At 64.7% G+C, this 57,671-nt stretch carries 44 protein-coding genes (2 of these 44 cut by a window edge); 35 read left to right on the forward strand and 9 right to left on the reverse strand.

The genetic code is table 11. From position 1 onward, the window contains the following. The 7 genes from urtA to JQ507_11115 form a co-directional block, all read left to right on the forward strand. A protein-coding gene (gene urtA, locus JQ507_11085) for an urea ABC transporter substrate-binding protein (GenBank protein ID QRI71969.1) crosses the window boundary here: on the forward strand, positions 1 to 301 show its end. It extends 962 nt beyond the left edge of the window; 301 of the gene's 1,263 nt are visible here — the last part of the coding sequence; the start codon falls outside the window, past its left edge; its stop codon occupies positions 299 to 301. A 117-nt stretch (positions 302 to 418) separates the two neighbouring features. Further along, on the forward strand, positions 419 to 1,345 hold the full coding sequence (gene urtB, locus JQ507_11090; protein ID QRI71970.1) for an urea ABC transporter permease subunit UrtB: 927 nt from the start codon (positions 419 to 421) through the stop codon (positions 1,343 to 1,345). A gap of 17 nt (positions 1,346 to 1,362) precedes the next feature. Next, positions 1,363 to 2,496: an urea ABC transporter permease subunit UrtC gene (gene urtC, locus JQ507_11095; GenBank protein QRI71971.1), complete on the forward strand. Its 1,134-nt coding sequence runs from the start codon at positions 1,363 to 1,365 to the stop codon at positions 2,494 to 2,496. A 12-nt stretch (positions 2,497 to 2,508) separates the two neighbouring features. After that, positions 2,509 to 3,264 (forward strand): urea ABC transporter ATP-binding protein UrtD, encoded by a 756-nt coding sequence (gene urtD, locus JQ507_11100; GenBank protein ID QRI71972.1) that lies wholly within the window; start codon positions 2,509 to 2,511, stop codon positions 3,262 to 3,264. Between the two features lie 94 nt (positions 3,265 to 3,358). Then, complete coding sequence (urtE, locus tag JQ507_11105; protein ID QRI71973.1) at positions 3,359 to 4,048, forward strand: urea ABC transporter ATP-binding subunit UrtE; 690 nt, start codon at positions 3,359 to 3,361, stop codon at positions 4,046 to 4,048. Positions 4,049 to 4,080: 32 nt separating this feature from the next. Then, positions 4,081 to 5,310: an acetamidase/formamidase family protein gene (locus JQ507_11110; protein QRI71974.1), complete on the forward strand. Its 1,230-nt coding sequence runs from the start codon at positions 4,081 to 4,083 to the stop codon at positions 5,308 to 5,310. Between the two features lie 88 nt (positions 5,311 to 5,398). Beyond that, a complete protein-coding gene (locus JQ507_11115) occupies positions 5,399 to 5,752 on the forward strand; it encodes a zinc ribbon domain-containing protein (protein ID QRI71975.1) in 354 nt (117 codons plus the stop codon). A gap of 3 nt (positions 5,753 to 5,755) precedes the next feature. Here the strand turns inward: JQ507_11115 and JQ507_11120 are convergent, their stop codons facing one another. From JQ507_11120 to JQ507_11140, 5 genes are all read right to left on the reverse strand, one after another. Continuing rightward, the gene (locus JQ507_11120; GenBank protein ID QRI71976.1) at positions 5,756 to 6,541 is read right to left on the reverse strand and encodes an ABC transporter ATP-binding protein; all 786 of its coding nucleotides are present in this window, start codon (positions 6,539 to 6,541) and stop codon (positions 5,756 to 5,758) included. Beyond that, positions 6,538 to 7,311: an ABC transporter permease gene (locus JQ507_11125; protein ID QRI71977.1), complete on the reverse strand. Its 774-nt coding sequence runs from the start codon at positions 7,309 to 7,311 to the stop codon at positions 6,538 to 6,540. Before JQ507_11125 ends, JQ507_11120 begins: the two co-directional genes overlap by 4 nt. Further along, complete coding sequence (locus JQ507_11130) at positions 7,311 to 8,255, reverse strand: ABC transporter substrate-binding protein (GenBank protein QRI71978.1); 945 nt, start codon at positions 8,253 to 8,255, stop codon at positions 7,311 to 7,313. Before JQ507_11130 ends, JQ507_11125 begins: the two co-directional genes overlap by 1 nt. Before the next feature lie 135 nt (positions 8,256 to 8,390). Then, the gene (gene hutC / locus JQ507_11135; protein QRI71979.1) at positions 8,391 to 9,134 is read right to left on the reverse strand and encodes a histidine utilization repressor; all 744 of its coding nucleotides are present in this window, start codon (positions 9,132 to 9,134) and stop codon (positions 8,391 to 8,393) included. Then, entirely contained in the window at positions 9,131 to 10,489 is a 1,359-nt protein-coding gene (locus JQ507_11140) for a formimidoylglutamate deiminase (GenBank protein QRI71980.1), read from the reverse strand. Before JQ507_11140 ends, hutC begins: the two co-directional genes overlap by 4 nt. Before the next feature lie 85 nt (positions 10,490 to 10,574). Between JQ507_11140 and JQ507_11145 the strand changes: the two genes are divergently transcribed. The 19 genes from JQ507_11145 to JQ507_11235 all read left to right on the forward strand — a co-directional run bounded on the left by JQ507_11145 (position 10,575) and on the right by JQ507_11235 (position 43,468). Then, complete coding sequence (locus JQ507_11145) at positions 10,575 to 11,789, forward strand: imidazolonepropionase (GenBank protein QRI71981.1); 1,215 nt, start codon at positions 10,575 to 10,577, stop codon at positions 11,787 to 11,789. Beyond that, on the forward strand, positions 11,786 to 13,345 hold the full coding sequence (gene hutH / locus JQ507_11150; protein ID QRI71982.1) for a histidine ammonia-lyase: 1,560 nt from the start codon (positions 11,786 to 11,788) through the stop codon (positions 13,343 to 13,345). Before JQ507_11145 ends, hutH begins: the two co-directional genes overlap by 4 nt. Positions 13,346 to 13,363: 18 nt before the next feature. Then, entirely contained in the window at positions 13,364 to 15,031 is a 1,668-nt protein-coding gene (locus JQ507_11155) for a urocanate hydratase (protein ID QRI71983.1), read from the forward strand. Between the two features lie 280 nt (positions 15,032 to 15,311). Beyond that, on the forward strand, positions 15,312 to 16,559 hold the full coding sequence (locus JQ507_11160; GenBank protein QRI71984.1) for a transporter substrate-binding domain-containing protein: 1,248 nt from the start codon (positions 15,312 to 15,314) through the stop codon (positions 16,557 to 16,559). After that, a complete protein-coding gene (locus tag JQ507_11165) occupies positions 16,556 to 17,197 on the forward strand; it encodes an ANTAR domain-containing protein (GenBank protein QRI71985.1) in 642 nt (213 codons plus the stop codon). Before JQ507_11160 ends, JQ507_11165 begins: the two co-directional genes overlap by 4 nt. Before the next feature lie 148 nt (positions 17,198 to 17,345). Further along, complete coding sequence (locus tag JQ507_11170; GenBank protein ID QRI73294.1) at positions 17,346 to 18,575, forward strand: transporter substrate-binding domain-containing protein; 1,230 nt, start codon at positions 17,346 to 17,348, stop codon at positions 18,573 to 18,575. 128 nt (positions 18,576 to 18,703) lie between these two features. Continuing rightward, a complete protein-coding gene (gene urtB / locus JQ507_11175; protein ID QRI71986.1) occupies positions 18,704 to 19,573 on the forward strand; it encodes an urea ABC transporter permease subunit UrtB in 870 nt (289 codons plus the stop codon). A gap of 16 nt (positions 19,574 to 19,589) precedes the next feature. Next, complete coding sequence (gene urtC, locus JQ507_11180) at positions 19,590 to 20,729, forward strand: urea ABC transporter permease subunit UrtC (protein ID QRI71987.1); 1,140 nt, start codon at positions 19,590 to 19,592, stop codon at positions 20,727 to 20,729. Then, positions 20,726 to 21,478: an urea ABC transporter ATP-binding protein UrtD gene (gene urtD, locus JQ507_11185; GenBank protein QRI71988.1), complete on the forward strand. Its 753-nt coding sequence runs from the start codon at positions 20,726 to 20,728 to the stop codon at positions 21,476 to 21,478. The genes urtC (JQ507_11180) and urtD (JQ507_11185) overlap by 4 nt, the downstream gene beginning before the upstream one ends. Beyond that, positions 21,471 to 22,163: an urea ABC transporter ATP-binding subunit UrtE gene (urtE, locus tag JQ507_11190; protein ID QRI71989.1), complete on the forward strand. Its 693-nt coding sequence runs from the start codon at positions 21,471 to 21,473 to the stop codon at positions 22,161 to 22,163. Before urtD (JQ507_11185) ends, urtE (JQ507_11190) begins: the two co-directional genes overlap by 8 nt. 33 nt (positions 22,164 to 22,196) lie before the next feature. Continuing rightward, complete coding sequence (locus JQ507_11195) at positions 22,197 to 23,234, forward strand: aliphatic amidase (GenBank protein QRI71990.1); 1,038 nt, start codon at positions 22,197 to 22,199, stop codon at positions 23,232 to 23,234. A gap of 82 nt (positions 23,235 to 23,316) precedes the next feature. Beyond that, complete coding sequence (locus JQ507_11200) at positions 23,317 to 24,651, forward strand: cytosine permease (protein ID QRI71991.1); 1,335 nt, start codon at positions 23,317 to 23,319, stop codon at positions 24,649 to 24,651. 34 nt (positions 24,652 to 24,685) lie between these two features. Next, positions 24,686 to 25,705, forward strand: a complete 1,020-nt coding sequence (locus tag JQ507_11205; protein QRI71992.1) for an alpha/beta fold hydrolase — start codon at positions 24,686 to 24,688, stop codon at positions 25,703 to 25,705. 34 nt (positions 25,706 to 25,739) lie between these two features. Next, positions 25,740 to 26,567 carry a CbbQ/NirQ/NorQ/GpvN family protein gene (locus JQ507_11210; GenBank protein QRI71993.1) on the forward strand — a complete coding sequence of 276 codons (828 nt, stop codon included), beginning with the start codon at positions 25,740 to 25,742 and terminating at the stop codon, positions 26,565 to 26,567. Between the two features lie 14 nt (positions 26,568 to 26,581). Further along, on the forward strand, positions 26,582 to 28,870 hold the full coding sequence (locus tag JQ507_11215) for a VWA domain-containing protein (GenBank protein ID QRI71994.1): 2,289 nt from the start codon (positions 26,582 to 26,584) through the stop codon (positions 28,868 to 28,870). 207 nt (positions 28,871 to 29,077) lie between these two features. Further along, the gene (locus tag JQ507_11220) at positions 29,078 to 29,752 is read left to right on the forward strand and encodes a TonB C-terminal domain-containing protein (GenBank protein ID QRI71995.1); all 675 of its coding nucleotides are present in this window, start codon (positions 29,078 to 29,080) and stop codon (positions 29,750 to 29,752) included. Positions 29,753 to 29,762: 10 nt separating this feature from the next. Further along, a complete protein-coding gene (locus JQ507_11225; GenBank protein ID QRI71996.1) occupies positions 29,763 to 30,266 on the forward strand; it encodes an RNA polymerase sigma factor in 504 nt (167 codons plus the stop codon). A gap of 91 nt (positions 30,267 to 30,357) precedes the next feature. Continuing rightward, positions 30,358 to 31,353: a FecR domain-containing protein gene (locus tag JQ507_11230; GenBank protein ID QRI71997.1), complete on the forward strand. Its 996-nt coding sequence runs from the start codon at positions 30,358 to 30,360 to the stop codon at positions 31,351 to 31,353. A 145-nt stretch (positions 31,354 to 31,498) separates the two neighbouring features. Beyond that, entirely contained in the window at positions 31,499 to 43,468 is an 11,970-nt protein-coding gene (locus JQ507_11235; protein QRI71998.1) for a filamentous hemagglutinin family protein, read from the forward strand. A 264-nt stretch (positions 43,469 to 43,732) separates the two neighbouring features. Here the strand turns inward: JQ507_11235 and JQ507_11240 are convergent, their stop codons facing one another. Next, the gene (locus tag JQ507_11240; GenBank protein QRI71999.1) at positions 43,733 to 44,320 is read right to left on the reverse strand and encodes an ANTAR domain-containing protein; all 588 of its coding nucleotides are present in this window, start codon (positions 44,318 to 44,320) and stop codon (positions 43,733 to 43,735) included. Beyond that, the gene (locus tag JQ507_11245; GenBank protein ID QRI72000.1) at positions 44,317 to 45,480 is read right to left on the reverse strand and encodes a transporter substrate-binding domain-containing protein; all 1,164 of its coding nucleotides are present in this window, start codon (positions 45,478 to 45,480) and stop codon (positions 44,317 to 44,319) included. The genes JQ507_11240 and JQ507_11245 overlap by 4 nt, the downstream gene beginning before the upstream one ends. Before the next feature lie 427 nt (positions 45,481 to 45,907). Between JQ507_11245 and JQ507_11250 the strand changes: the two genes are divergently transcribed. The 9 genes from JQ507_11250 to JQ507_11290 all read left to right on the forward strand — a co-directional run bounded on the left by JQ507_11250 (position 45,908) and on the right by JQ507_11290 (position 55,311). Next, positions 45,908 to 47,308: an amidase gene (locus JQ507_11250; protein ID QRI72001.1), complete on the forward strand. Its 1,401-nt coding sequence runs from the start codon at positions 45,908 to 45,910 to the stop codon at positions 47,306 to 47,308. A gap of 18 nt (positions 47,309 to 47,326) precedes the next feature. Further along, positions 47,327 to 48,322 carry an acetamidase/formamidase family protein gene (locus JQ507_11255; GenBank protein ID QRI72002.1) on the forward strand — a complete coding sequence of 332 codons (996 nt, stop codon included), beginning with the start codon at positions 47,327 to 47,329 and terminating at the stop codon, positions 48,320 to 48,322. A 36-nt stretch (positions 48,323 to 48,358) separates the two neighbouring features. After that, positions 48,359 to 49,597, forward strand: a complete 1,239-nt coding sequence (locus tag JQ507_11260; protein QRI72003.1) for an urea ABC transporter substrate-binding protein — start codon at positions 48,359 to 48,361, stop codon at positions 49,595 to 49,597. A 94-nt stretch (positions 49,598 to 49,691) separates the two neighbouring features. Then, on the forward strand, positions 49,692 to 50,558 hold the full coding sequence (locus tag JQ507_11265) for a branched-chain amino acid ABC transporter permease (GenBank protein ID QRI72004.1): 867 nt from the start codon (positions 49,692 to 49,694) through the stop codon (positions 50,556 to 50,558). A 13-nt stretch (positions 50,559 to 50,571) separates the two neighbouring features. Beyond that, positions 50,572 to 51,645 carry an ABC transporter permease gene (locus JQ507_11270; GenBank protein QRI72005.1) on the forward strand — a complete coding sequence of 358 codons (1,074 nt, stop codon included), beginning with the start codon at positions 50,572 to 50,574 and terminating at the stop codon, positions 51,643 to 51,645. Between the two features lie 2 nt (positions 51,646 to 51,647). Continuing rightward, entirely contained in the window at positions 51,648 to 52,367 is a 720-nt protein-coding gene (locus tag JQ507_11275) for an ABC transporter ATP-binding protein (GenBank protein ID QRI72006.1), read from the forward strand. Then, entirely contained in the window at positions 52,357 to 53,067 is a 711-nt protein-coding gene (locus JQ507_11280; GenBank protein QRI72007.1) for an ABC transporter ATP-binding protein, read from the forward strand. The genes JQ507_11275 and JQ507_11280 overlap by 11 nt, the downstream gene beginning before the upstream one ends. A gap of 63 nt (positions 53,068 to 53,130) precedes the next feature. Beyond that, positions 53,131 to 53,892 carry an SDR family oxidoreductase gene (locus JQ507_11285; GenBank protein ID QRI72008.1) on the forward strand — a complete coding sequence of 254 codons (762 nt, stop codon included), beginning with the start codon at positions 53,131 to 53,133 and terminating at the stop codon, positions 53,890 to 53,892. Between the two features lie 15 nt (positions 53,893 to 53,907). Beyond that, on the forward strand, positions 53,908 to 55,311 hold the full coding sequence (locus JQ507_11290; GenBank protein QRI72009.1) for an amidase: 1,404 nt from the start codon (positions 53,908 to 53,910) through the stop codon (positions 55,309 to 55,311). Positions 55,312 to 55,418: 107 nt separating this feature from the next. Here the strand turns inward: JQ507_11290 and JQ507_11295 are convergent, their stop codons facing one another. Further along, complete coding sequence (locus JQ507_11295) at positions 55,419 to 57,023, reverse strand: ABC transporter substrate-binding protein (GenBank protein QRI72010.1); 1,605 nt, start codon at positions 57,021 to 57,023, stop codon at positions 55,419 to 55,421. Positions 57,024 to 57,044: 21 nt separating this feature from the next. Further along, positions 57,045 to 57,671, reverse strand: the 3' portion of a protein-coding gene (locus JQ507_11300; protein QRI72011.1) for a serine hydrolase. 576 nt of this gene lie beyond the right edge of the window; the window shows 627 of its 1,203 coding nt (coding positions 577-1,203); its start codon lies off the right edge, out of view — the gene reads right to left on this strand; its stop codon occupies positions 57,045 to 57,047.

Raw genomic sequence — 57,671 nt, forward strand, 5'->3', positions numbered from 1 at the left:
CAAGAAGATGTGGGGCGAGAAGACCGTGATCGGCGACGTCACCCAGGCTGCCTATCTCGGCCCGTGGCTGTGGAAACTGACGGTGGAGAAGGCGGGCTCCTTCGACATCGACAAGATCGCGGCGGCTTCCCCCGGCGTCGAGTTCAAGGGTGCGCCGGAAGGTTATGTGCGGATTCACGAGAACCATCACCTCTGGTCGAAGACCCGCGTCGGCCGCGCCAAGGCCGATGGCCAGTATGAGCTGATCTACGAGACCGCCGATCTCGTCGAGCCGGATCCATTCCCCAAGGGCTACCAGTGAGGCCGCGCGCCTGAGCGCAGGTCACATCAACGCATCGCGGCGTGGACGTCACCGCCCACGCCGCCGATCGGGCGCCGCGCGCGTCGCGGCGCATGCCCCTGGACTGGAGGACGACAGATGTTCGGCGACTATTCGATCAGTGATCTCGGCGCCATCCTTGCGATGCAGGGATTTGCCGGGCTCATCCTGTTCTCCGTCTACGTGCTGATGGCACTCGGGCTTGCCATCATCTTCGGCCAGATGGGCGTCATCAACATGGCGCACGGCGAGTTCATGATCCTGGGGGCCTACGTCACCTGGATGACCTCGAACGCGGTGCAGCACGCCGCGCCCTGGCTGTTCCCCGGCTACTTCTTCATCGCGATGATCCTGGCGTTCATCGCCTCCGGCGCGCTCGGCATGCTGGTGGAGTGGGCGCTGATCCGCCATCTCTACAAACGTCCGCTCGATACGCTGCTGGCGACCTGGGGCCTCAGCCTGATCCTGCAGCAGGCCTACCGCTCGATCTTCGGCGCACGCGAAGTCGGCGTCGAGCTGCCGGAATGGATGATGGGCTCCTGGCAGGCTACCGACTCCATCCAGATCCCGATCAACGGCATGTTCGTGATGGCGCTGACCATCCTGATCACGATCGCGGTCTCCTACGTGCTGTTCTGGTCGAACTGGGGCAAGCAGGTGCGCGCCGTGGTGCAGAACCGCGTGATGGCAGGCGCCGTCGGCATCAATACCGAGAAGGTCGATCGTTACACCTTTGGTCTTGGCTGCGGCATCGCCGGGATCGCCGGCTCAGCCTTCACCATGATCGGCTCGACCGGGCCAACCGCCGGCCAGCTCTACATCGTCGACACCTTCCTGGTCGTCGTGTTCGGCGGCGCCGCCTCGCTGTTCGGCACCATCGCCTCCGCCTTCTCGATCTCGCAGACCCAATCGACGCTGGAATTCTTCCTGTCGGGTTCGATGGCCAAGGTGATCACGCTGTTGACCATCGTCGCGATCCTGATGGTGCGTCCGCAGGGGCTGTTCGCGCTCAAGGTCCGCAAATAAGAACAAGCAGGCTGGTCATGATCAACTCGCGCTTTTTCAATCGCTCCGAACTGCTCGGCTTCCTGGCGCTCGCGGTGCTGCTGTTTCTGATCCTGCCGCTGTCGCTGGACATCTTCCGCCTCAATCTGGTCGCCAAATATTTGACCTACGCCTTCGTCGGCATCGGCCTCGTGCTGTGCTGGGGCTATGGCGGCATCCTGAGCCTGGGGCAGGGCGTGTTCTTCGGCCTCGGCGGCTACTGCATGGCGATGTACCTCAAGCTCGAGGCATCCTCGGTCGCGAACACCAAGATCCAGTCGACGCCGGGCATCCCGGACTTCATGGACTGGAACCAGCTCACCTCGCTGCCCTTCTTCTGGAAGCCGTTCCACAGCTTCCCGATAACGCTGCTGGCGATCCTGCTGGTTCCCGCGTTCTTCGCGCTGATCATCGGCGCTGCGATGTTCAAGCGCCGGGTCGGCGGCGTCTATTTCGCGATCATCACGCAGGCGATCGCCGCGATCCTCACCATCCTGATCGTGGGGCAGCAGGGCTACACCGGCGGCATCAACGGCATCACCGATTTGCGCACGCTGCACGGCTGGGACATCCGCACCGATCACGCCAAGTTCATTCTGTATTTCGTCGAGGTTGTGCTGCTGTTCGGATGCATCGTCGCCGCGCAATTCATCCGGCTGACAAAACTCGGGCGCATCCTGGTGGCGATGCGGGAGCAGGAGGACCGTGTGCGCTTCTCCGGTTATAGCGTCGCCAACTTCAAGATCTTCGCGTTCTGTGCCGCGGCGGTGTTCGCTGCGATCGGCGGCGCCATGTTCACGCTCGAGGTCGGCTTCATGTCGCCGTCCTTCGTCGGCATCGTGCCGTCGATCGAGATGGTGATCTACACCGCGGTCGGTGGCCGGATGTCGATCTTCGGCGCGGTCTGGGGTGCACTCTTGGTCAATTTCGCCAAGACCAGTCTCTCGGAATCCTTCCCGCAGCTCTGGCTGTTCGGCCTCGGCGCGCTGTTCATCGCGGTCGTGCTGGCGTTCCCGAACGGGCTCTCCGGCATCTGGGCGGACCACATCCAGCCCCGCATCGATCGCCTTTTGTCATCACGCAAATCGAAATCGGCGGCCGGCATGATCGCCGACGGCGCACCGGCCGAGTGAGGAGGGACCATCATGCTCGTCGGCCATCAGCCCAAAGACTTCCTGCTCGCGGTTTCCGGTCTCACCGTGTCCTTTGACGGCTTCAAGGCGGTGAACGATCTCTCCTTCTATGTCGAGGAGAACGAGATCCGCGTCATCATCGGCCCGAACGGTGCCGGCAAGACCACGGTGCTCGACCTGATCTGCGGCAAGACCCGTGCCACGTCAGGCTCGATCCAGTTCCGCGGCCAGGAGCTGACCAAGCTGCGCGAGAACGAGATCGTGCAGGCGGGGGTGGGTCGCAAGTTCCAGACGCCGTCGGTGTTCGAGGATCTGACGGTTTTCGAGAACCTCGAGATTTCCTTTCCGCGCGGCCGCACCGTGTTCGGCTCGCTGACCTTCCAGCGTGACGACACCGTCAAGCAGCGGGTCGAGGAGGTCGCCGAGATGATCTTCCTCAAGGATCGCCTCGACACCTATGCCGACCAGCTCAGCCACGGCCAGAAGCAGTGGCTGGAGATCGGCATGCTGCTGATCCAGGATCCGGACCTCCTGATGCTCGACGAGCCGGTGGCGGGGATGAGCGTGTCCGAGCGCGCCAAGACCGCAGAACTGCTCAACCGCATCATCAAGGACCGCTCGGTGCTGGTGATCGAGCACGACATGAAGTTCGTCGAGGACATCGCGCACAAGGTCACGGTGCTGCACCAGGGCCAGATCCTGTCCGAGGGGACCATGGAGCACGTCAAGAACGATCCCAAGGTGATCGAAGTGTATCTGGGGCATTGATCGATGATCGAAACGCCACGAGCGGCAGACGCGCACTCGGTTCACCTCTCCCCGTCGGGGAGAGGTGAAGACAACCCGGCAATAGAGGACGCACATGCTGGCAATCAATGATCTTCACGTCGCCTACGGCCAGAGCGAGGTGCTGCACGGCCTCAACGTCAAGGTCGCGGCCAACGAGATCGTCGCGATCATGGGCCGCAACGGCATGGGCAAGACCACGCTGATGAAATCGCTGATGGGCATCTTGCCGGCCAAGAGCGGCAAGGTGACCATGGACGGCACCGAGCTCGGCGCGATGAAGAGCTACGAGCGGGTGGCGAAGGGGCTCGCCTACGTGCCGCAGGGCCGGATGATCTTCTCCACCATGACGGTGAAGGAGAACATCGAGACCGGCCTTGTGGTGTCAGGCGACTCCGAGGTGCCCGGCGACATCTACGAGCTGTTCCCCGTGCTGCTGGAGATGAAGGGCCGCCGCGGCGGCAATCTCTCCGGCGGACAACAGCAGCAGCTCGCGATCGCCCGCGCGCTGGCGACCAGGCCAAAAGTGCTGCTGCTCGACGAGCCGACCGAAGGCATTCAGCCGTCGATCATCAAGGACATGGCGCGCACCCTGAAACGGATCCGCGACGAGCGGGGGCTGTCGATCGTGGTCTCCGAGCAGGTGCTGAGCTTCGCGCTCGACATCGCCGACCGCGTGCTCGTCATCGAGAACGGCGAGATCGTCCGCGACGATCCGCGCGCTGGCGTCGATGCCGCGCAGATCTCAAAATATCTGTCTGTGTAACCAACCACCAGTAAGCGAAGGGGAGCAATGCGATGCCAGATACACTGATCAAGGTCGATCTCAGCAAGTCGGCCTATGAAAACGACAAGATCCACAACCGCTGGCATCCCGAGGTTCCGATCGTCGAGTGGGTCAGCCCCGGCGACGACTTCATCATCGAGACCGTCGACTGGACCGGCGGCTTCATCAAGAACAACGACTCGGCCGACGACGTGCGCGACATCGATCTGTCGATCGTGCACTTCCTGTCCGGCCCGATCGGCGTCAAGGGCGCCGAGCCGGGTGACCTCCTGGTCGTCGATCTGCTCGACGTCGGTCCGTTGAAGGAGAGCCTGTGGGGTTTCAACGGCTTCTTCTCCAAGCAGAACGGCGGCGGCTTCCTCACCGACCATTTCCCGCTGGCGCAGAAGTCGATCTGGGACATCAAGGGCCTCTACACCTCGTCGCGCCATGTTCCCGGCGTCAACTTCGCCGGCCTGATCCATCCCGGCCTGATCGGCTGTCTGCCCGATGCCAAGATGCTGGCGGCGTGGAATGCGCGCGAAGCCGAGCTGATCGCGACCAACCCGACCCGCGTGCCGGGCCTCGCCAATCCGCCGTTCGCGCCGACCGCGCATGCCGGCCAGGCCAAGGGCGACGTCAAGGCCAAGATCGGCCTCGAGGGTGCCCGCACCGTGCCGCCGCGCGAGCACGGCGGCAATTGCGACATCAAGGACCTGTCGCGCGGCTCGAAGATCTATTTCCCGGTCTATGTGCCGGGCGGCGGGCTCTCGATGGGCGATCTGCATTTCAGCCAGGGCGACGGCGAGATCACCTTCTGCGGCGCCATCGAGATGGCCGGCTGGCTGCACATCAAGGTCGACCTGATCAAGGACGGCGTGTCGAAATACGGCATCAAGAATCCGGTATTCAAGCCGTCGCCGATCACGCCAAACTACAAGGACTACCTGATCTTCGAGGGCATCTCGGTCGACGAGGCCGGCAAGCAGCATTACCTCGACGTCCACATCGCCTATCGCCAGGCCTGCCTGAACGCGATCGAATACCTGAAGAAGTTCGGTTACTCCGGCGCCCAGGCCTATTCGATCCTCGGCACCGCGCCGTGCCAGGGCCACATCTCCGGCGTGGTCGACGTGCCCAATGCCTGCGCCACGCTATGGCTGCCGACGGAGATCTTCGACTTCGACATCATGCCGTCGTCGGCAGGACCGATCAAACACATCAAGGGCGACATCCAGATGCCGATCTCGCAAGACAAGTAATCCCTGCGCGAAGGGTGCGGGACGGCTGCGTATAGGCCGCCCCGCATCCATCGCCGGATGTCACACGACTGCGCAAGGATTTACGGAAATGCCGATCTACGAATATCTCTGCAATGACTGCGGCCCGTTCACCGATATGCGGCCGATGGCAGAATGCGACCTGCCGCAGGACTGTCCGCAATGCGAGACGACGTCGCCGCGCGTGATCCTGACCGCACCGGCGTTCTTCTGCATGCCGTCGGACAAGCGCAAGGCATACGCCACCAACGAGCAGAGCCGGCACGCGCCGAAGACGCTCGACCAGTACAAGGCCGCGCACGGCCCGGGCTGCGGCTGCTGCTCGTCGTCGTCCGGAAAGAAGAAGCCGGCGCGGCTGATGACCAAGACCAAGAGCGGCGCCAAGGGGTTTCCGACCGCGCGGCCCTGGATGATCAGCCACTGATCATCAGGCCTGTTCGGCGACCTTCAGGGCCTCGGTGCGGATCTCCTCGACCAGCCGCTCCTTCAAGGCGACGAATTCGGGTGTGGTCTTGATCTTGTAGGAGCGGGGATGCGGCAGGTCGACCGCGATCTCCGCCTTGATGCGGCCGGGACGGGCGCTCATCACGATCACGCGGCTGCCGAGGAAGATCGCTTCCTCGATGTCGTGGGTGACGAACAGCACCGTCTTCTGGGCGCGCTCCCAGATCCCGAGCAGCATTTCCTGCATCAAGGCGCGGGTCTGGTTGTCGAGCGCGCCGAACGGCTCGTCGAGCAGCAGGATTTTTGGGTCGTTGGCGAGCGCGCGGGCGATCGCCGTGCGCTGCTGCATGCCGCCGGACAACTGCTTGGGCCAGTGGTTCTCGAAGCCCGACAGTCCGACCCGGCGGATGAAGGCGTCGGCGATCTCATGCCGCTCGGCTTGCGATGCGCCGCGCTCGCGCAGCCCGAAGGCGATGTTCTCCCGCACGGTCAGCCAGGGAAACAGCGTGTAGGACTGAAACACCATGCCGCGATCGGCGCCGGGGCCGGTGACCTCGCGGCCGTCGAGCGTGACGCGGCCGCTGGTCGGCCGGTCAAGCCCGGCGATGATCCGGAGCAGCGTGGACTTGCCGCAGCCGGACGGGCCGAGGATGGTGACGAAGTCATTGTCGACGACATCGAGCGTGGTCGGCTCCAGCGCCCGAGTCGGCGCATTGCCGCCGCGCGCGGGGAAGGTGCGCGAGACCTGATCGATCCGAAGCAGGGTCATGCGAGCTTCCACGGGAACAGCCAGGCGTTGAACGCCTTGAACAGGAAATCGGAGATCAGGCCGATCAGCCCGATCACGATGATGCCGAAGATGATCTGGCCGGTGTTGAGCAGCGCCTGGCTGTCGGTGATCATGTGCCCGATGCCGGACGACGAGCCGATCAGCTCGGCGACGATGACGTAGGTCCAGGCCCAGCCCAGCACCAGGCGCAGGATTTCGGCGATCTCCGGTGCGGCTGATGGCAGCAGCACGCGGCGGATGATGCCGCTGTCGCGCGCGCCGAGCGTGTAGGCGGCTTCGACCAGATCACGCCGCGTGGCGCCGACGGTGACGGCCACCATCAGGATGATCTGGAACACGGCGCCGATGAAGATCACCAGCAGCTTTTGCAATTCGCCGATGCCCGCCCACAGGATCAGCAGCGGGATGAAGGCCGACGCGGGCAGATAGCGCGCAAAGGACACGAACGGTTCGAGGAACGCCTCGACCGGCTTGTAGGCACCCATCAGCACGCCGAGCGGCACCGCGATCACGGCGGCAAGCGCGAAGCCGCCGATGACGCGCCAGATCGTCATGCCGATGTCGAACAGGAAGCCCTGTTTGGCAAGCAGCTCATAGCCTTCCTGCACCATGGTCAGCGGGTTGGCGAGGAAGGTCTTGGACACATGGCCGCCGAACGTCGCCCAGGACCACAGGGCGACGAACAGCACGAAGAACGCGAGGCCGTAGGCCACGCGCTGCCTCGATGTGGTCGGTTCGAGAGGACGCATCACTTGATGAAGCTGGCGTCGTAGATGTCTTCGACCTTCGGCGCGGCCTTGATGATGCCGACCTCGAGCAGGAGCTCGGCGGCGTCCTTGTTGAAGGAGAGGAAGTCGCCGGCGAAGAACTTCTGGTTGGCGGCCTTGTCCTGCCAGCGCAGGTACTTGGCCGAATTGCCGAACTGCTCGCCGGTCTGCTTCACGTCCGCGCCCATGATCTCGTAGGCCTTGGCCTGGTCCTTGGCGATCATGTCGAGCGCCTCGAAATAGCTGTTGGCCAGCGCCTGCGCCGCCTTCGGATTGTCGGTCAGGAATTTCGGGGTGCAGCCGAATGTGTCCATCACGATCGGGTAGTCGAGCGTCGTGGCGATGATCTTGCCCTTGTCGGGCGCGGCGCGCACCGTCGACAGATAGGGCTCGTAGGTCATCGCAGCGTCGTTCTGGCCGGAGACGAAGGCCTGCGCCGCGGCGGCGGGCTCAAGGTTGACCACGGTGACGTCCTTCACCGAGAGACCGTTCCTCTTCAGCATCCAGGCCAGCGCGAAATAGGGCGAGGTGCCCGGCGCCGATGCCGCGACCGTCTTGCCCTTGAGGTCCTTGATCGCCGCGACGTCGTTGCGCACGGCCATGCCGTCGGCGCCATAGCTCTTGTCGAGCTGGAAGATCTGCTTGGTCGCGACGCCATTGGCGTTCCAGGAGATCCAGGTTTCGACCGTCGTCGCGGCGCACTGAATGTCGCCCGAAGCGATCGCGAGATGACGGTCCTTCTGCGGGATCTTCTTCAAGGTGACGTCGAGGCCGTTCTTCTTGAAGATGCCGGCCTCCTTGGCGAGCGTCAGCGGCGCGAAGCCGGTCCATCCGGAGATGCCGACGCCGACCTTGATGTCATCCGCGAACGCTGCCGTGGACGCGAGCAACGCGACCATTGCGGGCAATAGCTTGAAGGAACGCATGAGTGTTGACCCCTTGAACGATGGATTGAACCCTGTTGATTGCTCTTACGTCAGTCGCGGCGGATTGCCGCATCAGGAACGTCGGTGGTTGGTGGCCTATGATGCATTGCATGAATTATGCCGCGCAAGACGTCGTCAGCCTCCCTTGAAACGCGCGACCAGGCGGTGCGTCTCGCCGGGATAATGCAGCCGCACCGCCGTCACCGTGCGTGCGCTGCGCCAGGTGTAGCGGTCGATCACGAGGCAGGGCGCGCCGACCGCGATGGCGAGGGCCTTTGCCGTGCGGTCGTCGGCAACCACTGCGCTGATCGTATGTTCTGCCTCGGTCCACGGCACGTGGTGCAGCAGCCATGATCCCGGCGGCTCGCGCGCAAAATCCGCGTTGGCAGCTTCGGGAACCGTGGAGAGATCGATCAGCCTGTCCTCGACGGCGAACGGCACATCGTCGGCGCTGTGCCGGCAGGCGATCGCGATCACCTTGCCGGCGGTGCCGACGCCGAGCCGGGCGCGATCGGCCGATGTCGCGGTGCGCCGCCGGCAATCGATCAGCTGATAGCCGTAAGCGCGGCCGAGCGCGGTGATCTCGGCTCTGATGTCGGCGATCTTGAGCACTGCGGACATATGCTGCGGACGGCGCACGAATGAGCCGGCGCGCCGCCGCCGCTCGATCAGGTCGGCCTGCGCCAGTTCCGACAGCGCCTTGTTCACGGTCATGCGCGAGCAGCGGTAGCGCGCCATCAACTGGTGCTCGAACGGAATGCGGTGACCGGGCGGCCACTCGCCGGTCAGGATCCGTGTCTCGATGTCGAGCCGGATTCGCTTGTAGAGTGTCGGCTTGCCGGCTGCATTGGGTTTGGCCCGATCGGAAGCGAGGCTCATGCGACGAGCCTCCGGACGCTGGCGTTGAACCGCTCGCGCGCACTGTCGCGCAGCCGGTGCCGTCCGCCCGCGACCAGTTTGTCGCCGCCGGCCCAGACGCAGTCGATCGCGTCGCTGCCGGCCGCAAACAGCCAGCCGTCTAGCACTGCATCGCCCGACCGTCCCGCCAGCGACGGATGCGTGGTGTCGAGGCTGACGATGTCGGCGCGGGCGCCGGGTACAAGTCCTGACTTGGCCTGTGCGAGCGCCTGCGCGCCGCCCGCGAGCGCGTGATCGAACAGCGCACGGCCGGTGGACGCGCCGGGACGCCCCGAGAGCACGTTGCGCTCGCGGTGTTTCAGCCGCTGGCCGTATTCGAGCTGCCGCAGTTCGTCGGCGACCCCGACCAGCACGTTGGAATCGGTCCCGACGCCGAACCGGCCGCCCGCGGCGAGGAACTCACGCGCCGAGAAGATGCCGTCGCCGAGGCTTGCTTCGGTGATGGGGCAGAGGCCGGCAACAGCGCCACTGCCGGCGAGCGCCGTGACTTCCTGCTCCGTCATATGGGTTGCATGAATCAGGCACCAGCGCTGGTCGACGGGCGCGTGTTCGAGCAGCCACTCGACCGGCCGCTGTCCCGACCAAGCGAGGCAATCCCCCACCTCGCGCACCTGTTCGGCAGCGTGGATGTGGATGGGGTCCGCTCCGGCAAGCGGAATGATCGCCGCGAGTTCATCCGGCGCCACGGCACGCAGGCTGTGCGGGGCGATGCCGATATTGGCGCCGGGCAATTTTCGGATCGCATCGCGCGAAGCCGCCATCAGCGTCGTGAACTGATCGACCGAGCAGATGAAGCGGCGTTGCCCGGCATGCGGTGCTGCGCCGCCGAAAGTGCCATGGGCATAGAAGCTCGGCAGCAGCGTGAGCCCGATGCCGGAGGCGTCGGACGCCTCCGCGATGCGCACCGCCATCTCGGCCGGATTGGCGTAAGGCGAGCCGTCCCGATCATGGTGAAGATAGTGAAACTCGCCGACGCGGGTGAAGCCCCGCTCGAGCATCTCGACATAGAGTAGCGTCGCAACGGCCGTGACGTCGTCCGGCGTCATCGTCAGCGCGAAGCGATACATCGTCTCGCGCCAGGTCCAGAACGTATCCGTCGTATCGCCGCGCAGTTCGGCAAGGCCGGCCATGCCGCGCTGAAAGGCGTGGCTGTGCAGGCTCGCCAATCCCGGAACCGCCAATTGGTGACGTTCGTCGGCGTCCGTGGATGCGACGCCGGCCGTCACCGAGGCAATGATGCCGTCGGTGAACTCGACCCGCACGTCATTGGCCCAGCCCGAGGGCAGCAGCGCGAATGCGAAATGCAGTCGTGTCATTTTTCCATGCCGGCTGGACAGAACCGGGACACGATTATATGTCTAGACATATAAGTCAAGCATCCCAGCTCGAGGGGACGATCGCATGGCAGAGCGCTTCGACCGCATCTGGTACAACGCCCGGCTCGCCACGATGCGCGGTGACCGCGCCGATCTCGGCGAGATCGAGCGCGGATTGATCGCAGCGCGCGACGGCCGCATCGTCTACGCGGATGCGCAATCGAATTTTCCTGTGGACGCGGACGCCGTCGAGCGGATCGATTGCGGCGGCCGCTGGATCACGCCCGGGCTGGTCGATTGCCACACCCATCTCGTTTTTGGCGGCAATCGCGCGCATGAGTTCGAGCTTCGCCTGAAGGGCGCGAGCTATGAGGAGATCGCGCGCGCCGGCGGCGGCATCGTCTCGACAGTGGCGGCAACACGCAAGGCGACCGAAGCTGAGCTCGTTGCCGGCGCGCTGCCCCGGCTCGACGCGTTGATCGGCGAGGGCGCAACGACCGTCGAGATCAAGTCCGGCTATGGTCTCGATGCCGAGACCGAGATGCACCAGCTGGCGGCCGCGCGCAAGCTCGGCCAGTTGCGAAAGGTTGCGATACGTACCTCTTTCCTCGGTGCGCATGCGTTGCCGCCGGAAGCCGATGGTGACAAGGACCGCTACATCGATCTGGTCTGCAACGCGATGCTGCCGGCCGTGGCCAAGGCCGGCCTTGCCGATGCCGTCGACGCGTTCATGGAGGGCATCGCATTTTCCGGAGAGCAGACGGCCCGCGTGTTCGCGGCAGCGCGCACGCTGGGACTGCCGGTGAAGCTGCATGCGGATCAGTTGTCGAATCTCGGCGGCGCGGCGCTCGCCGCGAAATTCTCGGCGCTGTCGGCCGATCATCTGGAGCATACCGACGAGGCCGGCGCCGCTGCGATGGCGAAGGCGGGAACGGTGGCCGTGTTGCTGCCCGGCGCGTTCTATTTCATTCGCGAGACGCAGAAGCCGCCGGTCGAGCTGTTCCGCAAACACGGCGTGCCGATGGCGCTGGCAACCGACTGCAATCCCGGCAGCTCGCCGCTGACCTCGCTGCTGCTTGCGATGAACATGGGCGCGACACTGTTCCGGATGACCGTCGTCGAATGTCTCGCCGCGGTAACGCGCGAAGGGGCACGCGCGCTCGGCATGCTTAGCGAGACCGGTACGCTCGAGGCCGGCAAATGGTGCGATCTGGCGATCTGGGACATCGAACGCCCCGCCGAACTGGTCTACCGGATCGGCTTCAATCCGCTGCACCGCCGGGTGTGGAGGGGGCAATGAGCAATCCCCACGCGCCTGAAGTCGTGACGCCCGGGACGGTCGGCCTTGATGCGCTCGCGCGCGTGCTCGCGGGGGCGAGCGTCGAGCTCGATGCATCGTTCTGGCCGCGGGTCGAGGCCGCGGCTGAAATCGTAGCGAAGGCGGCGCAGACCGACGTTCCCGCCTACGGCATCAATACCGGATTCGGGAAGCTGGCATCGACGCGCATCGCGCCCGACCAGACCGCGCTGCTTCAACGCAACCTCATCCTGTCCCATTGCTGCGGCGTCGGCCCGGCCACGCCCGAGCCGATCGTGCGCCTGATGATGGCCTTGAAGGTCATCTCGCTCGGCCGCGGCGCCTCCGGCGTACGGCGCGAAATCATCGAGCAGTTGCAGGGCATGCTGGCACGCGGCGTCACGCCGCTGGTCCCTCAGCAGGGTTCGGTCGGCGCCTCCGGCGATCTCGCGCCGCTCGCCCACATGACGGCTGTCATGATCGGGGAGGGGCAGGCGATCCGCGACGGCAAGATCGTGCCGGGTCACGAAGCGCTGGCCGCCGCCGGGCTCGTGCCATTGACGCTCAGCCCCAAGGAAGGGCTCGCACTGATCAACGGCACGCAGTTTTCGACCGCCTACGCGATCTCCGGCCTGCTGCGCGCGCATCGCCTGGCGTGCGCCGCGCTGGTGACCGGCGCGCTGTCGGTCGACGCGGCGATGGCTTCCACGGTGCCGTTTCGTCCTGAAATTCAATCGTTGCGGGGCCATGCCGGCCAGATCGCCGCGGCTGCGACTCTGACCGCGCTACTCGACGGCAGCGACATCAGGCAGTCGCATCTCGACGGCGACGAGCGCGTGCAGGATCCATATTGCCTGCGCTGCCAGCCGCAGGTCGCGGGCGCCGTGCTCGATCTGCTCGCGCAGGCCGCGCGCGGGCTGACCATCGAAGCCAATGCCGTCACCGACAATCCGCTGGTGCTGGTCGAGACCAATGAGATCGTGTCCGGCGGCAATTTTCACGCCGAACCGGTGGCATTCGCTGCCGACCAGATCGCGCTGGGGCTCTCGGAGATCGGCGCGACCAGCGAGCGGCGGATCGCGACCCTGGTCGATCCCGCTCTGAACTTCGGCCTGCCGCCGTTCCTGACACCGGAGCCCGGCATCAACTCAGGCTTCATGATCGCCGAGGTGACGGCGGCGGCGCTGTACGCCGAGAACAAGCAGCGCGCGATGCCGTGCTCGATCGATTCCACGCCGACGAGCGCCAACCAGGAGGATCACGTGTCGATGGCGGCGCATGCCGCGCGCCGGGTGTCCGACATGGCCGACAACCTCGCTTCCATCCTTGGCATCGAGCTCTTGGTCGCGGCGCAGGGCATCACGCTGCGCGCGCCGCACTCAACGAGTGCACCGCTCGCTGCGGTGATTGCCGCCTTGCGTGCGCATGTACCGGCGCTCGCCGCCGACCGCTACATGGCCGACGATCTGGCGCGCGCAGCGCGGCTGATCGAGGCCGACGCGTTGCCTGCCGCCGCGATCGCGGTCCTTCCGACAAATCCGTTTCCAAAACTTGCTTAGCCGACAAGGGCATCCGTCATGAACCGCCGACTGGACAACGAACGTATCATCCGCGCTCCCCGCGGCAGCGACATCAGCGCGAAGAGCTGGCTGACCGAAGCGCCGCTGCGCATGCTGATGAACAATCTGGATCCCGATGTCGCCGAACGTCCGGGCGAGCTCGTGGTGTATGGCGGCATCGGCCGCGCGGCACGCGACTGGGAGAGTTTTGACCGGATCGCTGCTTCCCTGCGCAAGCTCGAAGGCGATCAGACGCTGTTGGTGCAGTCCGGCAAGCCGGTCGGCGTTTTCCGTACCCATGCCGATGCGCCGCGCGTCCTGATCGCGAATTCGAACCTGGTGCCGCATTGGGCGACGCTCGATCATTTCAACGAGCTCGACCGGCAGGGCCTGATGATGTTCGGCCAGATGACGGCAGGCTCCTGGATCTATATCGGCAGCCAGGGCATCGTGCAGGGGACCTACGAGACCTTCGTCGAGGTCGGCCGCCGCCATTACGGCGGCAGCCTCGCCGGCAAATGGATCCTGACCGCTGGCCTCGGCGGCATGGGGGGCGCGCAGCCGCTGGCCGCGACCATGGCGGGCGCCTCGATGCTCGCCGTCGAGTGCCAGCCGAGCCGCATCGAGATGCGGTTGCGCACGGGCTATCTCGACCGTCAGGCCACGACTCTCGACGAGGCGTTGGCGATCATTGCCGATGCGACCAAGAGCGGGAAGCCTGTCTCGGTCGGTTTGCTCGGCAACGCGGCCGAGGTCTTCCCGGAACTGGTGCGCCGTGGTGTGAGGCCGGACGTCGTCACCGATCAGACCAGCGCGCATGATCCGATCAACGGCTATTTGCCGAAGGGATGGACGCTCGCCGATTGGGAAGCGCGGCGCGCCGCCGATCCGAAGGCGGTCGAGACGGCGGCCAAGACCTCGATGGTCGAGCACGTCCAGGCCATGCTGGATTTCCACGCGCAGGGAATCCCGACGCTCGATTACGGCAATAACATCCGCCAGATGGCCAAGGACATGGGCCTGAAGCAGGCGTTCGATTTCCCCGGTTTCGTGCCGGCCTATATCCGTCCGCTGTTCTGCCGCGGCGTCGGTCCGTTCCGCTGGGCGGCGCTGTCGGGCGATCCCGAGGACATCTTCAAGACCGATGCCAAGGTCAAGGAGCTGATGCCCAACGATGGCCATCTGCACAACTGGCTCGACATGGCGAAGGCGCGCATCAAGTTTCAGGGACTGCCGGCGCGGATCTGCTGGGTTGGTCTCGGCGACCGTCATCGCCTCGGCCTTGCCTTCAACGAGATGGTGGCGCGCGGCGAGCTCAAGGCGCCGATCGTGATCGGCCGCGATCATCTCGACAGCGGCTCGGTGGCGAGCCCGAACCGCGAGACCGAGGCGATGCGCGATGGCTCGGACGCGGTGTCGGACTGGCCGCTGCTCAATGCGCTGCTCAACTGTGCGAGCGGCGCCACCTGGGTGTCGTTGCATCACGGCGGCGGCGTCGGCATCGGCTATTCGCAGCATGCCGGCATGGTGATCGTCGCCGACGGCACGCCGGAGGCGGCGCGCCGGCTCGAACGCGTGCTGTGGAACGACCCGGCGACGGGCGTCATGCGCCACGCCGACGCCGGCTATGAGACGGCGATCGAATGCGCCCGCGCCAATGGGCTCGATCTGCCGAGCCTGCGCTGACGGGACTTGATGGATCGGGAGTCGCTCGGTGTTCGGCCGCATCTCCTGATTGGGGTTCGCAGGTTAGCGAGATATCTCCTTGCAGCCCTCAACCTTCCGGTTGATGGACGCGAGGTGACCGGCTGGACATGCCTTGACACGCGAGATCGGCGGTGCAGCTACCGGAGATAGTTGGTCCACGGACTGCTGCATCTGTGATCGGCCGCTGATTTTCGATTTGCCTGCTTTCGCGTCAGCGTCGCTGACAGGATGAGCTGCGAGGGTCCTTGTCTCGCGGCAGATGACATGCAATCTTCCGCTCCCGGCAATGCTGTTCGAGAGCAACAAGAACAATAATCCCTCTCGTCCCTCCAATTCTGTCGAGGGCCTGATCATGTCGAACCCTACCCAAGCGACCTCCGCTCCGTGGCGGATAGGAGTCCTGTTTTCACGAACCGGCTTCATGTCGGTCATCGAGGAAACCCAATATCAGGGCACGCAGCTTGCGATCGAGGAGGTCAATGAAGCGGGCGGGGTCTGCGGCCGCGAACTGGTTCCCGTCGCCTACGACCCCGGCTCGGATTCGGCCGCCTATGGCCACTACGCCAAACGGTTGATGGTCGAGGACCAGGTCAGCACCATCTTCGGCTGCTACACCTCGTCGAGCCGCAAGGCGGTGTTGCCGGTCGTCGAACGGCTGAACGGCCTGCTTTGGTACCCGACACTATACGAAGGGTTCGAGGCGTCGCCGAACGTCATCTACACCGGCGCCTCGCCGAATCAGAACAGCCTCGCGCTGTGCCGCTATCTGATGGATACGTTCGGAACACGGTTCTATTTCGTGGGCTCGGACTACATCTATCCGCGCGAGTCCAACCGGGTGATGCGGGAATTGCTCAAGAGCAATGGCGGCTCGGTGGTTGGCGAGCGCTACGTCAATGTCTACGCGCGCTGGCAGGACTTCGTCCCCATCATCCAGGACATCAAGCGGGTCAAGCCCGACGTGATCTTCTCGACCGTGGTCGGCGAGGGCACCGTGTTCCTCTATCAGGCCTATGCCAATGTCGGCCTCGATCCCAGGCAGGTTCCGATCGCCAGCCTGACCACGACGGAGGCCGAAATCGCCGCCATGGGCTTCGACGTCGGTGAAGGGCACGTCACGGCGGCGTCCTATTTCCAGGGCGTCGAGGGCAGCGCCAATAGTGCGTTCGTGCAGCGCTTCAAGAAGCGGTTCGGTGCCGATATCTCGACCAACATGTGCGCCGAGGCGTCCTATTTCCAGCTGCATCTGTTCGCGAAAGCGCTCGAGCAGGTCAATTCGCTCGACACCGAGGTGCTGCGTTCCATGGTGCTCGGCACCAGTTTTGATGCACCGCAAGGTGCAGTCACCGTCAACCCGATGTCGGGTCATACCGACCTGTGGACCCGGATCGGGCGAGCCAATCGCCAGGGACAGTTCGACGTCGTCAGCCAGTCGAAGGAAGCGGTGCATGCGGATCCGTTCCTGATCGGATATGGTCGTGCAACGCAAACAGGAAGCGCCCAATGAACGAAATGTCGCGTAAGCCGTCACCGAGCCGAGACGTCGGCGGGCGCAAGACCATGGTTCAAGAGCTTGCCGATCTGTCGGCGGTCGTGGTCGCGCCGGTCGACGATCAGATCGGCATGCTGCTGCGCGAATTGCAGCGATTCCGGATGCGGGTGCGTCAGGTTTGGCCGATGCCGGAAAGCGTGCCGGCCGACGCCGATGTGGTGTACTGCGAATATTCGCCCGACCTTGCGCGGCGCCTGCCGTGGATTCCCGGCGATGCGCGCTCGGCGCTGGTCGTGATCCTGCCGGCGACGGAGGCGGTTCACGCCGATGCGCTGTGTCATGCGACGCCGAACGCCGTGCTACCGCGGCCGTTCACGCCGAATGCGGTGCTGTCCAGCCTCGTGCTGGCGCGCAGTCAGTTCGGTTACGAGCGGCGGCTGCGCAGCAAGATCGAGAAGCTCGACGACAATCTGCGCTCGATGCGCACGGTGGAGCGCGCCAAGGCGATCCTGATGGCCACGCGGCAGATGCCGGAAACCGAAGCCTACGGCTTCATCAGGCGACAGGCGATGGATCGTCGCGTGTCGGCAAGCGCAGTCGCCGCGGCGATTGTTGACTCGTTCGAACTGCTTGGCTACGATCATCAACAGTAAGCCCCAATAGCGGGGCCGGCGGCGACAGCGCCGCCTTCGACACAACCGGCAACAAAGCCCTCCCAATGCTCGCGTCAGCGCGCATCGGGAGGGCTTTTTGTTTTTTCAATCCTGAAGGGAGCTAGGGATGAGCATTTCACGGCGGACTTTGCTGAGGAATACCGCGGCGTTTGGCGCATTTGCCGGCGCCGGACTGCCGCATATCTGGATCAAGAACGCCGACCTCGCTTACGCCGCGGGCGGCGAGATCAAGGTCGGCGTGCTGTTCTCGCTGACGGGAACGACTGCGATCATCGAGGAATCACTCAACAAGGCGACGCTGCTCGCGATCGAGGAGATCAACGCCGCCGGCGGCATCAAGGGCAGCAAGATCGTGCCGATCGTCGAGGATCCGGCCTCCGATCCGGCGACGTTCTCGGAGAAGGCGCGCAAGCTCGTCGTCGGCGACAAATGCGTCAGCGTGTTCGGCTCCTACACCTCGGCGAGCCGCAAGGCGGTGCTGCCGGTGTTCGAGCGGCAGAACAATCTCTATTGGTATCCGACGCTCTATGAAGGCCGCGAGTGCTCGAAGAACGTCATCTACACCGGCGCGGTGCCGAACCAGCAGCAGGACGAGTTCGTGCCCTGGCTGGTCAAGAAATTCGGCAAGAAGTTCTATCTGATCGGGTCCAACTACATCTATCCGAAGGAAGAGAACAACTACTGCAAGAAGCTGCTCGAGAAGCTCGGCGGCGAGGTCGTGGCGGAAGAATATGTGCCGCTCGGCCATTCCGAATTCTCTTCCGTCATCAACAAGATCCGCTCGACCCAGCCGAACGTGATCTTCTCCACCGTGGTCGGTGATTCCGTGGTCGCGCTGCATCGGCAGTACAAGGCTGCCGGCCTCGATCCCGAGAAGATGCCGATGGCGAGCCTGACGACCTCCGAGAACGAGGTCGCGGCGATGGGCGGTGAGGCGGCGGCCGGTCACTTCACCTCGGCGCCGTATTTCATGGTGCACAAGTCGCCGGAGAACGAGAAGTTCGTCGAGGCCTACAAGAAGCGCTGGGGCGCCGACAAGGTGACGCATTTCGTCTCTGAGGCCTGCTACTTCCAGACCTATCTGTTCAAGCAGGCGGTCGAGAAGCTCGCCACCAGCGACCTCACGCCGCCGAACATCCGCGACGCGGTCAAGGGACAGAGCATGATTGCGCCGCAGGGCAAGGTCCAGATCGAGCCGGACAACCTGCACACCTGGCTGTGGCCGAAGATCGCGCAGGCGAAGTCGAACGGCCAGTTCGAGATCCTGGTCGAAGCCAAGGACTGGCTGAAGCCGGTGCCTTACGCGGCCTATCCCGGGCAGTCCTGCACCGAGAAGGGCCTGGTCGAGAAGAGCTGACGACGGGAGCTGACGAAGGCCGTCGGCGTGCGGCGCCGGCGGCCAGCCACCTGCAACCATGGCTTCCCTTTGCGCGAATCGTTGCGAGGGGCAGGGCGCACGAGATCACCTTGAAGAGCGGATTCGACGTGGACCAATTCATCGAACAAATCGTCACCGGACTCAGCATCGGGTCGATCCTGCTGCTGGTCGCGCTCGGGCTATCGATCATCTACGGGTCGATGGGCATCATCAATCTCGCCCATGGCGAGTTCGTGATGCTCGGCGCTTACGCCGCCTGGGTGTTCCACACCTATCTCGGGCTCGGCCTGCTGGCGAGCCTGGTTCCGATCTTCCTCGTGGTTGCCGCGTTCGGCTGGATCATCGAACGCTTTGTCCTGAGCCTGCTCAACAACCGGCCGCTGGATACGATCCTCGCGACCTGGGGCGTCGGCATCATGCTGCAGCAGGCGGTGCGGCTATCGGTCGGTAGCGAGCTGCGTTACGTGCAGCTGCCGCCGGCGCTGTCCGACAGCATGAACGTGTTCGGCATCCCGATATCGTCGTATCGGGTGTTCCTGTTCGTGGTGTCGATCGCGCTGTTCGGAGCCACCTGGTTGCTGATGAACCGCACCACGGTCGGGATGAAGCTGCGCGCCATCATCCAGGACCGCTCGGTCGCCGCCTCGTTCGGCATCAACGCCAAGCGGGTTTACGCGCTGACATTTGCTTACGGTGCAGGCCTTGCGGGGCTGGCCGGTGCGCTGGTGTCGCCGCTCAAGAGCGTCTCGCCCGACATGGGCACCGGCTATGTGGTCGATGCCTTCATGGTGGTCGTGCTCGGCGGCGTGCAGAGCCTCGCCGGCACCGTGGCGAGCGCCTTCATCCTCGGCGAGCTCTCCGGCGGCATCGCCTTCCTGCAGAACGACACGGTGGCCAAGGCGATCGTGCTGCTCGCCATCGTCGTCCTCATCCGTTTCCGCCCCGAAGGGCTTTTCACCGCACGCGTGCGGGCCTGAGACAGATCGCTGATTCATGCCGTCGAATGCTATTACTTCCAGCGGATTGCAGCGCCTGATCGCGCAGCTTGCACCGATACTTGTCGTCTGTGCGATCGTGTTCGCGCTGCCGGTGTTGCTCAACAACGACTTCCTGCTCAACAAGGTCGCGCGCTATCTGGTGCTCGGCATCCTCACGATATCGCTCGGGCTGTCCTGGGGCTTCGGCGGGATCCTCAATCTCGGCCAGGCGATGAGCTTCGGGCTCGGCTCCTACGCGATGGCGATGGCGCTGAAGCTCAAGACCATCCCTGTGCACACCGGAGCCAGTGGCCTGCCGGACTTCATGGTCTGGAACAACGTTGCGCATCTGCCGTGGTTCTGGGAGCCGTTCCGCTCGCTGACTTTTGCGATTGCCGCGGGCCTGATCGTGCCGGCGCTGGTCGCGGCGGCGCTCGGCTGGTTCATGTTCCGCGGACGTGTCACCGGCGTCTATGTCTCGATCATCACGCTCGCCACCATGGTGGTGATCAATCTCGTGATCATCGACCAGCAGAGCTACACCGGCGGCTTCAACGGCATCACCGATCTTGCCCAGCTCGAGATCTTCGGCGTCGCCTTCGACGCCTATGGCCGCGCCACCTACTATCTCGTGGCCTGCTGCGTACTGCTCAGCCTGCTGGTCGCCTTTGCCTTCACCAAGTCCAAGGCCGGCCTGATCGTGCAGGCGATCCGCGATCATGAGAGCCGGGTGCGCTATTTCGGCTACGACGTCGCGCTCTACCAGATCTTCGTGTTCGCGCTGTCGGCGGCGATCGCGGGGCTCGCCGGCATGCTCTACACGGTGGTGATGGAGTTTGCCTCGCCGACCTTCCTCGGCGTGCAGCTGTCGCTGTCGGTCGTGGTGTGGTGCGCCGTCGGCGGCCGGCAGAGCCTGGTCGGGGCGTTCCTCGGCGCCGTGCTGGTGGCAGGCATGCAGGGCGCGCTGTCGGAATCCGCGGCGTTTCTCGAAACCTGGACGCTGGTGATGGGCGCGCTGTTCGTGCTCGTCGTGCTGTTCCTGCCCAAAGGACTCGCCGGCCTCGCGCAGGTCATCCTGCGCTGGATCGTGCAGCGCCGCCAGGCCGCCAGTGGCCGCGTCGCGCAAGGCGTCGGCCAGACGGAGGGCAGCACATGAGTTCGCATCTCGATCTCCGCGACGTCTCGGTCAGCTTCAACGGCTTCAAGGCGCTGAACGCGCTCAACATGAGCGTGCGCAAGGGCGAGCTGCGCTGCCTGATCGGACCGAACGGCGCCGGCAAGACCACTGCGCTCGACATCATCTGCGGCAAGGTCAAGCCGAGCGCCGGCACCGTCAGTTTTGACGGCACCGCGCTGCAGGATCTCGAGGAATACGAGATCGCCCGCGCCGGCGTCGGCCGTAAGTTCCAGGTGCCGAGCGTGTTCCGCGAGCTTTCGGTGAGCGAGAATCTTGACGTGGCACGGGCGCGCCGCACCTCCGTGCTGGGCAATTTGCGCTGGAGTGTCGGCAACTCCGGGCGCGAAGACATCGAACGTCTGGCCGAATTGGTCGGGCTCACCGAGCAGCTCGACCGGCCGGCGGCCTATCTGTCGCACGGCCAGACCCAGTGGCTGGAGATCGGCATGCTGGTCGCCCAGGACGCCGAGCTGATCCTGATGGATGAGCCGACCGCGGGCATGACCGCGCAGGAAACCCGCAAGACCGCCGAATTGTTCGCGCGGCTGAAGGGTAAGCACACGCTGATCGTGGTCGAGCACGACATGGGTTTTGTGAAGGCGATCGGCGACGTCATTTCGGTGATGCATATGGGCCAGATGCTGGCCGAGGGCACCGCCGCGGAGGTGGAGGCGCACCCTGAAGTGCGGCGCGCCTATTTGGGATCGGGAGGCATCAGCCATGCTTGAGCTGACCGACATCGACGCGTTCTACGGCAACAGCCGCGCCCTGCAGGGAATCAACCTGATGGTCGGCAACGGCGAGTTCCTCTCGGTGCTCGGCCGCAACGGCGTCGGCAAGACCACGCTGATGCGCAGCATCCTCGGCCTGATGGACCGGGTCACCGGACGGCTGTCGCTCGACGGCGCCGACATCTCGCCGCTGCGCACCTATCAACGCGCCAAGGCCGGCATCGCCTATGTGCCGCAGGGCCGCGGCATCCTGCCGAAATTCACCGTGCGGGAGAACCTGACGCTCGGCACCTTCGCCGCGAGGTCCGCCGGCGGCATCGAGGAATGGGTGCTCGAGCTGTTTCCGGTGCTCAAGGATTTTCTCAATCGCTACGGCGGCAATCTCTCCGGCGGCCAGCAGCAGCAGCTCGCGATCGCGCGTGCGCTGCTGGCCCAGCCCAAGGTCATCCTGCTGGATGAGCCGACCGAGGGCATCCAGCCGAACATCGTCGAGCAGATCGAGGACGTGATCACGCGCCTCAATCGCGAGCGCGGCATCACGGTGGTGCTGGTCGAACAGAATGTCGCGTTCGCGCGGCGTGCGTCTCACCGCTTCGCGCTGCTCGAAAAGGGACGCGTCGTCGCCAAGGGCGCGATCGGTGAACTCACCGATGATCTCATCCAGCTGCACATGGCCGTGTAGCGGGAATTATCGTTCAAGAAAGGGAGTCGAGACATGTTGCATGGAGATATATCGAGCAGCAAGGACACGGTCGGCGTTGCCGTGGTCAACTACAAGATGCCGCGCCTGCACACCAAGGCCGAGGTGCTGGATAACGCGCGCAACATCGCCAAGATGGTCGAGGGCATGAAGCTCGGCCTGCCGGGCATGGATCTCGTGATCTTCCCGGAATACTCGACCCACGGCATCATGTACGACTCCAAGGAGATGTACGAGACGGCCTCGTCGGTGCCGGGCGAGGAGACCCGCATCTTCGCCGACGCCTGCCGCAAGGCCAAGGTCTGGGGCGTGTTCTCGCTGACCGGCGAGCGCCACGAGGAGCACCCCAACAAGGCGCCGTACAACACCCTGATCCTGATGAACGACAAGGGTGAGATCGTGCAGAAGTATCGCAAGATCATGCCCTGGGTGCCGATCGAGGGCTGGTATCCCGGCGATTGCACCTACGTCTCGGAAGGGCCGAAGGGGCTGAAGATCAGCCTGATCATCTGCGACGACGGCAACTATCCGGAGATCTGGCGCGACTGCGCGATGCGCGGCGCCGAACTGATCGTCCGCTGCCAGGGTTACATGTATCCGGCCAAGGAGCAGCAGATCCAGATCTCGAAGTCGATGGCCTGGGCCAACAATTGCTACGTCGCGGTCGCCAATGCCTCCGGTTTCGACGGCGTCTATTCCTACTTCGGCCATTCGGCGCTGATCGGCTTCGACGGAAGGACGCTCGGCGAGTGCGGCACCGAGGAGAACGGCATCCAGTACGCCCAGCTCTCGGTGTCGCTGATCCGCGACGCCCGCCGCAACATGCAGTCGCAGAACCATCTCTTCAAGCTGATGCACCGCGGCTACACCGGCCTGATCAACTCCGGCGACGGTGACCGCGGCCACGCCGTCTGCCCGTACACCTTCTACAAGAACTGGATCACGGATCCCGAGGGCACGCGGGAGATGGTCGAGGCCATGACCCGTCCGACGGTCGGCACCGACGAATGTCCGATCGAGGGCATCCCGAACCAGAAGGTCGCACATCGTTGATTTGAGAAACCAGGCCGTACCGGCGCGATCACATGCGCCGGCACGGTTCTCAAAACTGTTGCAAGGGGAAACGGGGGTTACCATGAGCAGCGAAGCCAATAGCGGTATCGTTCACCAGGCCGAAGGACAGATCGACGATCTTCTCGGCCACGAATTCGAGCACGAGCCGGTGCCGATCAGCGCCCGGCGCAGCGCCTTCTCGGTCACCATGGTGTGGCTGGGCTTTCCGATGATCATCACCGGCGCGATGACCGGATCGCTGCTGGTGCTGGGCATGGGGTTCAAGAATGCGCTGGTGGCGATGATCATCGGCAATCTGATCATGTTCGCCTATGTCGGCGCACTCGGCCTGATCGGCACGCGGAAGGGCATGAACTTTGCGCTGATCGCCAGCATCGTGTTCGGCAGGAAGGGCTATGTGCTGGCGTCGGGCCTGCTGTCGACCCTGCTGCTCGGCTGGTACGCGGTGCAGACCGGCATCACCGGCGCGTTGATCTCCTCGACCTACGGCCTCAACTATGTGGCGATGACCATCGTCGCCGGCGTGCTCTATATCGGGATCACCTTCGTTGGGGTGAAGGGATTGCACTATATCGGGCTGGCGTCGGTGCCGCTGTTCGTCGTGCTCGGCCTCTGGGTTGCGGCTGATGCGGCCTCGACCACGACAGCGGCAGCGATCTTCAGCTATGCCGGCAACAATGGCGTGGCCAGCATGTCGATGGGCGTCGGCCTCACCGTGGTGCTGGCGCTGTTCATCGATGCCGGAACGGTGACCGCGGACTTCAACCGCTGGGCGCCCAGCCCGGGAGCGTCGCTGTTCGCCACCTTCAGCGCGTTTCCGTTCGCCAATCTGGTGGCGATGCTGGTCGGCGGCGTGATGACGGCGGCGCTCGCAGTGCCGAACGCCAATCCGTTCGGCGTCGACAACATGTTCGGCTACATGAACGGCAAGCAGCTGACCTGGCTCAGCATCCTCGCCTTCATCTTCCTCTACACCAATCTCGGCTCGGTGTGTTCACACTGTCTCTACAATGCGGCGACCGGCTGGTCGCGTATCCTCGGCACCAATATGCGTCTGATGGCCGTGATCCTCGGCGCCATCGGCATCGTCGTCGCCGCGGGCAACGTCTGGGCGTTCTTCATCCAGTGGCTGTCGCTGCTCGGCATTCTGGTGCCGCCGATCGGCGCGATCATCCTGGTCGACCAGTATCTGTTGCGCACCGAGGCGCGTGCGGATGTCGACTGGCGTGCCAAGCCGTTCATTGCCTGGGGCATCGGGTCGCTATGCGCTTTTGCGGTTGAAAACCTGATGCCTGGGCTGTCCACTGCAATATCAGCCGCGCTGGTCGCCGGCATCGTGTACGGCGCGATCGCGCGGGTGGAGTCTTCGACCGAAAAGGTGGCGCGTCCGGCGTAAGCGATCAGCTCAATCGAGCAAGAAGGATACATCAATGAGCGTCGACTATCAGATTTATGATCTCGGCAATTTGACTTTGCAGCGCGGCGCGACCCTCCGCGACTGCAAGCTCGCCTACAAGACGTTTGGCCAGCTCAACGCGGCCAAGGACAACGTGATCGTCTATCCGACCTGGTACTCCGGCCAGCACTACGACAATGAATGGCTGATCGGGCCGGGCATGGCGCTCGATCCCGCGAAATACTTCATCATCATTCCGAACATGCTGGGCAACGGCCTGTCGTCGTCGCCGAGCAACACGCCGGAGCCCTACAATGGACCGCGGTTTCCGCAGGTGACGGCCTATGACAATGTGCGCGCCCAGCACCGGCTGGTGACCGAGAAGTTCGGCATCAAGCACATCCGCCTGGTGGTCGGCTGGTCGATGGGCGCGTTGCAGACGTTCCATTGGGGCGCGCTTTACCCCGACATGATGGATCTGCTGGCGCCGTTCTGCGGCTCGGCGAAATGTTCGCGGCACAATTACGTGTTCCTCGAAGGCGTCAAGGCCGCGCTCACGGCGGACGCCGCGTGGAAGGAGGGCTGGTACACCGACAAGCCGGCCCGTGGCCTGCGCGCCGCCGCGCGGGTCTATGCCGGCTGGGGCTTTTCGCAGGCGTTCTATCGCGAGCAGCTCGACATCAAGACGATGGGCTATTCGTCGCTGGAGGATTTCCTGGTGGCGTTCTGGGAGGGCTTCTTCCTGCCGAAGGACCCCAACAATCTGCTCACCATGCTGTGGACCTGGCAGAACGGCGACATCAGCGCCAACGAGATCTACAACGGCGACTTCAAGGCCGCGCTGCGGGCGATCAAGGCCAAGACCTATGTCATGCCGGGGCAGACCGACCTCTACTTCCCGCCTGAAGACAGCGAGAACGAGGTCGCCAACATGCCGAACGCCAAGTTCGTGCCGGTGCCGTCGATCTGGGGCCACTTCGCGGGCGGGCCGGGGACCAATCCGGTCGATGTCGCCTTCATCGATGGTAAGCTCAAGGAACTGCTCGCATCGTGAGTTCGAACGATTGCGAACGGCTGCCTGCGCGATCATGGGAGGCGTGAGCTTGTCGAATCCCGCTTTGCTGCTCGACCAGTACCGCATCCGCGAGGAGCCGTATTACCGGCCGCTCAAGGACGAGGTGGAACTGTTCGGTGCAGCCTATGCGAGCCGCATGCCGGTGATGCTGAAAGGCCCCACCGGCTGCGGCAAGACCCGCTTCATCGAGTATATGGCGTGGCGGCTCGGCCGCCCGCTGATCACGGTCGCCTGTCACGAGGACATGACCGCGGCGGACCTGGTCGGGCGCTGGCTGCTTGACGCGGAAGGGACGGTGTGGAGCGACGGCCCGCTGACCACGGCCGTGCGTCTCGGCGCGATCTGCTATCTCGACGAGATCGTCGAGGCGCGTCAGGACACCACTGTCGTGATCCATCCTCTGACCGACGATCGCCGCGTGCTGCCGCTGGAGAAGCGTGGCGAGCTGATCCACGCCCATTCCGACTTCCAGCTCGTGATTTCCTACAATCCGGGCTACCAGAGCGCGATCAAGGACCTCAAGGAATCGACCAAGCAGCGCTTCGCGGCGCTGGATTTCGGCTATCCCGACCGCTCGGCAGAGACCGAGGTGGTGTCGCGCGAGGCCGGCATCGAACCGAACCTCGCCGATCTCCTGGTGAGGATCGCCCAGCACAGCCGCAATCTGAAAGGTCAGGGGCTCGACGAAGGCGCCTCGACCCGCATGCTGGTCAATGCCGGCCGCCTGATCGGATGCGGCATCAGCCTCGAGAAGGCCTGCGAGACCACGATCGTCGTGCCCTTGACCGATGACGCGGACACCAGGAACACGCTGCGCGACGTGATCTCGGCCTCTGCGTGAATGGACGCTCGCAGGTGGCGGTCGCGCAAATCAGTTCGCTCGATAGCTTCCGGTCCGGACGCCGGCTTGCGGCACTGCTGCGCGGCCACGACGAGATCGGCTCGGCCGTACTGGCGGCGCGGGCCGCATTGCAGCGCGCAGGGGCAATCGATCACCTCGCGGCCTGGGATGAGGCTGTCCACGACCTGTTCGGTGCCAATCTCGGCCATGCGGTGGTTCTGGGCTTTCTGCGGCTGTCAGAGCAATGGCCGGCGCAGCGATCGACCGCCGATCTGATCGCGATCGGGCACGCCGCCGGCGATATCGGCCGCGGCGCGGGAAGCCGCGCCGCTCATGGGTTGCTGACCGAATTGTCCAAGGTGCTGCCGCGGCTTGCCGGTGCTGGAGACCTCACCGCCGTGCTCGCTGCGCTTGGCCAACTCGCCGATGCTGGCCCGGAATCGGTGAGCCTTGCGATCGGCCGGCTGGAGCCGCTGCTGGCGCATGCCGGCGGCGCGGACTTTTCCGCCTGGGTTTCGGCCGGCTTGCGCGCAAGCGGCGGCCGCGCGTCGCGCCGGCGCGCCTATTTCGCGCTCGACGATCCGTTGTCAGCGCGGCTGTTCGCGGTGGGACGGACCGGCGACGACTTTGCACGGCTGGAGAAGCGCCTCGCGGCGACGACGCTTGCGCTGTGGAATAGAAAGCCGCGCTTCCGCAAGCTTGCCATGGCACCGACGCCGGTGCCGCGGCGCACCTCGCTCGCTGCCGGCTTCATCGGTCTTCCGGAGACCCTTCCCGGCTTCGAGGGTGAGGCGGCGGACTTTACCTATCTCGCGGCGGTCGCGCATGCCGGAGCGCATCTTGTGCACTCCACCGTCCGCTTTCCCGTGGGGCGGCTGAAGGCGTTGCAGCTCGCGCTGGTCTCGCTGATCGAGGATGCCCGGGTCGAGACGCTGGCGCTGCGCGAGATGCCCGGGCTGCGGCGACTTTGGCTGCCGTTTCACAGCGCGACGCCCTCCGGTCAGGCAACCGCGGCGGGACTGATGATGCGGCTGGCGCGGGCGCTGATCGATCCGGACTATCGTGATCCGGATGCGTGGGTGGGCAAGGGACGACAGCTGTTTGCCGCTGCCGCCGAGCGTTGGACGGATCCGGCGATCAGCCGCGAGATCGGCGGGCTGCTCGGCAACGACATCGGGCAGATGCGGCTGCAGTTCAACGCCAAGAGCTATGTCGTCGAACCGGCGTACCGCGACGACAATCTGGCGCTGTGGAACTTTGGCGATCAGCCGGACAGCCCGACCGAGACCATCGAACTTGCGGTCGATTCCGTGCGTGTAGAGCGTCGCGAGGACGCCGATGGACAGTCCACCGACGACAATGCAAGACCCGACGAGACGCTGCGTGCCAAGGCCGCCGCGGTGACGCTGCTCGACGGATTTCCGGTCGCGACCTATCCGGAATGGGATTACGCGGCGCGGGCCGAGCGAGCGGACTGGACAACGATCCTGGAGGCCGATGCGGCCGTCTCCGCGCAGCCGTTTGAGCTACCGACGGACACCGAGACGACCCGCTGGATCACGCGGTTGACCCGCGACGCGTCGATCGGCCGCCGGATCAGGCACAAGGGGCAGCGCGACGGCGAGGCGCTCGACATCGACGCGGCGATTGCCCTGACCATCGAGCGTCGCGCTGGCAGCATCAGCGAACCAAGGGTCTACCAGCGCGATGCACCGGGGCCGCGCGATCTTGCCATTCTGCTGCTGCTCGACCTGTCGCAATCGACTGCTGACCGCGACCGCCGTGGCCGCGCCGTTCTCGATGTCGAGCGCAAGGCGGCCGCGATCATGGCAGCGGCGGTCGAGGCCGCCAATGACGCGATCGCCGTGCATGGCTTCAGCTCCGACGGCCGCGAGCGCGTGCGTTATCTGCGCATCAAGGGCTTTGAGGAGCCGATGGATGCCGTCGTGCGTTCGCGTCTCGCCGGGCTCGGCAGCAGCCATTCCACCCGGCTTGGCGCGGCCTTGCGCCATGCCGGGGGCTACCTCGCGGAACGACGCGCATTCCGCAAGGTGCTGCTGGTCCTCACCGATGGCGAGCCGTCCGATGTCGACGTCCCGGACCCGCAATATCTGGTCGAGGATGCGCGCCGGGCTGCGCAGCAATTGCGGCGGCGCGGCGTCGACATTTTTGCCTTCGGTATCGGTGAGGACAGGTTTCCCCAGCTCGATCGCATGTTCGGCGCGCGCCATGCCCTCCGGGTGCCGCGCATCGAGGTGCTGCCGCACCGGGTGATGCAGCTCTATGCGGAACTGAAGAAATAATGGGGACCGCCGTCCCCGGGGCCGGCTCAGGTCTTCCTCTTGCGCCTACGCACCGCTGTCACACTTCGACGTTAACGTTGCAGATTGGACACAGCGGCCCGCCTGGGAACAATCGACGCGGACACGATGAGTATTGGATATCTTTCGAGGGGCCGGGCGGGGCGCCCCTCAGATGCTTGTCGGCTATACGTTCTGATCTGGCTTTGCATGCTGGGCGCCAGTGCCGACCTCGCGGCGGGACAGGAGAATACGAACGCGTCTGCGCCGCGCATGCCGTTCGATATTCCATCTCAGCCTCTGACATCCGCGCTGGAACGTTACGGCGCCACGGCGCGGCGTGAGGTGCTTTACGATGCGCGGCTTGCGACCGGCCGGCGCTCAAGCGAGGTGAGGGGCGATTTCGCGCCGTCGGATGCGCTGCAGGTCCTGCTCGACGGAACCGGCTTGGTCGGCCGTCTGACGTCGGAGAATGCGGTGGTGATCGTGCCCTCGTCTCCGGCGGCCGGGCAGCCGGCGGCGCCCGACATCGATCCGAAAAAGGCCGATCTGGTCATCCGCGCCCGTTACTATGCGCAGGTGCAGGAGCGCGTTCGGGACGCCTTCTGCAGGGACAGCCTGTTGCGGCCGGGCCGCTATCGGATCGCGGTGCAGTTCTGGATCGCGTCGACGGGCGCCGTCCAGCAGACCAGGCTTCTCGGCAAGACGGGTGATGCGCGCGTCGATAGCGCGATCGAGACGACGCTGCGCGGATTGAGAATCAAGGACGTGCCGCCGCCGGGCATCTCGCAACCCCTCACCATGGTCGTCGCGCCGCGCCCGTCGGAACAGACGCAGGACTGCGCCGGGATCGACGCAATCCGTACCAGCGGCGAGGTAAACTGAGCGTGCTGCGATGAGCGACGCAAACCGGACCATGCTCCGCAGCTTCCTGGCTGACCGTTACGACGATCTCAAGCAGCGGCTGAGCCGTCGTCTGGGATCGGCGGAGCTCGCCGGCGATGCGTTGCAGGACACCTATGTGCGTCTCGGCCGGGCCGAAGTGGCGGGGGCGGTGCAAAGCCCGGCCGCGTATCTGTTCCGGATGGCTTTCAACGTCGCAATGGACCGGCAGCGGGCCGAAAAACGGCGTCTCGCGCACAACGAGGTTCAGGATCTGCTCCATCTTGTGGACGACGCGCCGGGGCCGAGTCAGATTGCGGAGGCCCGTTTCGAGATCGAGGCCCTGGAGAAGGCGATCGCCGAACTGACGCCGCGCCGCCGGGTCATCCTGCTGGCGGCACGTCTCCAGGGCATGCCGCAGCGGGAAATTGCCAGCCGGCTGGGGGTCTCATTGCGTCTGGTCGAGAAGGAGCTTCGCCTCGCCCAGGAACACTGCGCGCGAAAGCTCGGAAAATAATTGTGCGGTTCATGGCGATGGCGAACGTCAAATGGACAAGCGGACGACCCGGCTGCGGAGGCCGGGTGCGCTGCGAGGCAGGCAAGTCTGCATGACGAGCAAAGGCGGTAAATCGACGATGGGCCTCGGCGCGATGGAGCGGGAAGCACATGCCTGGGTCAGGCGCTTGACGTCCGGAGACGCGACGGTCGAGGACGCCGACGCATTCCAGCTGTGGCGCCGACAGAGCGCAGCCCATGCCATTGCGTTCGCGAAGGCGAGCAAGCTCTGGGAGACGGTCGGTAGCGCCGGCCATAACCTCCGCTATGACCCTGCATCGCTTGGCGTGTTGCTCGATGGCGAAGCAAGGCGCGTGATGACCCGCCGGCGGGTGCTTCGCGGCGGCCTTGCGACCGCCGCCGTGGCTGCGGGGGCAGTGGCGCTGCGTCCCCCGCTTGCGCTCTGGCCGTCATGGTCCGAGCTCGCGGCGGACTACCGGACGGGTGCCGGAGAGCAGCGCAAGCTTGCACTGAACGACAGCGTGTCGATCAACCTGGATACGCGGACCAGCATCGCGCTGCGCCCGGACCATGGCGACAGTAGCCGGATCGAGTTGATCACCGGACAGGCATCGATCGCGACGACCCCGCAGGTGTCGCGACCGGTGACGGTGATTGCGTCGAGTGGCCAAACGGTTGCAACGCAGGCCTCGTTCGACGTGCGCTATCTCGGGGCCGAGGTCCGCGTCACCTGTCTCGGAGGCGAGGTCCGCGTCGAGCACCAGGGAAATGCCCGCATTGTTCGTGAAAGGCAACAGATCGCCTATGACGACAGGCGCATGAGCGACACCGTCACGATCGATCCGGCCGTCGAAGCGGCCTGGCAAGAGGGTTTGCTGATCTTCCGGTACACGCCGCTGCCCAAGGTGGTGGAAGAGGTGAACAGGTACCGATCGGGCCGGATCTTCATCGTCAATGCCGAGCTGAACGCCCATCTGATCAATGGCCGCTTCCATATCGACCGGATCGACGAGGTTCTCGTGCAGATCGAGCAGGCCTTTGGCGTCAAGGCGAAAACACTTCCCGGCGGCATTGTGCTGCTGAGCTGAGCAGAGGCGCGCAGGGCTGCAAAAAAATTCCGACCGGGGCGTGCGGGTCGAGCCATTCGGGATCGTCTCAGCCGCGAGGGTCTCGGTGCTGGTGCCGAGACGCGAAATGTTCGGCTGTTGTCGCCCGGCGCAAGAAAGCGATCCCATGGTTTCCCGCCCCTCCAGGTCCCTGTCCCGCGCGACCGTTCGCACCACATTGTTCGGCAGCGTCAGTGTCGTGGCGCTTCTGGCCAGCGCACCGGTGGTTGCACGCCCGTTCGGATCGAGCTGGACGGTGTCGCCCTCCGCCGCGGCGATGGCGGCGTCGCAGTCGGCCGCGCAGGATGCGGCGGCGGCCGCCAAGCAAGGCCAGGATGCGATGGCGCGGGCCACGCGCGCCATCCAGGCGATCCAGGGCTTGCAGAACGCTGCGCGCAGCGCGGCCCAGACCTCGCAGCGTTCGGTGACGCTGCCGCAGGTCGCGGTGCCCAATGGCCTCGCGCCCGGCGGCCTGCAGGCGGCGCCGGGCTGGCAGGGCGCCAATGCGCCGACCCAGGCGGTCGACGCCGCCGGCCAGACCCAGGTCGGCATCGCGCAGACCAGGCCGCAGGCAATCCTCAACTGGAATTCGTTCAACGTCGGCGCGCGCACCACGCTGACCTTCGACCAGCAGGGCAATGCGAACTGGGTGGCGCTCAACCGCGTGGTCGGCAGCACGGCGCCGAGCCAGATCCTCGGCAATATCAAGGCCGACGGCGCGGTCTATGTGATCAACCAGAACGGCATCATCTTCGGCGGTGCGAGCCAGGTGAATGTCGGCGCGCTGATCGCCTCGACCGCCAACATAACGGACACCCAGTTCCTCAGAAACGGCATCTACTCGCAGCAGGCCAGCGGCCAATACGTGCCGAGCTTCACCGATGCCCGCGGTGCGGTCAGGGTCGAGGCCGGCGCGCTGATCTCGACCAACCCGCCGTCCTCGGTGACGCAGGGCGGCGGCTTCGTCCTGCTGATGGGGACCGAGGTCAGCAATGCCGGCTCGATCACCGCGCCGCGCGGCCAGGTGCAACTCGCGGCCGGCAACGACTTTCTGCTGCGGCCGGGTTACAGCACGGATGCCAACCAGGGATCGACCACGCGCGGCAACGAAATCTCGCCGATCGTGCGCGACGCGATCGCCGCGGTCGGCAATACCGGCCTGATCTTCGCCCAGCAAGGCGACATCACGCTCGCGGGCCGCAGCATCACCCAGGATGGCGTGCTGGTCGCCACCAGCTCGGTCAACACCCGTGGCACCATCCACCTGTTGAACGCCGCGTCCGACGCAGCGGGCAGCGTCACGCTCGGCAGCGGCAGTCTGACCACGATCCTGCCGGAGCTCGACAGCAGCGAGACCGCGCTCGACAGCCAACGCAGCCAACTGGTCGCCGATTCCAAGGCCTTCGCCCACGCTCCGGTCGCCAACGCCCAGTTCGACAATCTTTCACAGCTTTCCGACCGGCTCGACCAGGGCCGTATCGAGATCGTCAGCGGCGGCACCGTCAATTTCAGGGAGGGCTCGACCACGCAGGCACAGGGCGGTCAGGTAACGGTCAGTGCCGGCCACCGCGTCTTCGCCGAAAGCGGGTCCGTCATCGACGTCTCGGGTGTACGCGGCGTGATGCTGCCGATGTCGACCAACAACCTCCTGATCAACGTACAGGGCAACGAACTGCGCGACTCGCCGGCCAATCGTGATCGGGACAATCTGAAGAACGCGGATGTCTGGATCGATGCCCGCGACCTGGTGCTGGTGCCCGCGGGCACCGGCGGCTATGCGACCGACCGCTATTACACGCCGGGTGGCCTGCTCGAGGTTTCCGGTTATCTCGCCAATACCGCCCACCGGATCGGCGAATGGGCCGCGGTTGGCGGCACCGTCACGCTGTCGGCGCAGGAAGTCGTGGCGCAGAAGGGGGCGGTGTTCGACGTCTCCGGCGGTTCGGTCAGCTACCAGGGCGGTTATATCAGGACCACCAATTTCCTTGGCTCGGACGGTCGTCTCTACAGCGTCGGGCAGGCCCGCGCCGACATGCAGTTCTACGGCCCCGGCGCCGGCTTCATTCGCGAGCACAAGCTCGGCGGCAAGGTTGCACCGAATCTGACCGAAGTCTGGACCAGCCCGTTCGGCAAGGCCCGCGTGACGACCCGCTGGGAAGACGGCTACACCATCGGCCGCGACGCCGGCTCTCTCGTGCTGTCGACGCCGACGTCAGTCTTCGAAGCTGACATCGTCGCCGATGTCGTCACCGGCTCACGCCAGACGACGGCTCGGCCGGACGGCGTCACCGACGGCTACAAGCTGTCTCAGAATGTTGCCCCGCTCCAGGGCAAGCTCGCGCTCGGCGGCTATTCGGGGCTGGGTCTCACCGGTGCATCCGCCGCGCGGGTCGCCTTCGGGCGGACGCCTGAGATATCGGAGGCGCTGAACGTCACGTCGGTCTTGCCCGACGATCGCATCGGGACCGCATTCTTCAATTCGGACACGCTCAACGCCGCCAAGCTGGGCGGTCTCAACTTTGCGAGCAGCAAGGAGATCCTCGTCGAGGCGCCGCTCGAACTCGCCCCCGGCGCACAGGTGATCTTCGCGGCGCCGCATGTCGAACTCGGCGCAAACGTCACGGCGCATGGCGGCAGCATCGCGCTGACCAATCTGATGCATGCTGTGTTCGGCCAGAACCAGAACGAGCAATGGTGGGCGCTTCGCGACGCGGACGGCAAGTCGCAGGTCACGATCGGCCAGAACGTCGCCGTTGATCTCAGCGGGTTGTGGAGCAACGGACTGACAGGAGCCGATGTGTCCGGGCAGGCGCATGTGGATGGCGGCAACTTCACGGTTTCGACGACGGGCGGCATCACGCTTGCGCGCGGGTCGCTGATCGACGTGTCATCGGGCGCCGCCATCCTGGCGACCGGCAAGACCAAGGGCGGCAAGGGCGGCAATGTCAGCCTGGTCGCCAATGACTATTCGCATCTCGCCTGGACGCAATTCTTCACCAATCCGCTCATCCTCGATGGCACGATCCGCGCGTATGGCTTTGCCGGCGGCGGAACGCTGACGCTGAACGCGGGCCAGCAGATCGCGATCGGCGCGGCCGTGGCCGATGCGCTGGTGCTTGATCCCGCGATCTTCCAGTCCGGCTTCACGGCCTACAACATCAGCAGCAACACCGGCATTCAGATCGGCGAAGGCACGCGCGTGGACGCCGAGGTGCCGGTCTATCGCTTCACCCAGGGCAGCTACACCGCGCCGAGCGGCAGCCTCGTCACGGATGCCGCGGAACTGTGGACGCCACCCAAATTTACAATCAACTCGTTCACGCATGGCGCCACGCAGCGTGCCGGTGCCGATCTGACATTCTGGAGCCTGCATGATTTCACGCTGGCGAAGGGCGCATCGATCAACGTCGATCCGGGGCGTTCGGTTTCGATCTACGCCAATCGTCAGACGGTGATCGACGGCACGATCAAGGCGCCCGCCGGCAATATCCTGATCACGAGCCTGCAGGACGCCACCGGCGACACCAGGTACAATATGGGTTACGGCGAGTTCGGCCTGACGCGCTCGATCTGGATCGGCGACGACGCGGTGCTGGATGTCTCGGCCCGCGATGCGGTGGGGCGCGACGAGCGCGGGGTTTCCTACGCAGCGGTGCCGGATGGTGGAACGATCAGCATCGGCGGCACTGGAGGGCTCAACTCCGACGGTTATCCCGTGGTCAGTGATGCCTTCGTGATCGTTCGGCCGGGCGCGTTGATCGATGCGTCGGGTACCTCTGCGGTGGTCCAGGTCCAGAACGGCAGGACCTATATCCCGACATTTGCTGCGAGCGACGGCGGGACCATCTCGCTGTACTCAAGTTTCGGCATGGCGCTGGACGGCACCATGCGCGCAGCGGCCGGTGGCAGCGGCGCCTCCGGCGGGACGCTGAACCTGACCATGTCGAGTCGCGGCTATGCAACGGGGCAGCCCAACGCGAACGCGCCCTATGCCGTAGGCGATCTGCCCGCGGCTTTCCAGCGGTCGCGCGATATCAGGCTGGTGCAGAGCGCCCCAGGCAGTGGCCTGAGCGCCGATCTGCTGCCCGGCGAGGCCGATCCGGCCATGCAATTCGGACGGGCGGTCATCGGCGTCGACCAGATCCAGAAGGGCGGCTTTGGATCGCTTTCGCTCTACACGCGCGATCTTCTCATCTTTGACGGCAATATTGATCTCAGCCTGTCGCGCAGCCTGCACCTGTCCAGCGGCGTCATTGCCGCCGCGCCCGATACACCAAACAGCACAATACGCCTGTCCGCATCCTATGTTCGCCTCGGTGGCGTCTACGACGCGGCAAAGGCGCAAGCGCAAGTGGGTTATTCCCCGGGGATCAACGATCTTCACGTCCGCAATCCGTCGGACGGCGGCAGTTTCACGATCTCCGGCGATCTGATCGACGTCTATGGCAAGGTCCAGTTCGGAGCCACCGGCAGTCAAGGCAGCGGAGACGTGAATTTTGGACGTCCCGTCAATCTCCCCGTCGATGCGCGCGGCTTTCACCAGGTCACCTTGCAGAGCACGGGCGACATCCGGTTCGGTAATGGCGGTCTCGATGTCGAGAACCTCGCGCTGACCGCGGACCAGATCTATCCCTTGAGCGGCGCAGTCGCGACCATCATTGTTGGGCTTCGTCCGGACGGGGTGGCTACCGGCTACGATCCGTATGCCCGTCTCGTCATCCGCCGTAATGACGACGCGACGCCGACGGTGCCGGCTTCGGTCTTTGGCGAACTGGTCTTCATTGCCTCGAACATCGACCAGGGTGGAGTCGTTCGCGCGCCGCTGGGGCGCATCTGGTTCGACAATTACGTTCAAGCGTATGCCAATGGTTTACCCGATCCACACGTCACGTTCCGCAGCGGCAGCATCACTTCCGCGAGCGCTGCCGGCCTGATCATGCCGTTCGGCGGGACTTCGGACGGCATCACCTATCAAGGTGCGGACGGCACCTTGCTCAATCTGGCGAGCGCCTCGATTGTCGATACTTCGGGCAATACAAAGATCGCGAGCGGCGTTTCGATCGGTGCCACATCGTTCGTGGGTGAGGCCGGAGCCGTGATCGATCTGACCGGCGGCGGCACGCTGACCGGCGCGGGTTTCATCTCCGGCCGGGGTGGCTCGGTCGATGTGCTGAAGACGGTACTCGTCAACGCCAACCCGATCAACAATTACAGTGCGACCGGCAACAAGGTCTACGCCATCCTGCCTGGTTACGCGGCGAACTATGCTCCGGCGATCGCGAGCAATGGCGCAGGCGATCCTGCGATCGGCCAGCAGATCACGCTGTCCACGGGCGTGCCGGGGTTGCCTGCGGGCACCTACACGCTGCTGCCCTCGAGCTATGCGCTGCTGCCGGGCGGTTATCGCGTCGAGCTTGGCGCGACCGGAACAACCATGATGGCCTCGGCGGCGGCAGGCAACGGCTCCGTCGTCACGTCGGGCTATCTCGGAGTTGCCAATACGGCAATCCTGGACACGTTGCCGACGCGGGTGATCCTCACCGCTGGCCAGACTATGCGGTCTTATTCGCAGTACAACGAGACCAGCTATGCCGATTTCGCACGTGCGCAGGCAGCCAAGTTCGGTGGCTTCCGGCCCCGCCTGCCGGACGATGGCAAGGTACTCGAAATCGGTCTTCGCACGCCGCTTGATGGTAGCAAATCGCTGTCCTTCGCCGGCACCGCGTCGTTCGAGGGCGCCAACGGCGGCATTGACGGTGCATTGATCGTCAGGCCGTTGCTCGGCTCGTCGGGTCCTGCCGTGCTCGACATCACGGCGTCAGGGGCTGCGCCGATTGCCGGACATACGTCCGTATCGAGCGACGACGTCAATGCCTTCAAGGCACCGACGCTGCTGTTGGGCGGCACGAGTACATTCTACAAGGAGGACAATCCGGGAACCGGCGCCAAGATCTATTTTGACGCAGGGGGAACCGCGGCCGTCAATCTGCTCGACGGCGCCACCATCCGTGCCGGCCAGGTTTTCCTGGTCGCCAAAACCATCGGCATGTCGGGCGGCGCGACGATCGATACGCGTGGACTGGGCAATGGGATCGTGGATTCGACGCTCGGCTACGTCTATTCGAACATCGGTCCTTATTCGTCCGCAGATCCCGCAAACAGTCCGGCCGTGCTCGCGGTCGCCAATGGCTGGTTCCAATTCCTGGATGCCGTCGGACCCGGCAAGATCAGCATCGCCAGCGGTGCCTCGCTCCTCACCAACGGCAGTGTGGTACTCGCCGCGCCGGGCGGGCTCACCATGGGCGACGTCAATTTCGGCGCGCGTTACCTCAACGTCACCCAGGAGCAGGTCAATGTCGGCACCGAGGCCGCGCTCGCCGCGGCGCAGGCGGCGGGCCAACTGCCAACGGGCTGGAATCTCACCCAAGGCGTGCTCGACAAGCTGCTGCGGCCCTCTACGACTGCGGGCACGCCCGCGCTCGAGCAACTCATCATCACGGCAAGTGGCTCCTTCAATCTGATCGGAAGCGTCGACCTCGACACCACGCGCCAGGGCGGGTCTTCGTCCGATTCTCTCAAATTCGTTCTCAATACGCCGGCCATCTATGGCCTCGGCTCCGCGAGCGACACGGCCCGCATCACCGCCGACACGCTGGTCTGGAACGGCATCCGCACGGGCAGCGGCACTGTCGCGAGCCCATACGGAAACCAGGCGCCCGGCGCCGTCCTGCCCGGCGGGCCCGGCACCGGATCGGGGCATCTCGCCATCACGGCCAACGAAATCTTGTTCGGCTTCGACGCATCTTTGAGCAAGCCGACCGACGGCGCAACGCTGGGCCGCCTGGCGCTAGGCTTCTCCGATGTCACGCTCACGGCGGCGAAGCGTGTCATCTCGAACAGCAACGGCACGCTGACGGTGGGGCTCAGCCAGGACAGCACCGGCGCGGTGCAGGGCGGCACGCTCACCATCGCGACCCCGCTGATCACGGCGAGCAATGGGTCCAAGCTCGATGTCAGCGCGGGCGCTGCCTTGCGTCTGATCGCGCCGGCAGGGGCGGCTTCCGCCGATACGCACGGCGTGACGGATCTCGGCGGCACGCTCTCTTTCACTGGCGACAGCGTCTTTCTCGACACCGCTTTCGCCTTACCCTCCGGCAAGCTGACGCTGAATGCGACGCACGATGTCGTGCTCGGTGCCAACGCGACCATTGACCTCTCCGGTCGCGGCATCGCTTTCTTCGACGTCACCAAGTTCAGCTGGGGCGGTGATCTCATCCTGAGCTCGACCAACGGCAACATCATTCAGAACGCGGGCTCGGTGATCGATGTCTCGGCCGTGAACAACGCGGCGGGCTCGATCTCGGCCAAGGCCATCGACGCCGCCCATGGGCAGGTTTCGTTCGCCGGTGCGCTCAGGGGATCGTCGACGGGCGATTTTGACAGCGGCCAGTTCACGGTAGCGGCACAGAATTTCGGTGAGTTCGCCGCGCTGAACGCCAAACTCAACGATGCCGGTTTCTTCTACGCCCGCAGCTTTGATCTCCGCCAGGGCAGCCTCGTCGTCGGTGATGGCGTCAAGGCGCGCTATGTCACGGTCTCGGTCGATCAGGGCAGCCTCGCGGTGAACGGCAGGATCGACGCCAGCGGGGCGAAGCCCGGCACCATCCGCCTGTCCGCGAGTGGCGATCTCAGTCTCGCGTCGAATGCCGTGCTCGATGTCCATGGCAACGTGCTCCAGACCGACAGCTACGGGGCGGCGATCGAACCCAACAACACGGCGCGTGTCGAACTCACCACCACGCACGGTACCATGACGCTGGCCGCGGGCGCGACCATCGACATGACGTCGCCGGACGGCGTCGCGCGCGGCAAGTTGGAGCTCAGCGCGCCGCGCCGCGGCGGCGCCGGCGGCGATGGTGCGGGCGCCAACGATATCGCGATCGACGCGCGCGGCCCGCTCAATATTCGCGGTGCGAGCAGCATCGCGCTGAACGGTTTCCGCACCTACGACCTTCCGGGCGGCAGCATCATCGATCAGGCCTATCTCGATAGTCTGCATGTCGACAGCACGCAGTTCATCAACGCCGCGCTTCAGAACAGCGACTTGCAGAACCGCCTTTCCGGGCTCGCGGCCTATGGTTCCGCCTTCCATCTGCGGCCGGGCGTCGCCATCACGTCCGATGGCAGCCTGTCGACCAAGGGCGATCTGGATTTCTCCGGTTACCGCTACGGGCCGAATGCCGATCCGGCGGTGCGCGGCTCCGGCGAGCCGGGCGTGCTCGTGGTGCGCGCCGCGAGCGATCTCAAGATCAACGGCAGCATCAATGATGGTTTCGCGCCACCGCCCGCTTCGCCAGATGCGGTGACGGTGATTGCCACGGGCACGTTGACGTCCCCCTACACCGTTACGACCGATGGTGTGGTCATCGGCAGTGGATCGACCATACCGACCAGTGCCACAGTCAACATGGAGCTCAATCTCGCTGACGGCACGGTCAAGCTGAGCCCGAGTGCCGCACATCCGCTGCCCGCCACGGTCACCTTGGCGGAGGACTACACCGTCAGAGGACCCAATGTTCAGACCAGGAAGCTGAATGGCGGGCACATCATCACGCCGGATAGGACCTACAATCCAGGTGATACGTTGCTGACCAACACGGAATTTCCGGCCGGCACCGTGTTCGAAAAAGGCGTTTATTTTACCGGGCCGGCCTTCATCAATACGTTCAACAGTCTGGTTCTCCAGCCGCTGAGGCTGCCGGCGGGTGCTAGCCTTTATGTATTCGGGGGGTACACATTCGCTGCCGATACGCCGCTTCCCAAGGGCACGGTGCTGCCGGCCAACATGTTGAACGTCAATCTGATCGGGCCCGGCGATCGCCAGGCCTGGGCGATCGCCCCGATGCTCGCACCTGGCACGCAATCCTGGTCATTCCGGCTGGTGGGCGGCGCCGATCTTGCGAGCGCCGACAGTCGATCGCTGCAGACCGCCGGCGCGCTCGCCGGATCTGGCAATGTTGTGTTGAACGATCCGTTCAACGTCACGATCAACAAGCCGACGACGGTCGGCGTCAGCGTCCTGCGCACCGGCACCGGTGATCTCGAAATTCTTGCCGGCGGCAATTACGACCAGCAATCCCCGTTCGGCGTCTACACGTCCGGCACCGCGGTCAGGGAGACCGGGACGGCGGCGAATGATCCCTACAACCTCGCCCGAGGCAGATTGACCGACGGCACCCTGCTTGGCTCCGACAACGCCAACTATGAACCGACACTTGGCCCGGAACGGTTGTACTACCCCGAACACGGCGGCGATTTCCTGCTTGTGACGCAGGGCGACGTCAAGGGAACGCTGAGGCCGGGATCGACCCAGATCGGCTCCTGGTTGTGGCGCCAGGGCGGCTCCGAGATCGGCCAGCGGACGGCCTGGGGGATCAATTTCGGCAGCTATACGTACGATCAAATCCGCGACCCCAGCATTCAGTCGTTGGGGTTATCTGCATTCTCCGGTCTCGGCACGCTCGGCGGCGGCAATGTCACGCTGCAAGCGGGTGGCACGATCGGCGATGCAGGTCGCGGCGTCGTCGTCGCCGTCGGCGGCAGTGGCCGGGTGATGGCCGATGGCAGTCTGGTGCAGACAGGCGGTGGCGTGCTGTCGGTGAAGGCAGGCGATATCGGTACCGGCGGCAATCAGTTCGTGAACCTGCGTGGACGGATCGACATCGCGACCGGCGATTTCGGCAGCCTGGTCGCGACAAACTTTCGCAACGATGGCGGGTCGGATCCGCGACCGATCAATCCGTTGACGGCGTATTCGATGACGACGCTTGTCGGTGGCGATTTCGCACTGGGCGACAGCGTGATCGACCTTCGTGCGCGCGGCGACCTGGCGATGGGAGCGATTATCGATCCGGGCATCGTCGGCATGACCGGCTTGACCGACATCGGCAGCGGCTCCGCGAGCGGCGAGGGCGCGAGCTGGTTCACGCTGTGGACGGGGAACACCGCGGTGAACATGTTCGCGGCTGGCGGCTCGCTCGCGTCGGCCAATGCCTACAGCGACTCCCGCTTCTTCCCCTCGATCGTCCGGCAGATCGCCGCGAACGGCAACATCTACAATCCGGGCGGCGGGATGATGCTGCCGTCACAGAACGGCGAGCTCGAGGTGCTGGCGCAGGGATCCATCCTTGGCGACACACTCGTGATGGGTCCGTTGACGACATCGATGTCGGCTCTCGCGACACCGTTCTGGCCGGGCTGGGCAAGTTTGCTCGGCAGCCGCACGGGGCAGTCAATAACTGGCTCCAATTATTGGGGCGACTACACCGCCGTGAACGATAGAGCCACCAACGGAGCCGTCTACTCCTGGGACCGAGGCGGGCACCCCTTCGTCTTTGATGCAAACACGGTGAAGGATCGGGCCGTGCAGGACCCGGGTAATGTGTCACGCATCTATGCCGTGAACGGTGATATCACGAGCATCACATACGGGCAGGCCATCACGGTGCGCCGCTACGTCGGCAACATTGCCTTTGACAGTCTCTACTATCAGGCAGCAGGGCCGCTGCGGATGCTGGCCGGCGGCAGCATTGTCGATACCAAGGGCTTGATCCTGCACGACGATGCAAACGATGTCTCGACCATCGCGGCGGGTGGCAGCATCATCTATGCAGGCTGGCCAGGGCTTGACGCCAACGCGAAGCCAGGCTGGCTGATTGCGGGCCCCGGCACGCTCGAGATCACGGCGGCCGGCAACATCTATCAGGGATCGACCGCGACGGTCGAAAGCATCGGGGCTCTCGCCGCCGGCGACAAGCGGCTCGGCGCTGGTGTCGTCATGCAGGCCGGTGTCGGCACGGGCGAGATCGGCACCGGACAGGTGGACTGGTCCGGCTTTGCCAAGCTTTATCTCGATCCGGGCAATCTGGCCGGTGCGGGGCCACTCGCTGACCAGCACGGCAAGGTGGCGAAGACCTACGGCGACGAGCTTTATGACTGGCTCACGGAACGTTTCGGCTATGGCGGGACCAAGGCGGATGCGCTCGGTTACTTCCTTGCACTGCCGGACGCGCAGCAGCGCATCTTCCTGCGCCAGGTCTACTATGCCGAGCTGACCGCGGGCGGGCGCGAATACAACCAGACCGGTGGCCCGCGCGCCGGCTCCTATCTGCGCGGACGCGAGGCGATCGCGGCGCTGTTCCCGAACCCGTCCGCCTATCGTGGCGACATCACGATGTTCACCGCGGCCTCCGGCACGCCGGGCGCGGCGAACTACAAGATTCAAAGCGGCTTTGTTCACACCGATTTCGGTGGCGACATCCAGTTCCTGACGCCGGGCGGCGGCGTCACGATCGGGACCGAGGGACTGGTGCCGGGCGCCGATGCCGGCCTCATCACGCAGGGCGCGGGCAACATCCAGATCTATTCGCAGAACAGCGTGCTGATGGGCCTGTCGCGCATCATGACGACGTTCGGCGGCAATATCGTGATCTGGTCGGCGGAGGGCGACATCAATGCCGGCCGCGGCGCCAAGACCACGGTGATCTACACGCCGCCCAAGCGCGCCTACGACAACTACGGCAATATCACGATATCACCGGTGGTGCCGTCGAGCGGCGCCGGCATCGCGACGCTGCAGCCGATCCCGGAGGTGCCGCGCGGCACGGTCGATCTGATCGCGCCGCTCGGTACCGTCGATGCGGGCGAGGCCGGCATTCGCGCGTCGAGCTTCGTCAACATCGCTGCGCTACATATCGTCAACGCTGCCAACATTCAGGCGCAAGGGGGCGTGATCGGCGTGCCGCAGGTCCAGGCACCCAACATGGGGGCCCTGAGCGAAGCCTCGAATACGGCGGGAGCCGCTGCCAAGCAAGCCGCCGTGCCGCCGCCAAGCACCAACGAGCAGCCCTCCGTCATCATCGTCGAAGTGCTCGGCTATGGCGGCGGCGACGGCAGCGATGATCAGAAGCGGCGCGGCAACGACAAGCAAAGCCAGTATGACCCGAATAGCGCCTTCCAGTTGATCGGCGACGGTCAACTGAGCGCGGAGCAGATGAAGAAGCTGACGCCGGAGGAGCGCCGACAGGTCGTGAACTAGGACATGATCCGGAAAGGTGCGGAGCGGGCAGCGCTTCACCTCGCCCGGCATTTGCGGACGGGGGGAAGCATGATTTCTGAATATTAGAAATCTGAGTTGCCCGACGTGTCAAGTAGCCCTGTCGACGCCGGCAGCCGCCGGCTCCTTTGCATGGGGTTGTTTTCGATATTTTTGTAGCGCGCGGCTGCGGCGGCGGGGCAATCGTGTTCGATCGCTTCACGGACCCATCATGCCCGGTCTTGGGCCGGGCTTCGGCGATACCGACTAGCCGGTTGCGCGGGGCAGGGAGCCCTTTGCGGTGATCTCGGCCGAGAGCTCCTCGATGGTCTTGCGCTGCTCCATGGCGGCTCGCCGGATCAGCGCGAAGGCGGCCGGTTCGGCCAGCGCGTGCGTATGCATCACCTGAAGCACGGCGGCGAGCACGACGCGGCGCGATCGAAGGCGCTGTTCGAGCTTGAGCACCTGCTGCTTCAGTTCGTTGCTGCGCTCACTTCGTTCGAATGCCAGCACGAGCGCGGCATAGATGCCGGCCGAGCGCAGCGGCTTGACCAGGAACGATGCCGGATCGAGGTCGAGCACCAGCTTCAGGCGGCTCGGCGTCTCGGTGCCGAGCAGGGCGATGACCGGGCTGCGCCCGAGCGATGCACGCTGCGCCGGCGAGGTGAGCGGCAGGAATTCGTCGTCGATCAGCGTGACGTCCGGCCGGCAGTCGACATTGGCGTTGCCATCCCATGTGACAATGTCGATCCCGAGCCGCTCGAACTGGCGCCTGACGATGGTGGCGTCGCGCTCGTCCTTGATGGCGACCAGCGCCTTGCGTCCGCGCAGCGAAAATGAAGACGGTTTGCTCATTTCACGACCCGCAAATGTGGCGCGTTCGGCAACGTCCCATCCCGCGCGGGACTGGCGGCGATGTCGAGCTGCGTCAGATAAGGATCCGGCCTGACCGGAGCTTCGGCTTCCCAGAAGATGTCGAACTGTCCTTCGGCGTTGGAGACGGCGAGCCGCGGCGTCAGGACGCAGTGGTTGTTGCTGCCGTCGATCCAGACCGGACCCTGCGGCGAATTGTAGCGATGGCCGGCCGCAGCGCGCCGCACCTCGCCGATGTCGGACGTGCCGGCGCGCTGCAGCGCGCGGGCCAGCAGATAGACCGCGACATAGGCGGATTGGCCGTCAACCGACGGGCTGGAGTGGTCGCCGTGACGCGCCTTCCAGCGCGCGACGAAGGCCCGGTTCTCCGGCAGGCGGATGCTCTCGAAATAGGCCGACGACGTGATGCAGCCGGCCGATGCGGGACCCGCGATCTTGAGCTCGGGCTCGCACAGGCTGCAGCTCAGCATCGGAATGTCGAGACCCGCAGCAAGGGTCGCGGCATGGAAGGCGCGGATGAAATCATAGCTCGAGCTGCCGACCAGCGTGTTGAACACGACCGGCGGCCGGCGGCGCACGATCTCGTCCACGATGTGCGTGACCGCGCTCTCGCCGAGCTCGAGCAGGCGTTCCGCGAGAATCCGTCCCCGCGCCGCCGTCACCAGCTCGCGGGTGACGCGATTGGTTTCCCAGGTCCAGACATAGTTGGAGCCGACGCAGAATATCTCGCGCGACAGATTGTCGAGCACGTAGCGAACCAGCGGCAGCACGTTGTGGTTGGGCGAGGCGCCGACATAGATGACGTTGTCGGAACATTCGAAGCCCTCGTAACGTGCCGGATACCAGAGCAGGCGGTCGGTGCGCTCGACGATCGGGAGCACCTGTTTGCGCGAGGCGGACGTGTAGCAGCCGATGATGTGCTCGACCCCGACATTGCGAATGAGGTCGTCGCAGACCGTATGGTATTCCGAAATGATCCCGCGGGGGTCGCGGACGTGCGCAGCGATCGAGAAGTCGAATTCGTCCTGCTCGTTGATCTCGTCGACCGCCATCATGGCGCTCTTCAGGATCTCGCGGCCCATGGCCTGATAGGGGCCATGCTGCGAGCAGATAATGCCAACGGGAATGGACGGCTTGGTCATCGACGACTTTCGGTGCAACGCGCGAAGGAAATCATCTTCGCAGAGGCCGGCGCAAGAGGTCATGCCGATTTGCTGCGCATGTACCTTGCGAAATTTGTGCAGCCAGCCTCGTTGACAACGCGCTGCACACCTCCTTAGAATTTTCTCCTACAGGGCTTCCTGTCGAACCTTGCGTGCGTCGATCTGGCCGATGACGTCCCGATCGCCGCGCAGAGTGCTCCGTTCGATCACGGTTCCTTGCGATAGATCATAGCCGCGGCATTTGGGCCATTCGTCACCTTCGTTTTGGAGGGGCGGGTGGCTTTTTGCTTTTGCCGCCGAACAAATTGGCGACACGCCCGTGTCGCCAAGCCGAAGGCGCATGCGCGGTGATGGGCAAGGCTTGCGTCGTGCCAAATGCGGTGCCAAGTGCGGGGAATGAGAAACGATGCCGACGACGGATCTTCACTATCTCGGACTGATTGAGGTCGGACAGCAAATCCAGGCCAGGAAGCTCTCTCCGGTCGAGGTGACCAAGGCGATGCTCGGGCGGATCGAGCAGCTCGACGGCAAGCTCAAGAGCTACGCTTATGTGATGGGCGACGCCGCGCTTGCCGAAGCCGCAACAGCGGAGAAGGACATCGCATACGGCAGGATCAAGGGGCCGCTGCACGGGGTGCCGATCGCGGTCAAGGATCTGTGCTGGGCCAAGGGTGCGCCGGCTGCGCATGGCATGACCATCCATCGCGACTTTCGCCCCACCGAGGACGCCACGGTCGTCGCGCGGCTGAAGGAGGCCAGCGCCATCATTCTCGGCAAGTTGCAGCAGACCGAGGGGGCCTATGCCGACCATCACCCGAAGATCGATCCGCCGAAGAACCCGTGGAATGCAGATTTGTGGTCCGGTGCGTCGTCGAGCGGTTCGGGCGTCGCCACCGCGGCGGGGCTTTGCTTCGGTTCGCTCGGAACCGATACCGGCGGCTCGATCCGCTTTCCGTCAGCCGCCAACGGCATCACTGGGTTGAAGCCGACCTGGGGACGCGTCAGCCGTTACGGCGCCTTCGAACTCGCGGCGACGCTGGACCATATCGGTCCGATGGCGCGCAACGCCGCCGATTGCGGCGCGATGCTGGCCGTGATCGCGGGGCAGGATCCCAAGGACACCACCTCCGTGCCGCTGCCGGTGCCCGATTATCTCGCGGGCCTGACCGGAGATCTGCGTGGGGTCGCAATCGGCGTCGATCGGCGCTGGACCAGCGAGGGTACCGATGAGGCTGCCGGCAAGGTGCTCAGCGAAGGCCTGCGCGTCGCGGCCGACCTCGGCGCGAAGATCAAGGAGATCACGTTCCCCGATCCGAAAGCCGTGATCGAGGATTGGTTCCCGCTGTGCGGCATCGAGGTGGCCGTTGCGCACGAAGCAACCTATCCCGCGCGCAAGGACGAATACGGTCCGGCGCTTGCCGGCCTGCTCGATCTCGGCCGGGCGCAATCCGGCATGGACTATCAGAAGATCGTGCTGCGGCGCGAAGCGTTTCGTGGCGCCGTGCGGCTGCTGTTCGAGACGGTCGATCTGATTGCCGTTCCGGCCCAGGCATTCGCCGCGCCGACATTGGCCAAGATGGCGGCGCTCGGCGAGGACCCGTCGCTGATCACCGGGCTGCTGCGCTTCACCTGTCCGTTCGACATGACCGGCAGCCCGACCGTGACGCTTCCCGGTGGCTTCGCGCCGAACGGCGGCCCGGTGGCCTTCCAGTTCGTCGGCCGTCATTTCGACGAAGCGAGCCTCGTTCGCGCGGGCGATGCCTTCCAGCGCGTCACCGACTGGCACAAGCGCCATCCCGCGATCTGAGCCCAAGGAGCCGTCCGCATGACCGAAGACTGGTTGAGAAGTTCCATCATGGCAAGGCGGGCCGTCGCCAACGGCGCGACCGGCACGACCCATAGTTTGACGATCGAGCAGCAGGGCAGCTTCCACTACGTCTACGGACCCTATGCCAAGCCGACGCTGTCGATTGATCCGGGCGGGGTGGTGGTCGTCGAGACCGAGGATGCCTTCGGCGGCGTGCTGACCAGCGAAAGCGATAGCCCGACGGCCAAGCTGAACTTCCCGTACCTCAATCCGCAATGCGGGCCGATCGCGGTCAAGGGCGCCAGGAAGGGCGACTGTCTCGCCGTCTATATCCGCGACGTCGAGACCCGCGGCGCGCAACCGGCCGGCACCACCTGCATCATCCCGGAGTTCGGTGGTCTGGTCGGGACCGCATCGACCGCGCTGCTCAATCCGCCGCTGCCGGAGCGGGTCAAGAAGCTGCATGTCGACCGCAACGGCGTGCGCTGGAACGACAAGATCACGCTGCCCTACGAGCCCTTCATCGGCACGATCGGCGTGTCACCCGAGATCGAGGCGATCTCCTCGCTGCAGCCCGATTATCACGGCGGCAACATGGACCTGCCCGACGTCGCGCCGGGCGCGATCATCTATCTTCCGGTGCATGCCGAAGGCGGGTTGCTCTATGTCGGCGATTGCCACGCCACGCAGGGCGATGGCGAACTGTCGGGCGTCGCACTCGAACAGCGTGCGACCGTGACGCTGCAGATCGACCTGATCAAGAACTGGAGCTTTGCCTGGCCGCGGCTCGAGACGCGCGACTTCATCATGACGATCGGCAGCGCCCGCCCGCTCGAAGACGCGGCGCGGATCGCCTACCGCGAACTGGTGCGGTGGATGAGCGCCGACTACGGCTTCGATGAGATCGACGCCTACATGCTGCTCAGCCAGGCCGGCCGCATGCGGCTCGGCAACATGGTCGACCCCAAATACACGATGGGGGCGTCGATCCTGAAGAACTACCTCAAGGCGTGAACTTCCAACAATCATTCAACGACAGGGAACATCGCTATGAATTCGGGGCGAATAGTTGGAATGGCTTTGCTTGGCGCAATGCTTGGAATCGCGGCAACAGGCAGCACGCAGGCGGCGGAGCCGCCGCTGAAGGTCGGCTTGCTTGAGGACGTCTCCGGCGACCTCGCCTTCATGGGCATGCCGAAGCTGCACGGATCGCAGCTCGCGGTCGAGGAGATCAACAAGAGCGGTGGCATTCTCGGCCGCCAGATCGAGCTGATCCACCTTGATCCCCAAGGTGACAATGCCCGCTACCAGGAGTTCGGCAGGCGGCTGCTCAATCGCGACAAGGTCGACGTGCTGATCGGCGGCATCACTTCGGCCTCGCGCGAGGCATTGCGTCCGATCGTCGATCGCACCACGACGCCATACTTCTATACGAACCAGTATGAAGGCGGTGTCTGCGACGCCAGCATGGTCAGCATGGGGGCGGTGCCGGAGCAGCAGTTCTCGACCCTGATCCCCTGGATGGTCGAGAAGTTCGGCAAGAAGGTCTACGTGATCGCCGCAGACTACAATTTCGGCCAGATCTCGGCGGAGTGGAACCGCAAGATCATGAAGGACCTTGGCGGCGAAGTCGTCGGCGAGGAGTTCATCCCGCTCGGTGTCTCGCAGTTTGCGCAGACGATCCAGAACATCCAGAAGGCGAAGCCGGACTGGTTGCTGACGATCAATGTCGGCGCCGCGCAGGATTCGTTCTTCGAGCAGGCGGCCGCCGCCAACCTCAATCTGCCGATGGGCTCCTCGATCAAGGTCATGCTCGGCTTCGAGCACAAGCGGTTCAAGCCGCCGGCGCTCAACAACATGCATGCGACCGCGAACTGGTTCGAGGAGATCGACACGCCCGAAGCCAACGACTTCAAGAAGCGCTGGCACGCCAAGTTCCCAGATGAACTCTACATCAACGACATGGGCTACAACGCCTACAACGCGCTCTACATGTACAAGGCGCTGGTCGAGAAGGCGAAGTCGACCAAGCTCGAGGACATGCGCAAGGTGATCGCGACTGGCGATGCCTGCATCGATGCGCCCGAAGGCAAGGTCTGCATCGATCCGAAGAGCCAGCATACGTCGCACCGCATGCGCCTGATCTCGGTCGGGCCCAAGCACGAGGTGACCGTCGAGAAGGACTACGGAACGATCCAGCCGTACTGGCTCGGCGAGATCGGCTGCGATCTCACCAAGAAGAACGACAAGGATCAGTACACGCCGAGCCATCTTCCCAGCAAATCGTGATGCGCGCGGGCACGAATCTTGCTCGTGTTCTCGCGTCAGGCTTTGAACCGAACCGGCGCCGCAATGCTGCGGCGCCGTGACCACGGAGAGCGGAATGTCGGCTGAACTCTTCTCGATATTCTATCAATTCGCCGACGTCTTCGCGTTCCTGATCCTGTCCGCGGCGGGCCTTGCCATCGTGTTCGGCATGATGGGCGTCATCAACATGGCGCATGGCGAGTTCATCATGTGCGGCGCTTATGTGACGGTCGGGCTCGTCAATCTCGGCGTACCGCTGCCGATCGCCCAGATCATGGCCGCGCTGACCGCAGGGATCATCGGCATGATCGTCGAGCTGCTGATCGTGCGTCGCTTCTACAAGCGCCCGCTCGACTCGCTGCTCGCCACTTGGGGCCTCAGCCTGATCGTGACGCAGTCGATGCTGCTGATCGTCGGCTCCGCGGTGCGCGGCATCGGCACGCCGGAGGGCAGTTTCGCGATCGGGGGCTACACGTTCTCAACCTACCGCCTCGTGCTGTTCGGCTGCGCGGTGGCGGTGTTGGCCGGGCTCTACATCATCTTCATGAAGACGCGCTTTGGCGTGATCGCGCGGGCGACGATGCAGAACGCAGCCATGGCGAAGGCACTCGGTGCGCGGACTGGACGGATCTATTCCATCAGCTTCGGGATCGGCACGGCGCTTGCAGGACTCTGCGGCGCGCTGTACGCGCCGACCATGACGTTGATCCCGACCATGGGCGCGACCTTCGTGGTCGAGAGCTTCGTGACCGTGGTGATCGGCGGCGCAAATGTGCTGCTTGGAACCGCGCCGGCTGCGGTGTTCCTGGCGATGATACGAATGGCGCTGAATGCGAGCTACGGGCAGATCATCGGGCAGATCGGCATGCTGTTTGCTGTGATCCTGATCATACGTGTGCTGCCCGAAGGGCTATCCAGCGTGCTGGTGCGTCGTGGGCGCTAGACAGGAATTTCCGATGTTGAAGCTGCTCGACGGTCCGCAGACGCTCGGACGCGGCAGGATCTTCTGGTCCTGCTTCCTTGCCGTGCTGGCAGGCGCGCTGATCTATCCGCTGTTCGCCGATTCCTATGATGTCGGCAATTTCGCCTACTTCCTGATCTGGATCTTCATGGCGCTCGGGCTCTGCCTGATGTGGGGCTACGGCGGCATGCTGTCGTTCGGCCAGACCTTCTTCTTCGGCATCGCCGGTTACGGCTATGGCGTGCTTGCCATCAATATGGGCGGCGGAACGGCCACGATCGCCGCACTTGTCCTGTCGGTCGTCATCGCGATGATCGCGGCGGGAATCCTCGGCTACTTCATGATCTGGGGCGGCATCAGCGGGATCTTCTTCGGCATCGTGACGCTGTCGGCGACATTGGTGCTTGCCTTCTTCCTCGGGCAGACCGCCGGGCCCGAATGGCATATCGGTCCGGCCCGGCTGAACGGCTTCAACGGCATGAAGGGGATGGACCCGCTCACCGTCGGCAGCTTCGACATCGAGGGATCGGCGCTCTACTACGTCATGATCGCGCTGATCGTGATCGTCTACATCGCGCTGCGCATGCTGGTGAACTCGGGCGTCGGCAATGTGATCGTGGCGACGCGGGAAAACCCGCAGCGCGCCGAGATGCTGGGTTACGACGTCCGCAAGTATCAGCTCCTGACCTTCGTGATCGGCAGCGGCCTCGCGGGCCTCAGCGGTGCGCTGTACACCTCCTGGGGGCAGTTCATCACGCCCTCCAGCATCGGGTTGCCGGCCGCCGCGATGCCGATCGTCTGGGTCGCGTTCTCCGGCCGCAACGATCTGACCGCGACCCTGGTCGGTTCGTTCCTGCTGCTGTTCGGCTTCCAGACCATCACCGTCTATAGCCAGCAGGCTGCGCTGGTGCTGATGGGCGTGCTGCTGCTCGCCACCGTGATGCTGGCGCCGCAGGGCTTTGTGCTCGGCATCGGCAAACTCGTGGTCGATTGGTGGTCCAGGCGCCGGCGGCGCGACGAGAGCCCCGCGCTGGCCGATGCCGGCCGTCTGCAATCGGATGAGACCTGATCATGGCGCTGGTCGATGTGAAAGGCGTCTCCAAGCGTTTCGGCGGGTTGACCGCGGTCTCCGAGGTCGATCTGACGGTCAATGCCGGCGAAGTGCACTGCCTGATCGGGCCCAATGGAGCCGGGAAGAGCACGCTGTTCAAGCTGATCGTCGGTCTCTATCCGCCGACCGCGGGCAGCATCTTCTTCGATTCCGTCGACATCACCGCGGAGCGTCCCTATGCGCGGGTGCAGCGTGGCATGAGCATCAAGATGCAGGCGCCCAGCGTGTTCAAGGAGCTGCCGGTGCGGCAGAACATCCAGATCGCTCTCCAGGACCGGCTTTCGGGCGCCGAACGCAGCGCCGAGGAGGAACGGCTGCTGTCGCTGCTCAATCTCGTCGAGGACTCCGGCAAGCTCGCCGGCGCGCTGTCGCACGGCCAGCAGCAATGGCTCGAAATCGGCATGGCGCTGGCGTTGCAGCCGCAACTGCTGCTGCTGGACGAGCCGACCGCCGGCATGTCGCCGGAGGAGACCTACAAGACCGGTGAGCTGATCAAGTCGTTCAATGCCGAGGGCATGACGGTGCTGGTTGTCGAGCACGACATGGCGTTCGTCCGACAGGTCGCCCAGCGCGTCACGGTGCTGCATCTCGGCAAGATCTTCGCACACGGCAGCCTCGAATCCATCCTGGAAGACGAGAAGGTCGCCGAAATCTATCTGGGTAAGACCCATGCCCACTGATCGCATTCTGGACGTCTCGGGACTTTGGGCGGGCTACGGCGCGACGCCGATCCTGCAGGGCGTCAGCATGCAGGTCTCGCGCGGCGAGATCGTCGGGGTGATCGGCCGCAATGGCGTCGGCAAGTCGACGCTGATGCGCTGCCTGATCGGCCTGCTGCAAACCTGGCGCGGCACCATCACCTTCATGGACCAGGACGTCACGCAACTCGAGGCCGATGCGCGCGCGCGCGCCGGCTTCGGCTATATCCCGCAAGGTCGCGACGTGTTTCCACAGATGAGCGTCGAGGAGAATTTGCAGGTCGGCGAATTGATCGGCGGCCCCGAGGGGAAGAAGCTGCCGGAACTGGTCTACGCGTATTTTCCGCGTCTGAAGGAACGCCGGCGCCAGATCGCGGGCACCATGTCGGGCGGCGAGCAGCAGCAGCTTGCGATCGGCCGCGCGCTGATCGGCAACCCGTCCCTGATGATCCTCGACGAGCCGTCCGAGGGGATTCAGCCCTCGATCGTGCAGCATATCTGCGAGGCACTGAAATCGTTCCGTACGGAGCTTGGGACGACGATCATCATCGTCGAGCAGAATCTCGACACCATTCTCGCGGTCGCGCAGCGCTGCTACATCATGGAGAAGGGCAAGATCACGCGATCGCTGGCCGATGAGGAGGTCAACGAAGACAATGTGCGCGCGCAGCTGCTGCTTTGATCGGCCGCGCAATTCGGTTCGAACGTGCGTGTTCCATAATCGATAACAATGGAGGGAATGGATATGGATCTGGGACTCAAGGGAGCAAAGGTTCTCGTCACCGGCAGCACCAAGGGCATCGGTCGGGCAATCGCTGACACATTCGCGGCCGAGGGCGCCAATGTCGGCATCTGCGCGCGCAATCAGGCTGACGTCGATGCCGCGGTCACCGCGATCAAGGCCAAGGGCGTTGCGGCGTTCGGTTCTGCCGTCGACGTCGCGAACGGGCCCGCACTGAAAGCCTGGGTCGCCGACATGGCGTCCAGGCTCGGCGGTATCGATGTCGTGGTCGCCAATGTCAGCGCGCTGTCGATCGGACAGGACGAGGAAAGCTGGGAGAAGGAATTCTCCACCGACATGATGGGCACGGTGCGGCTCGTCAACGCCGCGATGCCCCATCTCGAGAAGAGCAAGGCGGCCGCGATCGTCACCATCTCCAGCGTGTCGGGTCGCGAGGTCGATTTTGCCAGCGGTCCGTACGGGACGTTCAAGGCCGCGATCATCCACTACACGCAGGGGCTCGCCTACCAGTTGGCGGCCAAGGGCATCCGCGCCAATTCGGTGTCGCCGGGCAACACCTATTTCGAGGGCGGTGTCTGGAACATGATCAAGGACAGCAATCCCGAACTGTACAAGTCCGCGCTGGCGCTCAACCCGACCGGCCGCATGGGCACGCCGCAGGAGATGGCCAACGCCGCCGTGTTCCTGGCGAGCAGGGCGGCGAGCTTCATCACGGGGACCAACCTCGTCGTCGACGGTGCGCTGACGCGCGGCGTCCAGTTCTAGTTGGGCCACAGCGACATGTCAGCAGATCCATTGCACTACAAGTCGATCACCGAGATCTCCGGGCTTATCCGCCGCGGCGAAGCGAAACCTTCGGAGATCACGGAGACGATCCTGAGCCGGATCGCGAAGTTGGATGGGCAATTCCATGGCTATGTGCACGTGCTCGCGGAGCGGGCCATGGCCCAGGCGAAACAGCATGACGCGGAAATCGCCAGGGGCATCTGGCGCGGCCCGCTGCACGGCGTTCCGATCGGGCTGAAGGACCTCTGCTATACGTCGTTTGCGCCGACCGCGGGCGGCACGACGATCCACGCCAGGTTCGTGCCGTCCTTCAACGCCACGATCGTGGACCGGCTGGAGCTCGCCGGCGCGGTGACGCTCGGCAAGCTGAAGATGACGGAGGGCGCCTATACCAGCCACCATCCGGCCGTCGAGGCTCCGCTCAATCCGTGGAATGTGAACTATTGGGTCGGCTCCTCGTCGAGCGGATCGGGCGTCGCGACCTCGGCCGGGCTCTGCTACGGCTCGATCGGCAGCGACACCGGCGGCTCGATCCGGTTTCCGTCGGCGACTTGCGGCTTGACCGGGATCAAGCCGACCTGGGGCCGCGTCAGCCGGCACGGCATCTTCCCGCTGGCGGATTCGCTCGATCATGTCGGACCGATGTGCCGGAGCGCGGCGGATGCGGCTGCGATGCTCGGCGTCATCGCCGGCGCCGATGCCAATGATCCGACCGCCTTGAGGGCGCCGGTGCCGAATTATCTGGCCGGGATCGGCGAGGGCATCAGGGGCCTCAGGATCGGCGTTGATCGCAGGTACACCCAGGAGGGAATCGACCGACAGGTCGTAACAGCATTGCTGCAAGCCGAGCGCACGCTGGCCGATCTCGGTGCCGACATCCGCGAGGTGCATTTCCCGCCGTACCAGAAACTCGTCAGCCAGTGGATTGCGATGTGCTCGGTGGAGACGGCTGAGGCGCATCTCGACACCTACCCGACGCGGAAGTCGGAGTATGGACCGGACCTCGCCCAGCTGATCGAGCAGGGCAGGTCGGTCAGCGGCGTCGATATTGCCGCGATCCATCACGAGCGGCTCAAGTTCGGTGGCAGCCTTGCTGCGATGTTCGAGGATATCGATCTCCTCCTGATCCCGACGATGCCGGTGCCGATCCCGACGCTGACGAAGATGAGCGAGTACGGCGCCGATCCCAATGTGCTCCTGAGCATCCTGCGCTTCACGGCGGTGTTCGACTTCTCGGGCAGCCCGACCATCACATTGCCGATGGGCATGGCATCCGACCGGATGCCGCTCAGCATGCAGCTGGTCGGCCCGCATCTCTCCGAAGACGTGCTGGTCCGCGCCGGCGCAGCGTACCAGTCGGTGACCGACTGGCACACGCGGCGGCCGCCGGTCGAATAGGGCATGATCCGGAAAAGTGCGAAGCGGTTTTCCGAAAAGATCATGCTTAAACGAGAACCAAAGCGCGATGACGATTCAACCTGATCTCATCGCGCTTTAGCGCCCCGTCAGCCGGTCTTGTCGACGTTCCAGAACAGCGGCACCGGGGCGCGGACGATGTCCTTCAACGCCTTTCGCGTCGCGGCCGGCTGGTTGTACTGCCCGGTCGGGACGTGGGTGACCACCTCATAGGCGCGCGCCTGGATCTTGTCGGCGATCGCCTTCTGGTCCGCCGGCGCCGCAGCGCGGGCAAAACCGTCGCGCAGCCGCTCGAGTTCGGCGTCCTCGACCCAGCCGAAGAAGCCGCCATTCTTGCCCTTGCCGTTGACGCAGGCATTGCCGATCGGATTGACGAGGTCGGCGCTCGCCCAGGTCGAATGATAGAGCGACCAGCCGCCCTCGGCCGGCATCGATTGCTTGGCGCGCCGCGCCACCACCGATCCCCAGTCCATCGCCAGCAGGTTGACGTTCATGCCGATCGCGCGCAACGCCTCGGCCGTGACCGTGCCGAGCGCGGTGATGATCGGGGCGTCGGTCGCGTGCAGGATCGTGATCGGCTCGCCCTTGTAGCCGCCCTGCTTGAGCAGCTCCTTGGCCTTTGCGGTGTCTGCTCTGGTCGACCAGCCGATCGTACTCTCGAACGGCGTGCCGGCGACGAAGATCGCCGGGGTGACCTTGTAGTAATCGGGGTTGCCGATCTGGGTGTCGAGCCAGTCCTTCTGGTTCACTGCGTGCAGCACGGCCTGGCGGATCTCCACCCGGTCGAACGGCGGCACCAGCCAGTTCATCCGGCACATGCCGGAGAAGCCGAGCGTGTTGTAATCGGTCAGCTCGACGTTCGCGGCGCGCGCCAGCAATGGATGATGGTCGTGCGGCGGCACCTCGAAATAGTCGATCTCGTCGTTCATCAGCGCGTTGGTCGCGATCTGGAAGTCCGGCACGCTGATCCATTCGTAGCGGCCGATCTTCACCACCTTGCCGCCGCCGGTGCCGTCCGACGGCTCGTCGCGCGAGACGTAGTCGGGGTTCTTCTCGTAAGCCGCTTTCACACCGGGTTGGAATTCCGGCGTCACGAAACGGAATGGCCCGGAGCCGAGATGATCCGTGATGGCCTGGTCGGCGGGCGTCGCGGCGATCCGCGCCGGCACGATGAAGGGCACGTTGGCGGTCGGCTTGCCGAGCGCGGCGAGCACGAAGCCGCACGGCTCCTTCAGCGCCATGCGGAAGGTCCGCTCGTCGACCGCCTTAAGCTCGGCGACGAACTCGAACAGCTTCTGGCCCATCGAGTCGCGCTTGGACCAGCGCTGCAGCGAGGGGATCACGTCGGCCGAGGTCACCGCACTACCGTCATGGAATTTGAGGCCGGGCCGCAGGCGGAATGTATAAATGAGGTTGTCGGCAGAGACCTCCCAGGCCTCGACCATCTGCGGCTTGATCTCGAACTTCGAGTTGGTCGAGAACAGCGTGTCGTAGATCATGTAGCCGTGGTTGCGCGCCGTCCACGCCGTCGTCATGATCGGATCGGTGGCGCGCAGCGGCGCGTGCATGACGGCGGTGATCGTTTTGGTGCTGGCCCGCGCGATACCTGGCATCGCAAGACTTGGCATCGCAACGCCGAGGCCCGCGCCTGCGCCCATCTGCAGCAGGCGGCGGCGGTTGATCGATGGTCCCATGATATCCCCCTGTCGCAGCCGTCAGGCGTCGCCGCCAAGCCTGGCCGCGATCGCGCGATAGCCGCGCATCCACATGTGGTCGAGATCGAGATCCATCGGCAGCGGCTGCGAGGAGACACGCGCGATCACGGTCTCGTGGGCCGGATCGATATAGATCCACTGGCCATGGATGCCGACGGCGGCAAACGGCGTTTCGCGCCGGTCGAGGGTGTACCATTTGTTGCGGTAATTGCCGTTCGGGAACACCTTGGTCAGGTCACCGCGCGACCAGGCCTCGGCGTTGCCGTTCTGCCTGATGTCGTCGACCCACCAGCCGGGTACGACCTGTCGTCCGTTGCTGATACCGTGATTGCGCATCATCTCGCCGAAGCGGGCGAGGTCGCGCAGCGTCGCGCAGATGCCGCCGGCGACGCGCGCCGCGCCGCGGGAATCGACCGTGATGTAGGCGTCGTGCTCGGCGCCCATCGGCTGCCACAGATATTGCGAGAGGATCTTCGCGTAGGACATGCCGCAGGCGTGCTCATAGACCCAGCCGAGCACGTCGGTATTGGTCGAGACGTAGTGGAAGGTCTCGCCGTGCGGCGCGCCGTTTGGCCGCAGGGTGCGCAGATAATCGCGCAAATTGGTCGGTGGAACAGCCGGATCCGG

Origin of the sequence: Bradyrhizobium sp. PSBB068, from assembly GCA_016839165.1 — a bacterium.
In the GTDB taxonomy this organism is placed as follows: Bacteria; Pseudomonadota; Alphaproteobacteria; order Rhizobiales; family Xanthobacteraceae; genus Bradyrhizobium.

Coding starts and splice junctions, on each gene's coding strand:
- urtB (QRI71970.1), top strand. CDS start 419: ATGTTCGGCGACTATTCGATCAGTGATCTCGGCGCCATCCTTGCGATG.
- urtC (QRI71971.1), top strand. CDS start 1,363: ATGATCAACTCGCGCTTTTTCAATCGCTCCGAACTGCTCGGCTTCCTG.
- urtD (QRI71972.1), top strand. CDS start 2,509: ATGCTCGTCGGCCATCAGCCCAAAGACTTCCTGCTCGCGGTTTCCGGT.
- urtE (QRI71973.1), top strand. CDS start 3,359: ATGCTGGCAATCAATGATCTTCACGTCGCCTACGGCCAGAGCGAGGTG.
- JQ507_11110 (QRI71974.1), top strand. CDS start 4,081: ATGCCAGATACACTGATCAAGGTCGATCTCAGCAAGTCGGCCTATGAA.
- JQ507_11115 (QRI71975.1), top strand. CDS start 5,399: ATGCCGATCTACGAATATCTCTGCAATGACTGCGGCCCGTTCACCGAT.
- JQ507_11120 (QRI71976.1), bottom strand. CDS start 6,541: ATGACCCTGCTTCGGATCGATCAGGTCTCGCGCACCTTCCCCGCGCGC.
- JQ507_11125 (QRI71977.1), bottom strand. CDS start 7,311: ATGCGTCCTCTCGAACCGACCACATCGAGGCAGCGCGTGGCCTACGGC.
- JQ507_11130 (QRI71978.1), bottom strand. CDS start 8,255: ATGCGTTCCTTCAAGCTATTGCCCGCAATGGTCGCGTTGCTCGCGTCC.
- hutC (QRI71979.1), bottom strand. CDS start 9,134: ATGAGCCTCGCTTCCGATCGGGCCAAACCCAATGCAGCCGGCAAGCCG.
- JQ507_11140 (QRI71980.1), bottom strand. CDS start 10,489: ATGACACGACTGCATTTCGCATTCGCGCTGCTGCCCTCGGGCTGGGCC.
- JQ507_11145 (QRI71981.1), top strand. CDS start 10,575: ATGGCAGAGCGCTTCGACCGCATCTGGTACAACGCCCGGCTCGCCACG.
- hutH (QRI71982.1), top strand. CDS start 11,786: ATGAGCAATCCCCACGCGCCTGAAGTCGTGACGCCCGGGACGGTCGGC.
- JQ507_11155 (QRI71983.1), top strand. CDS start 13,364: ATGAACCGCCGACTGGACAACGAACGTATCATCCGCGCTCCCCGCGGC.
- JQ507_11160 (QRI71984.1), top strand. CDS start 15,312: ATGACATGCAATCTTCCGCTCCCGGCAATGCTGTTCGAGAGCAACAAG.
- JQ507_11165 (QRI71985.1), top strand. CDS start 16,556: ATGAACGAAATGTCGCGTAAGCCGTCACCGAGCCGAGACGTCGGCGGG.
- urtC (QRI71987.1), top strand. CDS start 19,590: ATGCCGTCGAATGCTATTACTTCCAGCGGATTGCAGCGCCTGATCGCG.
- urtD (QRI71988.1), top strand. CDS start 20,726: ATGAGTTCGCATCTCGATCTCCGCGACGTCTCGGTCAGCTTCAACGGC.
- urtE (QRI71989.1), top strand. CDS start 21,471: ATGCTTGAGCTGACCGACATCGACGCGTTCTACGGCAACAGCCGCGCC.
- JQ507_11195 (QRI71990.1), top strand. CDS start 22,197: ATGTTGCATGGAGATATATCGAGCAGCAAGGACACGGTCGGCGTTGCC.
- JQ507_11200 (QRI71991.1), top strand. CDS start 23,317: ATGAGCAGCGAAGCCAATAGCGGTATCGTTCACCAGGCCGAAGGACAG.
- JQ507_11205 (QRI71992.1), top strand. CDS start 24,686: ATGAGCGTCGACTATCAGATTTATGATCTCGGCAATTTGACTTTGCAG.
- JQ507_11210 (QRI71993.1), top strand. CDS start 25,740: ATGGGAGGCGTGAGCTTGTCGAATCCCGCTTTGCTGCTCGACCAGTAC.
- JQ507_11220 (QRI71995.1), top strand. CDS start 29,078: ATGCTGGGCGCCAGTGCCGACCTCGCGGCGGGACAGGAGAATACGAAC.
- JQ507_11225 (QRI71996.1), top strand. CDS start 29,763: ATGAGCGACGCAAACCGGACCATGCTCCGCAGCTTCCTGGCTGACCGT.
- JQ507_11230 (QRI71997.1), top strand. CDS start 30,358: ATGACGAGCAAAGGCGGTAAATCGACGATGGGCCTCGGCGCGATGGAG.
- JQ507_11235 (QRI71998.1), top strand. CDS start 31,499: ATGGTTTCCCGCCCCTCCAGGTCCCTGTCCCGCGCGACCGTTCGCACC.
- JQ507_11240 (QRI71999.1), bottom strand. CDS start 44,320: ATGAGCAAACCGTCTTCATTTTCGCTGCGCGGACGCAAGGCGCTGGTC.
- JQ507_11245 (QRI72000.1), bottom strand. CDS start 45,480: ATGACCAAGCCGTCCATTCCCGTTGGCATTATCTGCTCGCAGCATGGC.
- JQ507_11250 (QRI72001.1), top strand. CDS start 45,908: ATGCCGACGACGGATCTTCACTATCTCGGACTGATTGAGGTCGGACAG.
- JQ507_11255 (QRI72002.1), top strand. CDS start 47,327: ATGACCGAAGACTGGTTGAGAAGTTCCATCATGGCAAGGCGGGCCGTC.
- JQ507_11260 (QRI72003.1), top strand. CDS start 48,359: ATGAATTCGGGGCGAATAGTTGGAATGGCTTTGCTTGGCGCAATGCTT.
- JQ507_11265 (QRI72004.1), top strand. CDS start 49,692: ATGTCGGCTGAACTCTTCTCGATATTCTATCAATTCGCCGACGTCTTC.
- JQ507_11270 (QRI72005.1), top strand. CDS start 50,572: ATGTTGAAGCTGCTCGACGGTCCGCAGACGCTCGGACGCGGCAGGATC.
- JQ507_11275 (QRI72006.1), top strand. CDS start 51,648: ATGGCGCTGGTCGATGTGAAAGGCGTCTCCAAGCGTTTCGGCGGGTTG.
- JQ507_11280 (QRI72007.1), top strand. CDS start 52,357: ATGCCCACTGATCGCATTCTGGACGTCTCGGGACTTTGGGCGGGCTAC.
- JQ507_11285 (QRI72008.1), top strand. CDS start 53,131: ATGGATCTGGGACTCAAGGGAGCAAAGGTTCTCGTCACCGGCAGCACC.
- JQ507_11290 (QRI72009.1), top strand. CDS start 53,908: ATGTCAGCAGATCCATTGCACTACAAGTCGATCACCGAGATCTCCGGG.
- JQ507_11295 (QRI72010.1), bottom strand. CDS start 57,023: ATGGGACCATCGATCAACCGCCGCCGCCTGCTGCAGATGGGCGCAGGC.